At 37.5% G+C, this 57671-nt stretch carries 51 protein-coding genes (2 of these 51 cut by a window edge); 31 read left to right on the top strand and 20 right to left on the bottom strand.

Annotated elements, in window-relative coordinates:
• From EO766_RS07795 to yidD, 11 genes are all read left to right on the top strand, one after another.
• A protein-coding gene (locus EO766_RS07795) for a POTRA domain-containing protein (RefSeq protein ID WP_143439399.1) crosses the window boundary here: on the top strand, positions 1-470 show its final stretch. It extends 931 nt beyond the left edge of the window; the window shows 470 of its 1401 coding nt (coding positions 932-1401); its start codon lies beyond the left edge, outside the window; its stop codon occupies positions 468-470.
• Positions 471-648: 178 nt separating this feature from the next.
• The gene (locus EO766_RS07790) at positions 649-1527 is read left to right on the top strand and encodes an NAD kinase (RefSeq protein WP_074420135.1); all 879 of its coding nucleotides are present in this window, start codon (positions 649-651) and stop codon (positions 1525-1527) included.
• Between the two features lie 71 nt (positions 1528-1598).
• Positions 1599-2450: a type IX secretion system protein PorG gene (gene porG / locus EO766_RS07785; protein ID WP_074420136.1), complete on the top strand. Its 852-nt coding sequence runs from the start codon at positions 1599-1601 to the stop codon at positions 2448-2450.
• 177 nt (positions 2451-2627) lie between these two features.
• On the top strand, positions 2628-3389 hold the full coding sequence (gene uppS / locus EO766_RS07780; RefSeq protein WP_074420137.1) for an undecaprenyl pyrophosphate synthase: 762 nt from the start codon (positions 2628-2630) through the stop codon (positions 3387-3389).
• A gap of 85 nt (positions 3390-3474) precedes the next feature.
• The gene (locus tag EO766_RS07775; protein WP_228733201.1) at positions 3475-6306 is read left to right on the top strand and encodes a BamA/OMP85 family outer membrane protein; all 2832 of its coding nucleotides are present in this window, start codon (positions 3475-3477) and stop codon (positions 6304-6306) included.
• Between the two features lie 87 nt (positions 6307-6393).
• Positions 6394-6912, top strand: a complete 519-nt coding sequence (locus EO766_RS07770; protein ID WP_068243730.1) for an OmpH/Skp family outer membrane protein — start codon at positions 6394-6396, stop codon at positions 6910-6912.
• Positions 6913-6950: 38 nt separating this feature from the next.
• Entirely contained in the window at positions 6951-7550 is a 600-nt protein-coding gene (locus EO766_RS07765; protein WP_081298705.1) for an OmpH/Skp family outer membrane protein, read from the top strand.
• 70 nt (positions 7551-7620) lie between these two features.
• Positions 7621-8451, top strand: a complete 831-nt coding sequence (murI, locus tag EO766_RS07760; RefSeq protein ID WP_074419625.1) for a glutamate racemase — start codon at positions 7621-7623, stop codon at positions 8449-8451.
• A 218-nt stretch (positions 8452-8669) separates the two neighbouring features.
• The gene (gene rpmH / locus EO766_RS07755) at positions 8670-8825 is read left to right on the top strand and encodes a 50S ribosomal protein L34 (protein WP_074419624.1); all 156 of its coding nucleotides are present in this window, start codon (positions 8670-8672) and stop codon (positions 8823-8825) included.
• Positions 8826-8901: 76 nt separating this feature from the next.
• On the top strand, positions 8902-9312 hold the full coding sequence (gene rnpA / locus EO766_RS07750; RefSeq protein ID WP_074419627.1) for a ribonuclease P protein component: 411 nt from the start codon (positions 8902-8904) through the stop codon (positions 9310-9312).
• Entirely contained in the window at positions 9287-9517 is a 231-nt protein-coding gene (gene yidD / locus EO766_RS07745; RefSeq protein ID WP_074419623.1) for a membrane protein insertion efficiency factor YidD, read from the top strand. Before rnpA ends, yidD begins: the two co-directional genes overlap by 26 nt.
• A 2-nt stretch (positions 9518-9519) precedes the next feature.
• On the opposite strand, the gene EO766_RS07740 is transcribed toward yidD, so the two are convergent.
• The 6 genes from EO766_RS07740 to EO766_RS07715 all read right to left on the bottom strand — a co-directional run bounded on the left by EO766_RS07740 (position 9520) and on the right by EO766_RS07715 (position 16265).
• Positions 9520-10134 (bottom strand): hypothetical protein, encoded by a 615-nt coding sequence (locus tag EO766_RS07740; RefSeq protein WP_074419622.1) that lies wholly within the window; start codon positions 10132-10134, stop codon positions 9520-9522.
• A gap of 47 nt (positions 10135-10181) precedes the next feature.
• Positions 10182-11978 (bottom strand): AMP-dependent synthetase/ligase, encoded by a 1797-nt coding sequence (locus EO766_RS07735; protein WP_074420139.1) that lies wholly within the window; start codon positions 11976-11978, stop codon positions 10182-10184.
• Positions 11979-12145: 167 nt separating this feature from the next.
• The gene (locus EO766_RS07730; protein ID WP_074420140.1) at positions 12146-13168 is read right to left on the bottom strand and encodes a tetratricopeptide repeat protein; all 1023 of its coding nucleotides are present in this window, start codon (positions 13166-13168) and stop codon (positions 12146-12148) included.
• A gap of 33 nt (positions 13169-13201) precedes the next feature.
• On the bottom strand, positions 13202-14437 hold the full coding sequence (locus EO766_RS07725) for a DUF1015 domain-containing protein (protein ID WP_074420803.1): 1236 nt from the start codon (positions 14435-14437) through the stop codon (positions 13202-13204).
• 33 nt (positions 14438-14470) lie between these two features.
• Positions 14471-15541: a 3-phosphoserine/phosphohydroxythreonine transaminase gene (serC, locus tag EO766_RS07720; RefSeq protein WP_074420802.1), complete on the bottom strand. Its 1071-nt coding sequence runs from the start codon at positions 15539-15541 to the stop codon at positions 14471-14473.
• A gap of 82 nt (positions 15542-15623) precedes the next feature.
• Positions 15624-16265, bottom strand: a complete 642-nt coding sequence (locus EO766_RS07715; protein ID WP_074420801.1) for a DUF502 domain-containing protein — start codon at positions 16263-16265, stop codon at positions 15624-15626.
• Positions 16266-16551: 286 nt separating this feature from the next.
• Between EO766_RS07715 and EO766_RS07710 the strand changes: the two genes are divergently transcribed.
• From EO766_RS07710 to lpxD, 11 genes are all read left to right on the top strand, one after another.
• Positions 16552-16806: a YciI family protein gene (locus tag EO766_RS07710; protein WP_287100835.1), complete on the top strand. Its 255-nt coding sequence runs from the start codon at positions 16552-16554 to the stop codon at positions 16804-16806.
• A gap of 338 nt (positions 16807-17144) precedes the next feature.
• Positions 17145-17771 (top strand): TetR/AcrR family transcriptional regulator, encoded by a 627-nt coding sequence (locus EO766_RS07705; protein WP_074420800.1) that lies wholly within the window; start codon positions 17145-17147, stop codon positions 17769-17771.
• Positions 17772-17851: 80 nt separating this feature from the next.
• A complete protein-coding gene (locus EO766_RS07700) occupies positions 17852-19258 on the top strand; it encodes a TolC family protein (RefSeq protein ID WP_287100834.1) in 1407 nt (468 codons plus the stop codon).
• A 26-nt stretch (positions 19259-19284) separates the two neighbouring features.
• A complete protein-coding gene (locus tag EO766_RS07695) occupies positions 19285-20487 on the top strand; it encodes an efflux RND transporter periplasmic adaptor subunit (RefSeq protein ID WP_287100833.1) in 1203 nt (400 codons plus the stop codon).
• A gap of 51 nt (positions 20488-20538) precedes the next feature.
• Entirely contained in the window at positions 20539-24141 is a 3603-nt protein-coding gene (locus tag EO766_RS07690; RefSeq protein ID WP_287100832.1) for an efflux RND transporter permease subunit, read from the top strand.
• 114 nt (positions 24142-24255) lie between these two features.
• Positions 24256-25047 carry a TIGR00266 family protein gene (locus EO766_RS07685; RefSeq protein ID WP_074418529.1) on the top strand — a complete coding sequence of 264 codons (792 nt, stop codon included), beginning with the start codon at positions 24256-24258 and terminating at the stop codon, positions 25045-25047.
• Positions 25048-25057: 10 nt separating this feature from the next.
• On the top strand, positions 25058-25549 hold the full coding sequence (locus EO766_RS07680) for a DinB family protein (RefSeq protein WP_074418528.1): 492 nt from the start codon (positions 25058-25060) through the stop codon (positions 25547-25549).
• Positions 25550-25629: 80 nt separating this feature from the next.
• On the top strand, positions 25630-27525 hold the full coding sequence (locus EO766_RS07675; RefSeq protein ID WP_287100831.1) for a mechanosensitive ion channel family protein: 1896 nt from the start codon (positions 25630-25632) through the stop codon (positions 27523-27525).
• A gap of 84 nt (positions 27526-27609) precedes the next feature.
• Complete coding sequence (locus EO766_RS07670; RefSeq protein ID WP_074420940.1) at positions 27610-28173, top strand: Crp/Fnr family transcriptional regulator; 564 nt, start codon at positions 27610-27612, stop codon at positions 28171-28173.
• 68 nt (positions 28174-28241) lie between these two features.
• On the top strand, positions 28242-30629 hold the full coding sequence (locus tag EO766_RS07665) for a glycoside hydrolase family 3 N-terminal domain-containing protein (RefSeq protein WP_074420939.1): 2388 nt from the start codon (positions 28242-28244) through the stop codon (positions 30627-30629).
• A gap of 188 nt (positions 30630-30817) precedes the next feature.
• Positions 30818-31840, top strand: a complete 1023-nt coding sequence (gene lpxD, locus EO766_RS07660) for a UDP-3-O-(3-hydroxymyristoyl)glucosamine N-acyltransferase (RefSeq protein WP_074420938.1) — start codon at positions 30818-30820, stop codon at positions 31838-31840.
• A gap of 32 nt (positions 31841-31872) precedes the next feature.
• Here lpxD and EO766_RS07655 read toward each other — a convergent pair whose 3' ends face one another.
• The 10 genes from EO766_RS07655 to EO766_RS07610 all read right to left on the bottom strand — a co-directional run bounded on the left by EO766_RS07655 (position 31873) and on the right by EO766_RS07610 (position 41974).
• Positions 31873-32850, bottom strand: a complete 978-nt coding sequence (locus EO766_RS07655) for a fatty acid desaturase family protein (RefSeq protein WP_074420937.1) — start codon at positions 32848-32850, stop codon at positions 31873-31875.
• A gap of 69 nt (positions 32851-32919) precedes the next feature.
• Complete coding sequence (locus EO766_RS07650; RefSeq protein WP_074420936.1) at positions 32920-34062, bottom strand: methionine aminotransferase; 1143 nt, start codon at positions 34060-34062, stop codon at positions 32920-32922.
• Positions 34063-34095: 33 nt separating this feature from the next.
• Complete coding sequence (locus tag EO766_RS07645; protein ID WP_074420935.1) at positions 34096-35406, bottom strand: TolC family protein; 1311 nt, start codon at positions 35404-35406, stop codon at positions 34096-34098.
• 62 nt (positions 35407-35468) lie between these two features.
• Complete coding sequence (pyrH, locus tag EO766_RS07640; RefSeq protein ID WP_068243449.1) at positions 35469-36185, bottom strand: UMP kinase; 717 nt, start codon at positions 36183-36185, stop codon at positions 35469-35471.
• A 110-nt stretch (positions 36186-36295) separates the two neighbouring features.
• Positions 36296-37138: a translation elongation factor Ts gene (gene tsf, locus EO766_RS07635; RefSeq protein ID WP_074420934.1), complete on the bottom strand. Its 843-nt coding sequence runs from the start codon at positions 37136-37138 to the stop codon at positions 36296-36298.
• A gap of 196 nt (positions 37139-37334) precedes the next feature.
• The gene (gene rpsB, locus EO766_RS07630; protein ID WP_068243447.1) at positions 37335-38216 is read right to left on the bottom strand and encodes a 30S ribosomal protein S2; all 882 of its coding nucleotides are present in this window, start codon (positions 38214-38216) and stop codon (positions 37335-37337) included.
• 51 nt (positions 38217-38267) lie between these two features.
• On the bottom strand, positions 38268-38657 hold the full coding sequence (gene rpsI, locus EO766_RS07625; RefSeq protein WP_074420933.1) for a 30S ribosomal protein S9: 390 nt from the start codon (positions 38655-38657) through the stop codon (positions 38268-38270).
• Positions 38658-38685: 28 nt separating this feature from the next.
• On the bottom strand, positions 38686-39129 hold the full coding sequence (rplM, locus tag EO766_RS07620) for a 50S ribosomal protein L13 (RefSeq protein WP_074420932.1): 444 nt from the start codon (positions 39127-39129) through the stop codon (positions 38686-38688).
• A gap of 315 nt (positions 39130-39444) precedes the next feature.
• Entirely contained in the window at positions 39445-41100 is a 1656-nt protein-coding gene (locus EO766_RS07615; RefSeq protein WP_074418630.1) for an amidase, read from the bottom strand.
• Positions 41101-41230: 130 nt separating this feature from the next.
• Positions 41231-41974, bottom strand: coding sequence for an NUDIX hydrolase (locus EO766_RS07610; protein WP_081299025.1), 744 nt, complete (start codon positions 41972-41974; stop codon positions 41231-41233).
• 148 nt (positions 41975-42122) lie between these two features.
• Between EO766_RS07610 and ligA the strand changes: the two genes are divergently transcribed.
• The 3 genes from ligA (at position 42123) to EO766_RS07595 (ending at position 45589) form a co-directional block, all read left to right on the top strand.
• Positions 42123-44237 carry an NAD-dependent DNA ligase LigA gene (gene ligA, locus EO766_RS07605; RefSeq protein ID WP_074420931.1) on the top strand — a complete coding sequence of 705 codons (2115 nt, stop codon included), beginning with the start codon at positions 42123-42125 and terminating at the stop codon, positions 44235-44237.
• 13 nt (positions 44238-44250) lie between these two features.
• Positions 44251-44829: an NUMOD4 domain-containing protein gene (locus tag EO766_RS07600; RefSeq protein ID WP_068243435.1), complete on the top strand. Its 579-nt coding sequence runs from the start codon at positions 44251-44253 to the stop codon at positions 44827-44829.
• A 91-nt stretch (positions 44830-44920) separates the two neighbouring features.
• Entirely contained in the window at positions 44921-45589 is a 669-nt protein-coding gene (locus EO766_RS07595; protein ID WP_074418613.1) for a DUF2461 domain-containing protein, read from the top strand.
• Here EO766_RS07595 and EO766_RS07590 read toward each other — a convergent pair.
• On the bottom strand, positions 45586-47088 hold the full coding sequence (locus EO766_RS07590; protein ID WP_074418612.1) for a bifunctional ADP-dependent NAD(P)H-hydrate dehydratase/NAD(P)H-hydrate epimerase: 1503 nt from the start codon (positions 47086-47088) through the stop codon (positions 45586-45588). The two genes, EO766_RS07595 and EO766_RS07590, sit on opposite strands and share 4 nt — an antisense overlap.
• Positions 47089-47170: 82 nt before the next feature.
• On the bottom strand, positions 47171-48160 hold the full coding sequence (locus tag EO766_RS07585) for an aspartate-semialdehyde dehydrogenase (protein ID WP_074420930.1): 990 nt from the start codon (positions 48158-48160) through the stop codon (positions 47171-47173).
• 269 nt (positions 48161-48429) lie between these two features.
• Between EO766_RS07585 and EO766_RS07580 the strand changes: the two genes are divergently transcribed.
• The 4 genes from EO766_RS07580 to EO766_RS07565 all read left to right on the top strand — a co-directional run bounded on the left by EO766_RS07580 (position 48430) and on the right by EO766_RS07565 (position 53451).
• Complete coding sequence (locus EO766_RS07580) at positions 48430-49479, top strand: 3-oxoacyl-ACP synthase III family protein (RefSeq protein ID WP_074420929.1); 1050 nt, start codon at positions 48430-48432, stop codon at positions 49477-49479.
• Between the two features lie 54 nt (positions 49480-49533).
• Complete coding sequence (locus EO766_RS07575) at positions 49534-50445, top strand: diacylglycerol/lipid kinase family protein (RefSeq protein ID WP_074420928.1); 912 nt, start codon at positions 49534-49536, stop codon at positions 50443-50445.
• 146 nt (positions 50446-50591) lie between these two features.
• The gene (locus tag EO766_RS07570; protein WP_074420927.1) at positions 50592-51047 is read left to right on the top strand and encodes a universal stress protein; all 456 of its coding nucleotides are present in this window, start codon (positions 50592-50594) and stop codon (positions 51045-51047) included.
• Between the two features lie 19 nt (positions 51048-51066).
• Positions 51067-53451, top strand: a complete 2385-nt coding sequence (locus EO766_RS07565; protein WP_074420926.1) for a plasma-membrane proton-efflux P-type ATPase — start codon at positions 51067-51069, stop codon at positions 53449-53451.
• 3 nt (positions 53452-53454) lie between these two features.
• Here the strand turns inward: EO766_RS07565 and EO766_RS07560 are convergent, their stop codons facing one another.
• Positions 53455-54660: a glycoside hydrolase family 27 protein gene (locus EO766_RS07560; protein ID WP_075051595.1), complete on the bottom strand. Its 1206-nt coding sequence runs from the start codon at positions 54658-54660 to the stop codon at positions 53455-53457.
• Between the two features lie 31 nt (positions 54661-54691).
• The gene (mgrA, locus tag EO766_RS07555) at positions 54692-55690 is read right to left on the bottom strand and encodes an L-glyceraldehyde 3-phosphate reductase (protein ID WP_074421190.1); all 999 of its coding nucleotides are present in this window, start codon (positions 55688-55690) and stop codon (positions 54692-54694) included.
• 242 nt (positions 55691-55932) lie between these two features.
• On the opposite strand from mgrA, the gene EO766_RS07550 reads away from it, so the two are divergent.
• Both EO766_RS07550 and EO766_RS07545 read left to right on the top strand, forming a co-directional pair.
• The gene (locus EO766_RS07550; RefSeq protein ID WP_074421191.1) at positions 55933-57063 is read left to right on the top strand and encodes a redoxin family protein; all 1131 of its coding nucleotides are present in this window, start codon (positions 55933-55935) and stop codon (positions 57061-57063) included.
• Positions 57064-57125: 62 nt separating this feature from the next.
• On the top strand, positions 57126-57671 hold the 5' portion of the coding sequence (locus EO766_RS07545; protein WP_074421192.1) for a Gfo/Idh/MocA family protein. Its footprint extends 456 nt past the window's final position; the window shows 546 of its 1002 coding nt (coding positions 1-546); it begins with the start codon at positions 57126-57128; its stop codon lies beyond the right edge, outside the window.

The following is a 57671-nucleotide window of genomic DNA, read 5'->3' as shown; positions in this document are numbered from 1 at the left end:
TTGGTTTATATGGATTGTTTGCAAAACCCATTATGCCCAAAACTTTTATTGTTGCCGATGCTTCTGCTACTGTTAAATTTCCTTATAATCCCTATTTTTTCAGTCAGGCTTTATTGGGTTATGGCAGCTATCAAATGAGCGGATTGGAATATTATGTGGCAGATGGGATGGCCGGTGGATTGGCACATTTTTCTTTAAACAGGCAACTGTTTACCTATATTTTCAAAAATCCTATAAAAAGTAAAACACACGATAAAATACCTTTTCGGTTTTATGCCAAAATATATACGGATGTAGGGTATGCTTATAACCCTTATGTGAACAATAATTTATTAAACAACAAACTGTTGCATACATGGGGTTTTGGATTGGATATTGTATCTATTTACGATTTTGTATTTCGTTTTGAATACAGTTTTAATCAACTCGGAGGCAAAGGTTTATATTTACATGCCAATAATAGTTTTTAGCCGATGGCGTTGATGTACAAAATGGTGCAACCTGCCTTTGTTGACTGTCATCCCTAAAACTTAGAATTAAAAAATCACATCATTAATTGTAGCGGTTTTAAAAATCCAACCATTTCTTGAAAGCAAAATTTATACAAGTCAGGAATATTTCCTATTGTAGAAAATAAATAATAAACAAATGAAAGTAGCTATTTATAGCCGTGGTTTAGATATAGAACAGGGCAATCCATTGCAACTGCTGGTAGAATTATTAATACAGCAAAATATTGGAATATTATTATACCGGTCATTGTTAGGAAGATTTCCATTGCCTGCAGCCTTATTGCAACATATTACGCCTTTTCAAAGTGCAGATGATTTTGATGCAGAAGTAGAATGTTTAATCAGTTTAGGAGGGGATGGAACCATTTTAGATGCAGTTACTTTAATTCGCAACAGCAATATTCCTATTCTGGGTATCAATTTTGGTCGGCTTGGTTTTCTGGCAAGTATTAGTCCTGATGAACTTTCCAGTGCCGTAGATGCACTGATGAACCGCACTTTTGTAGTAGATAAAAGAAGTTTATTGCATATTGATGCCAATGTGCCATTATTTAACAATGCACCCTTTGCATTGAATGAATTTTCAATACATAAAAGAGATACTTCGCCCATGATAAAAATTCACACTTATTTAAATGGTGAATTTTTAAATACTTATTGGGCAGATGGCTTAATTATTGCTACACCAACGGGTTCAACAGGATATAATATGAGTTGTAACGGCCCCATTTTATTTCCCGATTCGCCCAGTTTTGTAATTACCTCGGTGGCACCGCACAATTTAAATGTACGGCCCATCGTTGTAGCAGATACCAGTGTTATTTCATTTGAAGTAGAAGGCAGAACCGATCAGTTTATTTGTGCTTTAGATGCCCGAAAAGAAATTGTAGACATCAATACACAAATTGCCATTCGAAAAGAAAAGTTTCATGTAAACTTAATACGGTTAAATGAAAATAGTTTTCTTTCTACCCTGCATTCTAAATTAACCTGGGGGCTCGATAAAAGAAATTAGTAATGTTATCATTATTTTTTAATGAGGTTGTAATTTAAACTTATATTTACATAAAATTATATTGCTATCTGATGATAAGAAAGTATTGGCTGTTATTCACCCTCTGCCTCGTATCTAACCTGCCTTTGCATGCGCAAATGTATGATAGCTTTGTGCACGACGGGGAGTTTGGGGCTTCCTTTGGGCTCGGTCATTATTTTGGTGATTTGAACCCTACCGGCAAATTGAATAAACCCAAATTTTCCGGCGGCTTATTCTATCGTAAACAAATCAACAATTACGTAGGAATTCGTTTATCGGGCAATTATTTGTTTTTGGGCTATTCAGATAAGTATAGCGATAACCCTTTTCAACGGCGCCGCAACCTGAGTTTTAATACAGATATTTGGGAAATGGCCATTAGCGGCGATTTTAATTTCTTCAAATTTTTGCCCGGTTTCCCTGAATATCGATTTACACCTTATGTAAGTTTGGGGATTGGTATTTTTTCTTACAATCCATACACTTATTTAAATGGGAGTAAAGTTTATTTACGCCCATTAGGTACAGAAGGCCAAGGCAGCCCGCTATACCCTAATCGTAAACAATATGGCACTACAGCTTTGTGTATTCCGTTTGGGTTAGGGGTAAAATATGCTTTAAATGAAAAAATGAACCTGTTTGCTGAAGTGACTTACCGGTTTACTAATACGGATTATATAGATGATGTAAGTACTACGTATGCCCCCGATGCTTACCCTGCCATAGATGCCAATGGAAATCCAACTACCTGGTTTTTATTGCAAGACCGTAGTTATGAAACAGGCACTGTTATTGGCATTAAAGGTCGCCAGCGTGGCACCAGCCTCAAAAACGATTCTTATGTTTCTTTACAAATTGGCGTTTCATTCAATTTGCAATCCTATAAATGCCCAACGCATTAAAATGTTCTATTTTACCCTTTATTTTAGCTAAAATGGTATGTTTACAACCGCACATGCATTTGTACAATAATGTTGTAATGCCAAAAACAGAGAAAACCTTTTAGTAGGGGCTATATTTTTATTCACAAACCCATTGCTTTTCCTACATTTGCCGCTACAAAATCGTATGGGTTTCACATGCAAGCCTTATTACAACAAATTGATACATCCAGACTACCCCGCCATATTGCTATTATTATGGATGGCAATGGCCGTTGGGCAGAAGAAAAGGGTCAGGAGCGCTTATATGGCCATTTTCATGGGGTAGAAAGTGTACGTAATATTGTAGAAGGATGTGCAGAGCTGGGCATTGAATACCTTACATTATATGCATTTAGCACCGAAAATTGGGACAGACCACAACCCGAAGTAGAAGGGTTAATGGCATTGCTGGTTGAAACCATTCGCAAAGAGGTGCCGGTGTTGAACAAAAACAACATTCGGTTACACGTAATTGGAGAGTTGCGTATGTTACCCGACTTTGCCAGAACAGCTTTAAACGAAGCCCTGGAGCTTACTGCCGCCAATACAGGTTTAAATCTGGTAATGGCATTAAGCTACAGTAGCCGATGGGAGTTGGTAAATGCCGTAAAAAACATTGCAAAAGATGTAAAAGCCGGTAAAATTGAACCCGATAGCATTAATCAGGATACCTTGCAAAAATACCTGAGCACCAGTAACCTGCCCGATCCGGAATTGATGATTAGAACCAGTGGAGAGTATAGAATCAGTAATTTTTTATTATACCAATTGGCATATGCCGAATTGTATTTTACCAATACACGCTGGCCCGACTTTAGAAAAGAAAACCTTTATGAAGCCATTATCGACTTTCAAATGCGGGAACGGCGCTTTGGAAAAATTAGCCGGCAAATTAAAGCGAAGGAATTACACAAATAAAAATTTAATATGCTATTGTGATGAGTTTAACGGCCGATTTAACAAACACTTTTAATTATTCCCTTTAATTTGCTCCAGTTAATATATGCTGAAACAACTGTCTAATGCTACTTTTTTATGGTACAATAGAACGGCAACCATACCAAAAAACCCTATTCGGATGCAGAAAACGCTTAAGCTTTTGACCCTTGCTTTATTTCTTAGTTCCTTTCACCTGTGTGTATATGCCCAACAAAAGGCCGATACAACCATTACCTCTATAGATGCAGATCTGATTAACATCTTCAATCAAAAAACACCTAAAAAATATAAAATTGAATCCATTAAAGTAACCGGCAACAAATATTTTGATGAAAACCTGCTGATTTCGATCTCCGGATTAAATGTGGGTGATGAAGTGGTGATTCCGGGCGGCGATAATTTTTCAAGAGCCATTAATAAATTATGGAGTCAGAATTACTTCTCGAATGTTGAAATTTATATTACCAAATTAGTAGGTACTAATATTGACATTGAAATAAATGTTACCGAAAGGCCACGCCTCTCAAAATTTTATTTTAAAGGCATTGGGAAAGGAGCTACCGACGATTTAAATTCCAAAACCGGACTAGTGCCGGGAAGGGTAGTTACCGAAAACATGAAACGTACTGCTTCAGAAGCCATTCGTAAATATTTCTTCGATAAAGGCTATCAAAATGCCCATGTAACCATTCAGGAAATAAAAGATTCTACCCGTTCTAATTCAATGGATTTGGTATTTGTGGTAGACAGGGGCGGAAAAATTAAAATCAGCGATATTTATTTTGCCGGCAATACTGTAGATGCCGCCAAACTAAAAAAACAAATGAAGGGAACCAAAGAAAAAGGCCATTTAACCTTATTCCCATCGATTGATTCCAGCGGGTTTATTAAACCACAACCCTATACTTTTCAACAATACATGCGTGATAAAGGCTTTTTAAACTTTACAGATACACGTAAAGTAGTAGCTCCATATATCCGCATAAAACCCTTTGTTTCTGCCAAGTATAATGAGAAGAAATATAACGAAGACAAAGAATCGATTATTGATTTTTATAACTCCATTGGTTACCGCGATGCTCAAATTGTAAAAGACCAGGTATTTAAAAATTCAAAAGGAAATTTAGATATTGATATTGCAATAAGTGAAGGCCATAAATATTATTTTGGAAACATTAGCTGGAGGGGAAATACCATTTATTCTGATTCTATTTTAACTGTAATACTCGGCATTAAAAAAGGCGATACGTACAATATGGAAATATTGAACAAACGCCTGGGTAAAGGTGGCGGTGCTCCCGATGGTAGTGCCGATATCAGCAGCTTGTATTTAGATAATGGTTACCTTTTCTTCAGAGCTGATCCGGTTGAAACTGCAGTATACAATGATACCATCGATTATGAAATCAGGATGGTAGAAGGACCACAAGCTACTATTAAAAATGTACGGATTTCAGGCAATGATAAAACAAAAGAATATGTTATCCGACGCGAATTACGCACCATTCCGGGTGAGAAATTTAGTAGAACCGATCTAATCCGCTCTCAGCGTGAAATTGCGCAGTTAAATTATTTTAATCAGGAAAAAATTGGCATTAATCCTATTCCTAACCCTGATGATGGAACAGTAGATATTAACTATACATTGGAAGAAAAATCAAGTGATCAGCTGGAGCTGAGTGCCGGCTGGGGTGGTGCTATTGGATTAACCGGAACAGTGGGTGTTTCCTTCAATAACTTCTCCATCAAAAATATATTCAGTAAAAAAGCCTGGGACCCATTACCAATGGGCGATGGACAAAAATTGAGTTTCCGTGTACAAAGTAACGGGCGGGCATTTCGTTCCTATAATTTCTCTTTCACTGAACCCTGGGTAGGGGGTAAAAAAAGAAATGCATTAACTTTTTCTATTTACGATACCAAATTTGCCAATGCCTACGACCCGCTTACCGGTACCTATACTGCAGCAGCAGCAGGTCGTTCATTCCTAAAAACAACCGGTGCTTCGGTATCTTATAGCAAACAGTTAACCTGGCCCGATGATTATTTTTCCCTTTCATTCTCTGTAAACTATACGCGTTATCAATTGGTGAATTATGCCATCAGCCAACAGTTGAAATTGAGGGATGGAACCTTATTTAACAATGGTATTTCCAATAACTTCAACTTTAAAGTTGCATTGCAACGATCTTCTGTTAACCAGCCTTTATTCCCAACTTCGGGTTCTACATTTTTGGCCAGTTTAGCAGTAACACCGCCATACTCAGCATTTAATCCGGGTGTGGTTACACAAAACGATCCGTACAATTTTATTGAATACCACAAATGGCGCTTTAATGGTGAATGGTATGTGCCTTTAAGCAAAGGCACCGGTGAAGATCACAATAAAATGTTTGTATTGAAATTAGCTGCTAAGTTCGGTTTTCTGGGAAGGTATAATCCGCAATTGCAAATTTCGCCGTTCGAGCGTTTTCAGTTGGGTGATGCCGGTTTAAGTAACCAGTATGCTTTAATTGGATATGATATCATTTCGCAAAGAGGTTATCCAGTGTATGAAACTTCTAATCCAAGAATCAATCCTGATCAAACCGGCGCCAGTCAGTACTTCACCATGTTTAATAAGTATACGGCAGAATTAAGATATCCATTAAGTTTAAACCCGAGTAGTACTATTTATGCAGAATCCTTTTTTGAAGCAGCCAATGGATGGTATGATTTAAAAGATTACAACCCTTTCCAATTAAGGCGTTCAGTGGGTGTGGGTATGCGCTTCTTTTTGCCCATGTTCGGATTGCTGGGATTTGATTATGGAATAGGGTTAGATAGGTATACTCCCGGTGCCAGCTTAAAAGATATTTCCAGATTTACCTTTATGTTAGGGTTTGAACCGGAATAGGATTGTATTGAATTTGCTTAATTTGTATGGTTAAATATAGCCACTGCAACCAAGCAGGAGGATGTTCATAAATTGAAAAATACAGGTATGAAAAAATTATCATTTTTACTGATTGGCTGTATCCTGCTCAGTCTGGGTGCAGTGCAGGCGCAACGTTATGCCGTAATAGATACCAAGTATATTTTAAACAAAATGCCCGAATATGTTCAGGCAAATAAACAAATTCAACTGATTAGTGAGCAGTGGCAAAAAGAAATAGATGATAAACAGGCTGCACTGGATCAGATGTATAAAAATTATGCCGCTGAACAGGTAATGTTAAGCGATGAACTAAAAAATAAACGCGAAGCAGAATTGTTTAATAAAGAAAAAGAGGTACGTGATTTGCAGAAAAAAAGGTTCGGTTATGATGGAGATGTGTTTAAAGAACGCCAACGATTGATAAAGCCAATTCAAGACAAAGTATACAATGCCATTCAAAAAATTGCTGTTGAAAAAGCTTATGATTTTGTTCTGGATAAAAGTGAAGGAATTACCGTTATATTTGTCGACCCAAAATTAGATAAGAGTGATGATGTACTTCGCGAACTGGGTATAAAACCTTAAAATAACACAAACAAAAAACAATCTATAAAACAAAAAAAATGAAGAAAGCAATAGTATTATTTACCGCCCTTGGTTTGAGTATGGTAATGGTGGGCACTACAATGGCCCAAAACATTAAAATTGGTATTTTCGATGAACAAAATGTTTTGGCATTAATGCCCGGTATTCAAAAAGTAGATACGCTTTTGAATCAATACATGACCGATTCGCTGAATGTACAAAGAGATTATGCCATTAGCGAGTTTAAAAGAAAAGACAGTATTTACAAAGCAGATTCTGCCCGTATGAATTCCAGTATGAAATCAATTATGCAGAAAGATTTGGCTGATCAGTTTGCCAAACTCCAAAACTGGCAGCAATACCAAAACCAAATGATGCAACAAAAACAACAGCAATTATTGCAGCCATATTATGATATAATTGGAAAGGCTTTTCAGACTGTAATGGCAGAGCAAAAATATAATTATGTATTTAAACCCGATGCACTGTTGTATGCTGAAAAATCGGAGGAATTAACATTACGTGTACTGGCTAAAATGAAAATTCCTTTACCCAAAGAACTGGAAGACCAAATAAAAGCGTTGGGTATTAGTACTTCAGGTGGAACAACACCCTCTAAAGCACCTGTGAAACACTAAAAATATTTTAAACATCAATAAAGAAGCATCCGCAGCATGAAAAGGTCGGATGCTTTCTTATTTTTGAGCTATGCTAACACAGAAGGGTCCAATTGGCGTATTCGACAGTGGTTATGGCGGGTTAACTGTTTTAAAAGAAGTAACTGCTTTATTGCCGCAATATGATTATATCTATTTGGGTGATAATGCCAGAACTCCGTATGGTTCACGCAGTTTTGAAACGGTTTATCATTATACCCTGCAATGTGTAGAGTGGTTTTTTGCCCGGGGTTGTTCGTTGGTGATTGTAGCATGTAATACAGCATCTGCTAAGGCATTGCGTACCATTCAGCAAAAAAATCTACCGGTTATTGGGGCTAATAAACGTGTGTTGGGTGTCATCAGGCCTTCAGCCGAAGTTATTGGATCATTTTCCAAAACTGGGCATATCGGTATAATGGGTACCCAGGGAACGGTATCATCACAATCTTATCCACTCGAAATTAAAAAATTTTTTCCCGAAGTGAAGGTTTGGCAACAGGCCTGTCCTATGTGGGTACCACTGATCGAAAATAACGAACACCTTAATGCCGGCGCCGATTATTTTGTTACTAAATACACGCAACAATTATTGGCGCAAAGTGCAGCTATTGATACGGTTTTACTAGCCTGCACGCATTATCCGCTATTGTTCAATAAAATTAAAGCCGCATTACCGCCACATATTCAGGTAATTGTGCAAGGTGGAATTGTAGCCAAAAGTTTGCAGAACTACTTAATGCGACATCCTGAAATGGATGAAAAATGCACCAAAAATGGCAGTAAATCTTTTTTTACTACGGATGATTCAAAAAATTTTGAGCAACAGGCCGGGTTATTTTATGGACTACCCATTCAGGCCATGCAGGTAGAAATAGGTTAAAACTGCTTTTGTATACCTCTTTTTCAATAATATTTGCATTCCGCTTCATGTTTTTTTGCATTTGAATGAGCAGAAATAGGCTGAGTTAAAAAAAATTAGGGCAAAAGTTCAAATTTTCGGTCTGTGCCCTTACCTTTGCCATCCTTTCACAAAAGAGTGGTATGGTGGCCACTGTTGAAGTTGAAAAATTATTATTGGGTTAGAAAAATAAAATTATTATGAAACGTACATTCCAACCACATAAGCGTCGCCGTAAATCGGTTCACGGTTTTCGCAAACGTATGCAAACTGCTAATGGAAGAAAGGTATTAGCCAGTCGCAGAAGGAAGGGTCGCAAAAAATTAACCGTATCCAGCGAGAAAGGATTAAAATAGTCAATTTCAATTCTATTCATATCTTTAAAAGCCTCACCTTCGGGATGAGGCTTTTTTCATGTACAATTTTTTAAATATGTCGGGCCTTTTTTCATATTCCAAACACGAAAAATTAAAAAGCCGCAAGCAAATTGAGGTTTTGTTTGTGAAAGGTATGCAACTGTACAGTTATCCTTTTAAAATTTTATATCAAATAGCACCACGAACGGGTGATGATGCGGTGTTAAAAGCAGGGGTAACGGTTAGCAGCCGTCATTTCAAAAAGGCGGTACAACGCAATCGGATTAAAAGATTAATGCGTGAAGCATACCGGTTAAATAAAGTTAAACTGCAGCAATTATTGACTGAAAAGCCACACCAACTGTATTTGTTTATTATTTATGTTGGAAAGGAAATGCCCAATCAGCAAAAACTACATTCGGCATCACATAAATTACTGGTTCAATTGTACCAGATTTTGCATGAAATGGATACTAAAAATACTTAGCTGGCCTTTGATTGGGTTGATAAAATTTTATCAATACGTCATATCACCCAATATTGGCCCTAAATGCCGGTATACCCCCACCTGCTCACAATATGCCATTGAGGCATTAAAAAAATATGGCATTTTTAAAGGTGGTTGGCTTTCTATTAAACGTATCAGTTCATGCCATCCCTGGGGTGGCCATGGCCATGATCCAGTACCTTAAATTTATTTTACCGTTGGTGGTGCCGTTAAGGCTTTTAATTTTGTAAGCTTTTCCCTTATTTCATTTAAAGTATAAAAACGGTATACTTCCGGTTCTTTATCGCCTACTTTTTCAATCGAGGCCATTCTGTGAAAAGGAGGCACTACAAAAGCATCCATATTCGCTGTAATTTTTACAATATTACTTGGCGTAACAAAAAAATTGCGATTGGCTGCACTTACATTTTTACCTTCAATCAGTTGGCTCAATGAGTCAATTCCTCTTTCAATGGTTTCCTGTTTAATGGTATCTACTTTAGTTTTAGGTGCACTATAATTTTGATAAGCCCCTGCAATAGTATCCTTTCTTGCATTCAAAATATAATAGCCATTATCATTTACCGAAATGGCAGAGCTTTTACCGTCTTCATCCTTAAGAGTAAGCATTAATGGTCCTGCAACATTAAAGTCAACTGTTTTGTCATTTGAGCCGGCTCCCCCACTAAGGGTAATGGTTTTGGCATCCATATTAACATCTATATTACCGGTGGCTACAATCATTATTTTTTTAGTGTTATTAGTAGAACAAGCTGCCCAAAAAATACCCATTATAGTTATTAATCCAATGTTACGAAGCATACATATATGTTTTAAATTGAAAAATAAAGGCGTTGCTGCAATTTAGGTTAGTTATTATTTTCAGCATAAATTTTTTCAATATCTGCTGCATATTTTTCCATAATAATTTTTCTGCGCAGGCTCATTTTTGGTGTCATTTCACCGGTTTCAATGCTCCATTCAACAGGCAATAATCTAAATTTTTTTATTTGTTCCACATGGTTGAATAACTGGTTGTATTTATCAATTATTTTATTGTAATGTTCCAATACTTTGGGGTTTTCAATAGCCTGTTGATTTGTTGTAAAAGGTATATTATTTTCTTTCATCCATGATTGTAATGTACTGAAACTGGGAACAATAAGTGCTCCAACAAATTTTCTTTCGGGGCCTACCACCAATACCTGTTCAATGAAAGCATTTTCTTTTAATTTATTTTCAATGGGTTGCGGTGCTACATATTTGCCTCCACTGGTTTTAAACAATTCTTTTTTGCGGTCGGTAATTTTTAAAAAAGTTCCATCTTCCCATACACCAATATCTCCGGTATGTAGCCATCCATCAATTACAGCTTCGGCAGTTAAATCGGGGCGTTTATAATAACCAACCATTACACAAGGGCCGGTTACTAAAATTTCACCATCATCTGCCAGTTTCACTTCAATACCATTAATGGGTGGGCCTACTGTGCCAAATTTCATTCCACCTGCAGCTTTCCTGTTTACACAAATTACCGGACTGTTTTCGGTAGGTCCATAGCCCTCATACACGGGAATTTTGGCAGCATTAAAAATGCGTAATAATTTAACCTGACAGGCGGCACCACCTGTTACAATATATTGCACATTGCCTCCCAAAGCAGCACGCCACTTATTAAAAATAAGACGATTGGCTATTGCCAGTTGTGTATTGTACCAAAATCCTTTATTGATTCTATTATCGTATTGTGTACCCAATGATACAGCCCAAAAAAACAACCAACGTTTTATACCGGTTAACTGGTTACCGGTATGCATAATTTTTTCAAAAACTTTTTCTAACAAACGGGGTACCGTTGTAAAACCATCGGGTTGTACTTCTTTTAAATTATCGCCAATAGTTTCTAAACTTTCGGCGTAATAAATAGATATACCACTATACAGGTAAATATAAGTAACCGTTTTTTCAAATATGTGATTGAGTGGTAAAAAGCTTAATACTTTTGTGTGTGGTGCATCTTCAAAAGGGAAACTTTCTTTACTAAACATTACATTGCTGTAAATATTGGTATGGCTCAGCATTACACCCTTTGGGGTACCTGTAGTTCCGGAAGTATAAATGATGGTAGCCAAGTGTGTAGCCGGTATTTGTGCCCGAATTGTTTGTGCCCTTTGCAGGGCTGCATCATCTTTTATCAATAACTCACTCCAATGTCTGGCACCTTCTATTTTGTTAAAAGTGAAAATATTTTTTAATGTAGGAACATTGGGTTGAATAAATTTTATTTTTTCCAATAAATCAACACTACTGATGAAAAGGGTAGTCACTTTTGAATCGTTTAAAATAAATTCAATTTCTAACGGATTGGTTGTGGGATAAAGCGGTACCAAAATGGCTCCTGTTTGCTGAACAGCCAAATCGGTAATAATCCACTCAGGGCGGTTATTACTAATAATGGCTACTTTATCGCTGCCTTCGGGCGTAAAATCATTTCCACTTAAACCGAGTGATAAAAGACCGGCACTTAATTGCAAGGCGGTTTGCTGCACATACTGCGTACTATAGCTGTGCCATTGCCCATTTTCTTTTGCTGCCAGCATGGTTTCTTTTGGAAAATGTTGCAATTGATGGTCTGTTACTTCAAATAATCTTTTGGGTGTTATCATATTGGCAATCGTTATAAACTAAAATATTGCGGTAACGGTGTTTTTAATATTGAACACGATACAAATTAAGTAAACATCGTTAATTAAAAAAACAGGAATGATAGGGGGTGAATAAGAAAATCTATTTTCTTAAATCAATGCTGGCATTTTAATATTAAGTAAGTGTATTATTGATGATAATACTGGCCTAAAGGAATTTTAAAAATACGACTGGCCTGATATTGTTTAAAAGCATCGGCCTGTGCAGTATGTGTTTGCACCCAATTTTGATAATTAACAGGACTGGCAGCAGCACCAAATATCCATTGGTTATAGGCCTCAAACATACCATCTCTTAAAAAGTATTGCCACTGATCGAAAAGGCGGGAGGGAAATTGCTGGTTTAGGCCGCTATTATACCAATCCAAAATAAAACGGGTTCTTACAGCCATTAAATTATCGGGTGTTACACCCGTGGCAATTTGATAAATACTATTTTTTAACACCTGAAAAAAGGCCAATGCAAAAGGTGTTTTTTTATAACCGCTACCCCATTGTTCGGGTTTGTATTGGGTATATAGTTTTTTATAAGCATCTAAAATGGTGCTTTTCATGCTGGCAGTGCGGGTAGTGTAACTTTCCAAATTAATGAATATTTCGCCATAGTACATTACCCACAACAGGTTATCATTGTTTTGTGCATAATACATGGCTGCATTGAAATAGTTGCTGCTGTAATTTGGGTCTGCCTCAATGCCTTTTTCCCAATATTGAATGGCTTTGTCTAATGTTTTATTCATGGCCAACATTTCGCCATATTCATTGTATAATACACCACTATTGGGGAATTTTTTTAAACCTTTTTCATATAAATCGCCAGCCTCTTTGTATTCTGCAATGGCTTTATAGCACATGCCCAATATTTGATAGGCTTGTTCATCGGCACCAGGTTGAGCAATAATTTTTTTGCTGACATTAATGGCGCTGGTATAATCTCTGTTCAAAAAATTAGCGAAGGCCAAATCTTTTTGTATGTCTAAGTTGTTCGGATCTTGCTGTAATGCATTGTTCAGCACCATTACTGCATTATCGTAATCGCCCTGTTGCATTAATTGTTTGCCATCTTTATACAACTGGGCAGCATCCTGGGTTTGCGCCATTGCCATTATTCCCAATAAACCAAAAAAACATAGAAAAACAACATGTTTCATAAAAATACATTTCAGGCTTTGGCGAAAATACACTTATTCATAAATTAAATGTGTTAATAAACCATCGCGTAATTTAGGTTCAAACCAGGTGCTTTTAGGAGGCATTACATTATTGGTATCTGCAATGGTGAATAATTGTTCCATGCTAACAGGAAATAAACTGAACGCCACTTTCATTTCACCACTGTTTACGCGGCTTTCCAATGCTGCCATACCTCTAATGCCACCCACAAAATCAATTCTTTTATCTGTGCGCTGGTCTACAATATTAAATATGGGTTCTAAAATATTTTTTTGCAAAATGCTAATATCTAAAATACCAATGGGGTCAGTATTGAAGCTGCCGGGTTTAGCGGTTAATTGATACCAGTTGCCATTAAGGTACATACCCATTTCGTGCGAAGCGGCAGGTTTCAATGCTTTTTCTCCGACGAGATGAACTGTAAATTTTTTTGATAATGCTGCTAATAAACTTTCCTGTGTATGCCCATTTAAGTCTGATATTACCCTGTTATAATCCATTATCGATAACTGATTAGCCGGGAATAAAGTGGTTAGAAAATAATTGGCGGCTTCAGGTATTTTACCATTGAACGATTGCCTTACTTTGGCAGCAGAAGCAGCCCGGTGGTGGCCATCGGCAATATAAGTTACCGGCACATGTTTTGCGAACAGGTTAGTAATGGTTTCAATAGCATCACCATCGTTAATTACCCAAATGCTGTGTTGCACGGCATCATCGGCCACAAAATCGTACCCGGGTGTTTTAGCGGTGGTCCATTGTGTAATAAAAACATCAATGGCATCAACATTTCGGTAAGCAAGAAATACATTGCCTGTTTGGGCACCTGTAACGGTTATGTGATTAATACGGTCCTGTTCTTTATCGGGCCGCGTAAATTCATGTTTTTTGATGATGTTGTTATCATAATCATCTACTGCACTGGTACAAACCAAGCCGGTTTGGCTTTTGCCATCCATAATTAAACGATAAATGTAATAACAGGGTTTTGATTCATGAAACAGTATTTCTCTTTTCAAAAATGCATCTAAATTTTGTTTGGCTTGCAGATATACTTCCGGTGCATGAACATCTATTTGTTCGGGCAAATCAATTTCACTTTTAGTAATGTGCAGAAAGGAAGCGGGATTGCCTTGTGCTTCAATTTTTGCTTCGGCACTGCTTAATACATCGTAAGGTTTACTGGCCACTTGTTTTGCAAACTGTGGTTGTGGTCTTAAAGCTTTAAAAGGTTGAATAATCGCCATGCTATCGTACTTGTTTAAATGATTTAAAATAATTTAACCGTGTTTTTGTGCAAAATCCTTCGCCAGTTGGCAAAATGCCTGAACACTTTCTAACGGTAAGGCATTATACATGCTTACCCTTAAGCCACCTACAGTTCTGTATCCTTTTACACCAATTATTCCATTTTCGGTGCAGGTTTTTAAAAAAGGCTGCAATAATGCTTCCTCTTTCATAAAAAATACTGCATTCATTAAGCTTCTGTCTTCTTTTGCAATGGCCGTTGTAAAAATGGGTAAACTGTCAATCGTTTGGTATAACAGGTCAGCTTTTTGGCGGCTTCTTGTTTTCATAGCAGCCAATCCACCTTCTGCAACAATCCATCTAAGGGTTAATAATGCTACATAAATAGCAAAAACCGGCGGAGTATTCATGAGCGATTTTGCTTCAATGTGTTTTTGATAGTGCATAATGGGAGGCACCGGCTTTTGTACCGAAGCTGCCCATTCTTTTTTGATGACCACCAATGTTACCCCTGCGGCACCCATGTTTTTTTGTGCACCCGCATAAATGAATGAAAATTGATTAAAGGGCATGGGTCGGCTAAAAATATCGCTGCTCATATCGGCTACTAATGGCAAATTTGTGGGTGGTATTTGATGCCACTGTGTTCCTTCAACCGTATTGTTGGTGGTAATATGCAGGTAATTGGCTTTTTCAGGCAGCGATAAATTTTTAGGAATATACGTATGATTTTTATCTTTAGAAGAAGCTGCAATATGAACATTCCCAAAATAACCCGCCTCCTGTATAGCCTTACTGCCCCAAATGCCGTTATCGCAATAAGCGGCAGTTTCGCCGGGCGATAAAAAATTCATGGGAATTTGCATGAATTGCGTGGTGGCTCCGCCGTGTAAAAACAAAACTTCATAATCATCATTCAACTGCATCAGTTGTTTTACCAACATTTTTGCTTCTTCTAATACTGCTACAAACCAATCGGTACGATGCCCAATTTCAAGGATAGATAAGTCAATGCCATTAAAATCGTGTAAGGCCGCAGCAGCCTGTTCTATTACCGTAGCCGGCAAAATAGAGGGGCCGGAATTAAAATTATGTTTTTTCATGGTTGCTAAAAAAAGTGCTGCAATTTAATCAAATAGCAGCAAAGCAGGCCGTTAATAAATATGCATTAAAAGAGTATTGGGTTTAATCGTGTTCGGTAATGCCGCCGCTAATGATAAATTTCATGGCATCTGCAGCATTTAAATTGCGAATAATACGTACCCGATCTTTTGGAACAATATAGGTTATGCCGCTAATGGCGTAAGAATGTGGCACATATACTACAATATGGTCGGGCAGGTTTAAGCCGGCAGCATCTTTATTGGTAATAAACCCCATTCTCCAAACATCAGTAGCATCTACATTCACCATTACCGGCTTATCAAATTTCTTTTTGTTGCCCGAAAATGCTTCAAAAAAATCTTTTACCGATGAATAAATAAATTTTACACCAGGGGTATGTTCCAAAATAGAATCAAAAGCTTCTACAATTTTAGAGAAAATAAATGAGGAAGAAATACGACCCACTAATAAAACCAAAGTGAGCACTACTATAAAACCAACACCGGGTATACGTTTCAGACTGCCATCGGAATCTACCTTTATTAAACTCGGGAAAATGGCGTGAATAATATTGGGAAGAATGCCATCAATAAAATTAAACAAACTAATAACCAGCCAAATGGTAATACCAATGGGGGCAAGTACGGCAAGCCCTTGTAAGAAATATTTAAAAATATTTCGGAGAAAGAGTTGAAATATCAAGGAAAATCGTTCCTTTTTCATACCACAAGTTTACAATAAATATGCATATAAAAATGCAGGATGCCATTTTACTTTTTTTATTGCCAAAAACGGATAATAACAATGCATCAATTTAGTAAATTCAAATAATTGATGGAAGCGGCATGTCCCTTTTTAGCCGTATCAATTGTTATAAATAGATACACTGCAACTATTCATCATTCATTAAAATTAAAAAGCCATGAAAGAGTTTTTACTAATTTTCAGACACGAAAACGCTACAGGAAAAGTTTCTCCCGAACAAATGCAAATTTGGATGCAGTAACAAATGGAATGGGTAAACAGTATTGCTGCCCAAAACAAGTTTATGAGTGGTACCGGTTTATTGTTTGAAGACGCAAAAGTAGTACATCATAACAAAATGGTTACCAACGGACCATTGGGAGATATTAAAGAAATCCTTGGCGGATTTATTCTCATCAGGGCCGAATCGGCTGAAGAAGCAGCCCAATTTGCAAAAGGTGCGCCGGTATTACAGGGAGAAGGCAATACGGTTGAAGTAAGAGAAATCATGCGGCATTAAACAATGGATATTTACAAACAACCATTATTATTATCTGTTGCTTAGCTATTTGTATCATGCGCATCATACAAATATAAAAAAATTGTTTAATGCTGGTATGTTCACTTTGCCGGTCAGTCACTGAAAAAAATTGTATTCAACAAAAAATGGCCTGTTTACATGTTTAAAATTTATTTTACCCAACAACCTTTATAAACTTATTCTCAATTCAAAAAACTGATAACCGAACATTTATTTGTTCATTCATCCTTCCCCTATACCATTCATGTAAAAATAATATTAAAAAACAGCATAGAAACTTTGGCTACGTTAAAAGTTTCCATAGTTTTGCGGCCGTTATGGAACATGATGAGAGAATAATAGCAAAAGCCCATGAATTGTTTATGCGTTTTGGCGTGCGCAGTATTAGCATGGATGAAATTGCATCGCAATTAGGGATGAGTAAAAAAACCTTATATCAATATTTTACCGATAAAGACCATTTGGTAGAGCAGGTAATTCGTTTAGAAATAAATAGAAATACCAGTTATTGCCATTTGCAATATAACCAAAGCGAAAATGCCATTCATGAAGTGTTTCTGGCCATTGAAATGGTTGAAGAAATGCTGAAAAACATGAACCCGCTGCTTTTGTTTGAGCTGGAAAAATACCATCCCAAAGCTTTTCAGCAATTTTATGAGCATAAAAACAAATTCCTGTTTCAGGTAATTACCAACAATTTAAAAAGAGGAATTGAAGAGGAATTGTACAGGAGTGAATTGCCGGTTGAAATTATGGCAGCCTACAGAATTGAATCAATTTTTTTAATATTCAACCCATCTTTTACACAGGCAACCGGCAAACACAGTTTAGATGAATTGGCTGAGGCCATCACACACCATTTTTTATATGGTATTGCCACTCCTAAAGGTCAAAAACTAATTGCCAAATACCTGCAAAAACGACAAAAACCAATTGCTAAATAAATTTAAAAAATATGAAAAAATAATAAAAAATAATTTATTTAAAATTCTAATTGCAACCTATTCATGATAAAAACAATTGTATGAAGATAAAATATCCGCTACTATGGCTGCTGGCAATCGGCAGTAGTTTTTCTTTAAAAGCACAAAACAATGAACCGATGCATGCTTTTTCATTGCAACAATGCCTTGATTATGCACATAAAAACAATACACAAATTAAAAATGCCTTACTGAATGTGCAAATTCAGCAGCAAATAAACAGGGGTGTTACTTCGGCTGCACTGCCACAAATTAATGGTGGTATTGGTACCAACTATTACCCCAATGTGGCTGTACAAAGTTTTCCCAATTTTATTGCGGCAGCCACTTATGGTGTGTTAGTGCAGGAAGGAGTAAAAAACGGTGCGGGTAACCCTATTGTGCCACCTTCCGACTTTGGTTATGTGCAGGCACAGTTTGGTACACCTTATAATGCCAGTGCCAATGTTTCATTAACCCAAATATTGTTTGATGGACAGGTATTTGTGGGTTTACAAGCCCGTACTACTTCTATCCAATACCAACAAAAAAATGTAGAAGTAACAGAAGAAAATATTAAAGCCAATATTTACAAAGTGTACTATCAATTGGTAGTCAGTAAAACACAAATTAGTTTGTTAGATGCCAATATTGAGCGTTTTCAAAAACTGTTACACGATACACAGGAATTGTATAAAAATGGTTTTGCCGAAAAATTAGATGTAGATAAAACTTCAGTACAATTGGCCAACCTGCAAACAGAAAAACAAAAAACTTTAAACAGTATTGCGGTAGGGTATCTGGGTTTAAAAATGTTAATGGGAATGCCTGTTAAAGACTCATTGATACTAACCGACAATATTAATGACGACATTATAAAAGACAATATTCTCAACGATACCGCTTATCAATACAATAACCGCAAGGATTATCAATACTTAGAATTGGTTAAAAAATTAAACCAATACAATGTTAAACGGTATCAAATGAGTTATTTGCCATCTGTTACATTGTCCGGTTCTTTTGCCAAACAAGCCTACCGTGGCAAATTTGATTTTTTTGATCGAAAGGGCGATTGGTTTACCGCATCGGCCATTGGTTTAAATATCGGTATTCCTATTTTTGACGGATTTGCAAAAGATGCAAAAATTAAACAATCAAGACTTGAATTAAAGCAAACAGATAATTCATTAGATAACTTAAAACTATTTATTGATAATGATGTAAAAACGGCGCAACTCAATTTTGCTTCTGCATTACAAACCCTCAATTTCCAGAAAAAAAATATGGAATTGGCCGAAACAGTATACAACCAAACCAAGAAAAAATATGAAGTGGGTACCGGAAGCAATTCTGAAATTACTGCTGCCGAAACCGATTTAAAAACGGCTCAAACCAACTACATCAGTGCCTTATATGATGCAGTAATAGCAAGAGTAGATTATTTAAAAGCAACCGGAAAACTTTAATTCATTCAAATAAACAAATCATTTATATGCAAAAAATATTTCAATTTTCATTTGTTGTGGGTACATTGGTTTTGATGGCTGCCTGTTCAGGTAAAACCACTTCTACCGAAATTCAAAAAGAAAAACAACAGTTAGCAGATTTAAAAAAGCAACAACAAAAAATTAATCAGCAAATCAGCGATCTGGAAAATAAACTGGCACAAGAGGATACCGCATTGGCTAATAAAGAAAAGGCAAAATTGGTGGTGCTTACAACCGTTACTCCCCAAACATTTATACACTTTATTAATTTACAGGGAAGGGTTGATGCGGTGAATATAGCTTACGTAGCACCAAAAGGTACCGGCGGTGTAGTAAAAGCTTTGTACGTTAAAAAAGGTGACAAAATTCATAAAGGCCAATTGTTATTACAGTTAGATGATGCCATTCCGCAACAAAGCTTTGCAGCAGCACAACAAAATACAGAAACCGTTCAAACACAATTAGCTTTTGCCAAAACATTGTATCAAAAACAAAAAAACTTGTGGGATCAAAATATTGGTACCGAGGTGCAATTAATTACTGCTAAAAATAATGTTGAAAATTTACAAAGCCAGTTGGCCACCTTACAAAAACAGTTGAACATTACCAAGCAACAATTAGATTATACCAAAGTATATGCTGAAATTGATGGGGTTGCCGATGATGTAAATGTGCGAGTTGGCGAGTTGTTTACCGGTTTTTCAGGCACATCTCCACAAATAAAAATTGTAAATACCAACAACTTAAAAGTAACCACACAGGTTCCTGAAAATTATTTGGGGAAAGTAGTTGTAGGCTCTCCGGTAAAAATTATATTGCCCGACATTAATAAAACCATTGATGCAACTATTAGTGTTACGGGTAATTTAATTGATGCCAATAATCGCAGTTTTTTTGCCGAAGCCAAATTGCCTTCCGGTAAAGAGTTTTATCCCAATCAGGTAGCCGTAATTGCCATTCAGGATTATAAAGCCATGAATGCCATTACCGCCCCCATTAATACCATTCAAAATGATGAAAATGGAAAATATGTGTTAGTAGCCGCTAAAGAAGGCAACCGTTTAATTGCTATAAAACGCCACGTTAAAATTGGAATGATGAATAATGATAATGTTGAAATTTTAAGCGGGTTACAGGTAGGTGATCAGATTATTACCGATGGCTACCAAAGTTTGTACGACGGGCAACTAATTACTACACAATTGTAGTACCGTTATAGCTATTGTTAACCTTATACATGCAGCTTTTAAAATATGTTTATGAGTTTATTAGAAGATATCAACAGTAAGTTTAAAGAGTTTGCGCCTACTAGCTGGAGCATTAAAAATAAAACAGCTATTTATTTAATCATGCTCTTTGTTAGTTTGGGTGGTATTTATCAGTTTGTTACTTTACCCAAAGAACAGTTTCCTGATATTGTTATTCCAACCATTTACGTGCAAACCATATATGTAGGTAACTCGCCTAAAGACATCGAAAATTTGGTAACACGCCCCATCGAAAAACAAATAAAGGGCATTACCGGTGCAAAAATTAAAAAATTTACCAGTACATCGCAACAAGATTACTCTGCTATTACTGTTGAGTTTGAAACTGATGTAAAAACAGAAGTGGCACTACAAAAAGTGAAAGATGCGGTAGATAAAGCCAAGCAGGATTTACCCACTGATTTAACACAAGAACCTACCGTTTTAGAAGTGAGTTTTAGCGATCAACCCATTATGTATGTAAACCTTAGCGGCGATTACGATTTACAACAGCTCAAAAAATATGCTGATGATGTAAAAGATGAACTCGAAAATATTCCTCAAATTAATCGGGTAGATGAAGTAGGCGCCCCCGATCGGGAGTTCCAGATTAATGTTGATAACTTCCGCATGCAATCTGCCGGAATTACGTTTGATGATATCAGTAATGCTGTACAACGCGAAAACTTAGATATATCCGGTGGTTTATTGGATGTAGGCAATATGAAGCGTAACCTGCAAATTAAAGGCCAGTTAAAAACCGCTGCAGATATTGCTAAAATTATTGTGCGCAACCAAACCGGTGGCCCTGTTTATTTGAAAGATATTGCTACCATTAAAGATACTACTAAAGAAAGTGAAAGCTTTGCCCGATTAGATGGTAAAAATGTAATTACATTAAACATCATTAAACGTTCCGGCGAAAACCTGATTGAAACCAGTGATGCTGTGAAAGCAGTAGTAGAAAAAATGAAAGGAACTGTATTACCCAAAGATTTAAAAGCAGTGGTTACAGGCGATCAAAGTATTAAAACAAGAAGTTCTTTTAATGATTTGGTTAACTCTATTGTAATTGGATTTGTATTGGTGTTAATAGTGTTGATGTTTTTTATGGGTGTCGTCAATGCCTTTTTCGTTGCCCTATCTGTTCCACTAAGTATGTTTGTGGCATTTGTATTCCTGCCCGGCGCCGACTTAATTGTAGGCTCGCATGTAACCTTAAACTTTATTGTATTGTTTGCATTACTGTTTGGGTTGGGAATTATTGTAGATGATGCGATTGTGGTAATTGAAAATACCCATCGTATTTTTATGCAGGGGAAAGGTAAAATACCCATACAAACTTCAGCACGTATGGCTGCCGGCGAAGTGTTTGTACCCGTGCTTGCAGGAACACTTACCACTTTGGCACCATTTTTTCCTTTATTATTCTGGCCGGGTATTATTGGTAAGTTCATGATTTATTTACCCACCATGCTCATTTTTACCTTAGCAGCTTCATTGGTGGTAGCATTTATTATGAACCCCGTTTTTGCGGTCGATTTTATGAATCATCCTGAAGATGAAGTAAAGCCTCCTAAAAAAGATTTTTTTAAGAAAACTTCTTTCTGGGTAGCAATAGCCATTGGTATTTTGTTAGATATTGCAGGATTAACTTTCTTCGGTAACCTGTTGCTATTCTTCATGATTTTGGTTGTATTAAACAGGTTTGTGTTAGATGATGCCATTCATTATTTCCAGAATTATGGATTGCCCTGGATCATGAATCATTATGAAACTTTATTACGCTGGGCATTGCATGGATGGCGTCCTGTAAAATTGTTATTGGTTACTTTCGGTTTATTAATTGTGGCAGTAGTAGGTTTTGCTATTGCTATTAGTACCAGTCATGTGGGTATTACATTCTTCCCGAAAGGAGATCCCAACCAAATTTATGTTTATCTGAAATTGCCGGTGGGTACCAATGTGTTGTATACCGACTCCATTACCCGTGTATTGGAAGGAAGGGTGAATAAAGTTTTGGGCATAGATGAAGCAAAAGGCAAAACCAATCCTATTGTTGAAAGTGTGATAAGTAATGTGGCAGTTGGTGCCAGTGACCCCATGAGTGGCGATAGAAGTACCAGAAGTGAATTGGGCAGAATTCAGGTTTCTTTTGTTGAATATGAAAAACGACATGGTGTTTCTACTGCACCTTATTTAGACCAGATTAGGTCTGTAATGAAAGGAATACCCGGTGCCGAAATTACGGTTGATCAGGAAAGCTCCGGCCCGCCTACCGATCCGCCCATTAATATTGAAATTGCCTGCGAAAATTTCGATAACTTAATTGGAACAGCCACTTCGCTAAAAAATTATTTAGATTCTATTCAGGTGCCAGGTGTGGAAGAATTAAAAATGGATGTTGATTTAAAAAATCCTGAATTAACGCTTACCATTAATCGCGACCGAGCTTTAACAGAAGGGGTTTCTACTGCACAAATTGGCCAGCAAATCCGAACTTCTTTATTTGGAAAAGAAGTATCAAAAATTAAAGAGGGAAAAGATGAATATAAAATTCAACTGCGTAGCCAGGATTATCAGCGCCAAAATTTAAATGATCTATTGAATATGCGCATCTCCTTCCGCGATATGGCAGCAGGTGGCGCCGTAAAAAATATTCCCATTAGTGCATTGGTAAAAGTAGAACCTACCACTACTTTGGGTAGTGTTAAACGGAAAGATCAGAAACGGTTAATTACCCTTCGCTCTAATGTATTAATCAATCAGGGTTATGATGCAACGGGCGTAAATCAGGTAATTAAAAAATACATTGACCAGTTTAAACCCAAAGTACCGGCAGGTGTTACCATTAAACAAACCGGAGAGGGAGAACAACAAGCCGAAACCGGTGTATTTTTAAGTAAAGCTTTATTAATAGCATTGGGGCTTATTTTAATTATTTTGGTACTACAATTTAATAGCGTTAGTAAACCCGTTATTATATTAACAGAAATTGTGTTTAGTGTAATAGGTGTTTTACTCGGCTTTGCAATATCTGGTTTGCAGGTATCTGTTGTAATGACAGGATTGGGTATTGTTGGCCTTGCAGGTATTGTGGTAAAAAATGGAATTCTGGTAATAGAATTTGCCGATGAACTAAGAGGCCGTGGTATGAAGACAAGAGAAGCAGTGATTGCTGCAGGAAAAACCCGTATTATACCTGTATTGCTTACTGCATTGGCTGCCATCCTTGCATTTATTCCTATTGCAGTTGGATTTAATATCAATTTCATTACTTTATTTTCTGAATTAAATCCTCATATCTTTTTTGGAGGTGATAATGTTGTGTTCTGGAAGCCATTGTCATGGACCATTATTTTTGGTTTGGCATTTGCATTCTTTATGACGCTTGTAATTGTACCTTCCATGTATTTAATAGCAGAACGTTTACGCAAGCCCATGCGCAGAATGTTTGGTGGAAAATGGATTAGCTTTTTGGCCATTCCACCTTTTACCATCATCTTCCTGTTATTGATTTTAATTACTTTATACAATCACAGAAAGCATGTTCAAAAAAGAAAGGGCCTGCAATTGAAACATGTAAATGAAGCTTTTATAGGAAGCTGGTTTTAAAACCTAAAGTTTTTCACAAAAGGCCGCTATGATATTTTCATAACGGCTTTTTTGTTTTTTATTTCTATTCAAAATACAGCAAAACCTTTTGTATTTTCACACAAAATTTTTGGTATGATTCAAAATCATGAAATTGACTATAGGATTATTGGTGAAGAAATGCAATATGTTGAGGTAGAATTAGATCCCAATGAAACCGCAGTTGCTGAACCCGGTGCCTTTATGATGATGGAAGATGGTATTATCATGCAAACTATTTTTGGAGATGGCAGTAACCAGAATAACGGATTGTTAGGCAAATTATTTTCGGCCGGGAAGCGCATGCTTGTGGGTGAGAATCTGTTTATGACTGCCTACACAAATGTTAGTGCCGGGGAAAAGCATGTAAGCTTTGCTGCACCTTACCCCGGCAAAATTATTCCTCTCGATCTTAATCGATTGGGCAACAAAGTAATTTGCCAGAAAGATGCATTTCTCTGTGCAGCCAAAGGGGTAAGTATTGGCATTGAGTTTCAAAGAAAATTAGGAACGGGTTTGTTTGGCGGGGAAGGATTTATAATGGAAAAATTAGAAGGTGACGGTATGGCCTTTGTACATGCATGCGGACATGTTGAACAAAAAGAGTTGCAACCCGGCGAGTTACTTAAAATAGATACAGGTTGTATTGTTGGGTTTACTGCAACTGTTCAATACGACATTCAATTTGTAGGAGGTATTAAAAATACATTATTTGGCGGTGAGGGGGTTTTCTTTGCCACACTCAGGGGGCCGGGAACCGTATGGATACAAACTTTGCCAATTAGCCGCCTGGCCGGCCGCATTTTACAATACGCAACTTTTAAAAGGAAAGAAGAAGGAAGTGTACTCGGCGGTCTGGGTAATTTATTAGATGGCGATGGCTGGTAAAATTATTGTTATGGTTGATGATATTCAACAAGCATTGGTACAAACCTGTCTGTTTTACTGGCAGGAAAATGTAAAGAAAACGGAGTATTGCTTTACCTTATTGTCTGAACAACAGGTTTGGCAGCAATACAATACCGTTAGTAACAGTATTGGCAATCTGGTATTGCATCTTTGCGGAAACATCAGCCAATATATACTGGCAACTTTAGGAGCGCAGGGTTTTCAACGCAATAGGAATGCAGAGTTTGAGCAAAAACCTCAATTATCTAAAGCGGCATTGTTAAAGCAATTGAATGCGGTTTTAGAGGCAGCCGTTCAAATAGCAAATAATTGTTCCTCTGATTGCCTGTTGAAAAACTATTCTGTTCAAATTTATGAAATGAGTGGCATTGCCATTCTTGTTCATGTAACCGAACATTTTTCTTATCATACCGGTCAAATTGCTTTGTTAACCAAACAAATGACCGGAAAAGATCTGGGTTTTTATGCTTTCTTAACTTAAAACATATATCTTTTTCTTTTCTCAACATCATGTTGCATGGCTCAAATGGGAATGACTGAAATGTATTAAATTTATGCCTGATGAAAAAGATAAATGCAATAATAATTCTGTGTTGGATGCTACTGCCCATTGCAATAATGGCACAGCGCAAAAAAGATACCCTTGCTTTACATACTGATTCAGCTCAGCAAATATATATTCAGCAACAAGCCAATCAATTGAAACAAATTGAATTAGAAAGGCAAGCCGATTCTTTAAAAAAAATAAACCTCATTCTTGCGTTACAAAATTTTTCCGCCACCAATACACAACAAAAACAAGCCTTGCAGCAGCAACTGGATGTTTTGAAACAAAAAGACAGCCTTCGTGTGGCCGTGCAAAAACAAAAAATTGATTCATTAAAAAAAATAATGCATGGTTATGTTGTAGCTCCTTTTGGTGATACCTTGTTTACTGTTTATACTTCATTAGGTAGTTTTTCTGCTGCCGACAGAGCAAATGCTATTAACAATCGAATTCAGGCATTGGCCGATAATTATAATTTTGCTGTTGATTCGCTAAGTATTGTGGATAATGAAAGTACGGTAGATATAGTGTTTCATGATTTAGTATTGATGAGTATTACAGAAAATGATGCGTTATGGGAGAATATGGGTAAACTGCAATTGGCAAATTCTTATTGGTTAAAAATTAAAACTGCCATTCAGAATTATCGCCAGGAAACAAGTTGGCAAAATATTCTTAAGCAAATTATTCTGGCATTAATTGTAATTGTTGTATTGATATTTGTAGTACATTATGTTATAAAATTATTTGTAAAAATTGAAACAAATATTGCTTCAACGCATCATGCACGGATTCAAGGTGTTAAAATAAAAAATTATGAATTACTTTCTGTTGAACAGGAAATAAATCTGATTAAGTCTGCGCTGCGTATTATAAAATGGATCATCATTTTCATCGCAATTTATCTTGCATTTCCGTTAGTGTTTGGAATTTTTCCATGGACAAAAACAATAGCTACAAAATTATTATCCTATTTTGTTGATCCGTTAAAAAGAATTTTACTTGGTATTTGGGATTATTTGCCCAACTTAATCACCATTATAGTCATACTGTTTGTATTTAGATTGGTTTTAAAAGGCATTCGTTATCTTAAAAACGAAATTGAAAAGGGCGCTTTATCTATTCCGGGTTTTTATGCAGATTGGGCAAACCCTTCTTATCAAATTGTACGTATTCTTTTGTTTGCTTTTTTGCTTATTGTAATTTTTCCCTATCTGCCGGGTTCAAATAGCCCGGTATTCAGAGGCGTTTCAGTTTTTTTGGGTGTGTTATTTACATTTGGATCCTCCGGTTCGCTCAGTAATATTATTGCAGGGTTGGTATTAACTTATATGCGCTCATTTAAATTGGGCGATCGTACTCGAATTGCAGATGTTACAGGCGATGTGATTGAAAAAACCTTGTTGGTTACACGCATTAGAACCATTAAAAATGAAATAATTTCTATTCCCAATGCTACTATTTTAAATAGCCATACCATTAATTACAGCAGCGATGCGCCGGAACGAGGTTTAATTGTGCATACAACCATTACCATTGGGTATGATACTCCATGGCGTCAGGTGCATGCTTTATTAATTAAAGCTGCATTAGCTACAACGTATGTTGAAAAAAATCCGGAACCTTTTGTATTGCAAACTTCGTTGAATGACTTTTATGTAAGTTATCAGATTAATGCCTACACGAAACAACCCAATAAGCAGGCAGAATTATATTCCCTTTTGCACGCCAATATACAAGATACTTTTAATGAAGCAGGCGTAGAAATTATGTCGGCGCATTATACCAATTTGCGAGATGGAAATCAGACCACTATCCCTTCTGATTATCTGCCTGATAATTATACTGCACCAGGTTTTAAAGTAAATACTGAAAAAATGAATCCGGATAATGCTAAAAATAAATCATAAATCGGGTAGAATTGCTATTCAGCATTTTTATAACTTTCTATTGAACTAAAGCCTAATTTCGTTGGCACAAAGTTGGTATGTACTATGGACCGTTTGACCCAAAAAATTTCTGCAACCGGCTATTTTTCTGAAAATAGTTTACAGGCTTTTTTACAACAATGGCAACAATGGAAATTGCCCAAGGATTATTTACTGCTAAAAGAAGGCATTGTTTCAGATTATATTTATTTTGTATCTTCCGGTTTGGCCCGTATTTATTATTTTAAACATGGCAAAGAAATTACCGAATGGCTGGCCATGGATGGTACTTTTTTTCTTTCTATTACCAGTTTTTTTAAACGTACACCCAGCAAACTGAATATCCATACCATTGAGCCATCTGTTATCATGGGTATACATCATGATGATTTGATGCGTTTGTGCGATGAATACCATGATGTGGAACGCTGGCTGCGTAAATTGTTAACCCGCTCATTGATTTCTTCTCAGCAAAGAATGGATGCCATACAATTTGAAACCGCCTTACATCGTTACCGGCGTTTGGCTGATGAGCATCCTACTATTTTGCAGCGGGTACCATTATCTTATATCGCTTCATTCTTAGGTATTACGCAGGAAACACTGAGCCGTATTAGGGCGCATCGTTAGTTTTTTGATAATTATCAATGAAAGGTGTTCACATTGGTATGAACTTTATGTTTCATTAATATATAATCATGAAACTTTCTACACTATTGCCTGCCCTTGCTATACTATGCAGCACACCCACGCTATATGCCCAATCGGGTAAAGCCAATGATTTAATAGCACGGATGACCTTGGAACAAAAAGTTGAATTAGTAGTAGGAATGGGTATGCGATTGCCCGGCCCAACTGCTGCATCAGATAAAAAAACCGATACCGGAAAACATGAAATTGCCGGATTTCAATTACCACCATCGCTACCAAAAGATGCTTCCATTCCCGAAAAAGTTCCGGGTGCTGCGGGCAGAACACATGCCATTGAAAGTCTTGAGTTGTCTTCATTAACCCTGTCGGATGGTCCGGCCGGCGTACGCATCAATCCATTCAGATCCAATCATCCTAACAAAACTTATTATGCCACCGCATGGCCGGTGGGAACTTTGCTGGCCTCATCTTGGGATACAGCATTGGTACAACAAGTGGGCAGGGCTTTTGGGAAGGAAGTGAAAGAATACGGTATTGATGTGTTACTGGCACCTGCCATGAATATACAACGCAATCCATTGGGCGGTAGAAATTTTGAATATTATTCTGAAGACCCATTTGTTTCAGGACATATTGCGGCAGCATTTGTAAACGGAATTCAACAAAACGGAGTAGGCACCTCTATTAAACATTTTGTTGCCAATAATCAGGAAACAAATAGAAACAGCGTAAATACCATTGTGAGTGAAAGGGCATTACGTGAAATTTATTTAAAAGGTTTTGAAATTGCCGTGAAAGAAGCCAAACCATGGACAGTGATGTCATCCTACAATTTAATTAATGGAACGTATGCCTCAGAAAGCAAGGATTTACTGACCAGAATTTTACGCGATGAATGGGGCTTTAAAGGTTTGGTGATGACCGATTGGTTTGGTGGAAAAGATGCTGTTGCACAAATGAAAGCAGGCAATGACTTACTGATGCCGGGCACTATTTTGCAATACAATGCCATTCTAAAAGCAGTAAAAGACGGAACTTTAGATGAAAAAATTATTGACCGAAATGCCGCAAGGGTGGTTGATTTAATTTTAGAATCGCCTACTCATAAAAAATATGCTTATACCGATCAGCCCAATTTAAAAGCAGATGCGGCACTATCCAGAAAAGCGGCTGCTGAAGGTATGGTGCTGTTACAAAACAATAACAACGCATTACCATTGATGAATACCACTCAAAAACAAGTGGCTTTGTTAGGCAATACATCCTATGATATTATTGCCGGAGGAACCGGAAGTGGTGATGTAAATAAAGCCTACACTGTATCATTAGAACAGGGATTATTAAATGCTGGTTTTACCATTGATAAAAATTTAATAGATGCTTATACTGCTTACATTACAACCGAAAAAGCCAAACAACCTAAACCCCGTTTCTTTTTTGAGTTGGTACCTCGTGTAAAAGAAATGGATTTAGAATTGCCTTTGTTGCAAACTGAAGCCGATAAAGCAGCGGCTGCAATTATTACCATTGGTAGAAATGCAGGAGAAGGTGCCGACAGAAAAGTAGACAATGATTTTACTTTATCAGATGCCGAAAAAAATATGATTCGCCAGGTTTGCGATGCCTTTCATGCAAAAAATAAAAAAGTAATTGTAGTATTAAATATTGGCGGTGTAATAGAAACAGCCAGTTGGCGTAATATGCCGGATGCTATTATATTGGCCTGGCAACCTGGTTTAGAGGCAGGAAATGCTATTGCAGATATCATTAGTGGTAAAGTAAGTCCTTCCGGAAAATTAGCAGTTACTTTTCCCATAAATTATCAGGATGAGCCTTCTGCAAAAAATTTCCCGGGAAAAGAGTTGCAACCTGCCCGGCACAAAGGGTTCTCTTTAATGGGTAATCCGGCTGAAGTGGTGTATGAAGAAGGCATTTATGTTGGTTACCGTTATTTTAATACATTTCATGTACAACCGGCTTATCCTTTCGGTTATGGATTATCGTATACTCATTTCTCAACAAAGTCTATTCACCTCAGTACTACTGAAATGAAAAAAAATATTACTGCTTCTGTAACAATTACTAATAAAGGCAAAAGAGCCGGAAAGGAAGTAATTCAGGTATATATAACGGCACCAAAAAGTGATATTGATAAGCCTTCTGAAGAGTTAAAAGCCTTTGTCAAAACAAAACTATTACAACCCGGCGAATCGCAAACCTTAACATTTATCATTTCACCTGCCGATATTGCATCTTTTCAAACCACGCAATCTGCATGGATTGCCGATGCGGGTACTTATACCATTAAAATAGGCAATTCGTCCGAAAACATTCTACAAACAGCCACTTTTCAATTGCCACGACAAATGATTACAGAGCATGTAACCCATTTGCTGGTACCAAAGCAGGCTATTAATGAATTGAGTATGCAATAAATTACAGCCCCTATAACAACCAAAAGTGCAATTCAACTCCAACCTGTTGCACAAATAAAAGGCAGCGTTTTTAGTTGCCTTTTTTTATGGGTTCCAAACTTTAGCATTTCATTGCAACAGGCGTACAAAATTCTGTTACCTTTAAAATTATTCTGCAAATTTCATTTAAAATATATTAAAAATAAATTATGCAATTTTCGGCACAACAAATAGCAGACATGCTTCAGGGTACAATAGAAGGTAATGCCACAGTAACAGTATCTACTTTATCCAGAATAGAAGAAGGCGTAACGGGTTCGTTATCTTTTTTAGCCAATCCTTTGTATACGCAATACCTGTATACCACAAAGGCTTCTATTGTAATTGTGAATAAAGATTTTGAAGCAAAAGAATCGGTAACGGCAACATTAATAAGGGTAGAAAATGCACAAACTGCTTTTGCAAAATTATTAGAACTATACAATCAGATAAAGCTGAATAAAACCGGTATTGCACCCAATGCACATATTGAGCCATCGGCAATAATTGGTGAGCAAATTTATGCCGGTGCATTTGCTTATGTTGGTGAAAATACGAGAATAGGCAATGGTGTTAAAATATATCCGCAGGTATATATTGGCGATAATTGTGTAATTGGCGATAATACCACCTTGTTTGCGGGTGTTAAAATTTATTCAGAAACACACATTGGAAAAAATTGTATTATTCACTCCGGTACTGTTATTGGGAGTGATGGTTTTAGATTTGATCCGCAAAATGAAGGCAATAAAAAAATTGCACAGATTGGTAATGTTGTAATAGAAGATGATGTTGAAATTGGCGCCAATTGTGCTATTGACCGTGCAACATTGGGTTCAACTATTTTAAGAAAAGGCGTAAAGTTTGATAATTTAATACATATTGCCCATAATGTAGAAGTGGGCGAAAATACTTACATCGCAGCACATGGAGTGATTGCGGGATCAACAAAAGTGGGTAAAAATTGTATGTTTAGCGGACAGGTTGGTATTGTGGGTCATTTGCAAATAGCCGATAATACAATTATTACAGCACAATCAGGCATATCCAAAAGCATTACAAAGCCGGGAGAAGTTTATATGGGTTCACCAGCCTTTGATGCCAATAAATACAGAAAGGCTTATATTCATTTTCGTAATTTAGATCAGTTGGCACAACGGGTAACTATACTTGAAAAAAAGCTAACTGATTAATTGAATGCATTAATTTTTAAAGCCAATTTGCACTAACTATCTAAAGGAACCATTTTATTCAGATCGGGGTCCCAAACTTTTAAACGAAGGCAGGCAATAATATCTTTAGGACGCAAACTGGTTACCGTTGCTTGCTGTAGGGCAGGTATATGTGCCATTGCTTCGGGTAAGCGGTAAAAAGGAATTTTGCAATTGAGGTGATGAATATGATGGTAGCCAATATTTGCAGTAAACCATTGCCATAAGGTACTCATTTTCATATAGCTGGAAGATTCTAATGCAGCAGCAGCATAACTCCATTCTGTATTGCAACGGTAAGTAGCACCGGGAAAATTATGTTGCGCATAAAATAAATATGCACCCAGCATGTGTGATAAGAAGAAAGGCAGAAAGAATACAAAAAACCAAATTTGCCATCCAAAATGAACCCATAAAACAATGGCGATGCCAACGTGTATCAGCAAAACGATGGCAGAATCCCAATGTCTTTTCTTTGAACTGAGAAACGACCGAACACACATGCCAAACATAAACATAGTAAAATAAGAAAAGAACATATTGAGTGGATGCCGGATAGCCAGATAAATACTTTGCTCTTTTTTATTCGCAGCATAAAACTTTTGTTTGGTCATAATCGGATAGGAACCAATACTGGCGCTGTACAATTTAGCATTGTTGTTGTGGTGGTGATCATGCGAACGTTTCCAGATACTTGGCGGTGTTATCATGTAAGCACCAAAAATGGTAAATAAAATATTGGCAGCAAACGATTTGTTTAAAATAGTATGATGCTGAAAATCATGAAAAATAATGAACATGCGGGAAAGCAGTAAAGCACTGAAAATGCTAAAAGCCAATTTAATTAGGATGCCCGGTAGTAAAAAAGAACCTGTTAAACTTGCAATTAATAAAACTGTAGTAGAAAGTGTATAATACCAGCTCTTCCAGCGAATTTCTTTGGCAAACGGTTTGGTGGATAAAATTAATTCCTTTTCGGAGGAAGTATGCATTAAACAAACGTATGAAAAGAATGGAAATAAAACATACAATTGCTGTTAATTCACACAAATTTTTTTGATTTATAAGTGTTTAAATCGTTCTGCTGCTTCCAGAAGTGTTTCTTCCTTTTTGGCAAAGCAAAAGCGAAGTACCTTTTCATCGGTTTTATGATGATAAAATGCAGAAACCGGAATGGTGGCTACACCGGCTTTTTGTACCAATTCAACTGCAAATTCTGTATCGGACTTATTAGATAATGCAGCATAACTGTAACATTCAAAATAGCTTCCGTGTGAAGGAATACAAACAAAACCCGTTTGCTGCATTAATGTTCTAAAAAAATCGCGTTTTTTTTGTATTTGCGCACCCAATTGTACATATTTATCCTCTTCCTGTAAATAAGTTGCCAAAGCATATTGTTTGGGGGTATCGCAACTAAAGCAATTAAACTGGTGTACTTTTCTAAATTCCTGCATTAATGGTGCTGCTGCTATGCAGTAACCCAACTTCCAGCCTGTACAATGATAGGTTTTTCCAAACGAAAAAATGATAAAACTTCTTTCTATCAAATCTGGATAGCGTAGCAGGCTTTGGTGCGGGATAGCATCAAATATTAAATGTTCATATACCTCATCACTCACTATCATTATCTTGGTCTTGGCTACCAGTGTTCTCAAAGTCATAATATCCTGCTCGCTTAATACAGCACCTGTTGGGTTATGGGGTGAGTTGATGATAATGGCTTTTGTTTTGGAATTGATTTTCTGCGCTACTTCATGCCAGGGAATTGAATAATCGGGATATTGTAATGCAATAAAAACCGGTTTAGCGCCATTTAAAACAATATTGGGAACATAGCTGTCGTATGCCGGTTCAAAAACAATCACTTCATCGCCGGAATATAAAAACGAAGTGAGTGCGGTGTAAATGGCGTAGGTGCCGCCCGGGGTAATGGTAATTTGTGTTTCAGGATGGATGGAGGTGTTGTACAATTTTTTTACCTTTTCGGCAAGGGCATTCCGTAGAGCAGGTAAACCATTGGTATGCGTATACTGATTGCAACCATCTGTCATGGCTTTTTGTATCAAATCAATTAAGGCCTCATCCATCATAAAATCAGGAAATCCCTGCCCAAGATTAATGGCGTGATGCTGTTGTGCCAACTGGCTCATTATAGTGAAAATGGTAGTACCTACCTGCGGTAATTTTGATACAATGTGCATAGCCCTTTTTTATAAAATGGGAAGATAGTAAACTTAAGGTGCCAAAATGCCAGCCACCCTTTTTAATTCAATTTCTGCAGCTTTTGCGGCATAATTTAAATTCACCAATTTATAACCTGCTTCTTCAAAACTTTGTTGTGCGGCTCTTACTTCCAAAATAGTAGCCTGCGATAAACTAAAACGCTGCAGGGTTAAATTCACCAATTGTTCGGTTAACCGGTTAATGGCGTATTGGGTGGCGATCAAATCTAATGTATGGATATACATTTGATATGTTTTTGTGAGATCGGTTTGGTAATTTAAAATGGTGGCATCTTTTTGCACTCTTGCAATGTGTGTATTGATGGCAGCAGCTTGTTGTTGCCGTTTTAAAATGCTTCCATTATAAATGGGTACGGATAAACCAAGCCCAACATAAGGGCCATACGACTGGTTTAATAAAATTTGCCCGCCATTGCTGGAATTTCTTCCGTAATTCAATCCGCTATTAACACGCAAGGTTGGATACCGTTGTGCAGCAGTTTGTTTTTCGGCGAGTGTGTTAATGGTAATTTGCTGATCAGCCGCTACAATATCCGGATTCTGGTTAAATTTATTTAGAACATCTTCTAATTTTATATTGTTTTCAATAGCAATAGAATCAGTAAACATTGCAGAAGAATCTGCGGGCATACTGAGTAGATTAAACAAATCAGCTTTTCCTTGTTCCAGAATAATTTTTTGTGATTGAAGGTCCTGCTCTTTACTATGTAAATCAATTTCAGCCTGAAAGTAATCAGCATCATTGGCAAAGCCAATTTTGCGTTTCACTGCTATAATTTCCAATTGTTTTTTGGATACTTCAATACTTTGTTCCAAAGTTTTCATATAGCTGCGTTGCCGAACTACATCAAAATATTTCGTCATTACTGCCGCAATCGTATTTTGTACCTGCGAATTAAAAAAAGATTCGCTTTGTGCCTGAATCATTTCTAATTGTTTTTTTGTAGTAATTACTCTGTAACCATTATACAACACCATAGTACCTGCAATGCCGGCATTTAAATTATTACTGGTGGCGCCATTGCGGGTTAAATCTCTATCGCCGGTTACACTGTTGATTTTTTGATTGATGTTGACAATACTTTCCTGATTGGTAGCAGTACCTGTTATGGTTGGTAAGCCCCCAGCCACACCTATATTGTTGTTTATTTTGGCAATTTGAATATTGCTTTTGGCAATTTGAATATTAAAATTATGTTGAAGTGCAAGGTTCACAGCCTCGTTTACAGAAATTGAGCGTTGGGCTGCTGCTTGCAGCATGCAGCAGAGCATAACAGCACCTGATAAAATTGCTTTTCTCATAAACCATGAAATTAGCTATGGAGCTATGTTGTATCAAATAAATTTTATGAGCGGATGAAGGGTTACTGTACCAGTGTTCCTACATTCATTCCTTCTACTACTTTAAGCAGGTTACCCGGTTTATTCATATCAAAAACAATAATGGGTAATTTATTTTCCATGCAGAGTGTAAAAGCTGTCATGTCCATTACTTTCAGGTTTTGGTTAATACATTCCTGAAAGCTGATATTTTCAAATCTTTTGGCATTGGGTTCTTTTTCGGGATCGGCGTTGTAAATACCATCTACCCTTGTACCTTTCAAAATAACATCTGCTTTCATTTCAATGGCTCTTAATGAACCGGCAGTATCTGTAGTGAAATAAGGGTTGCCTGTGCCGGCACCAAAAATAACTACCCTACCTTTTTCTAAATGACGCAATGCTTTTCTGCGGATATAGGGTTCGGCCACCTGCTCCATATTAATAGCGCTTTGTAAACGGGTATATACGCCAATTTTTTCCAGCATTGCCTGCATGGCCATTGCATTGATTACAGTTGCCAGCATGCCCATATAATCGCCGTGTGCCCTTTCAATACCACTTTCAGCTTCATTCATGCCTCTGTAAATATTACCGCCTCCAATTACAATGGCTACCTGAACACCAAGGTTGGTTACTAATTTAATGTCTTGTGCATATTGTTCAATGATTTTTGGATCGAAGGGATCACCATTTTTTACATCACCAACAAGGGCTTCTCCGGATAGCTTCAGTAAAATGCGTTTGTATTTAGGCAGCATAATTAAAAGAATTGATTATACTGCAAATAACCTGATTTTTTGCAGAAGTTTCAAAATGAATAAAGGGAACCTTGTGGGTTCCCTTTAAAATATAGTCATAATAAATTATATTATCCCAATGCAATACGCTTAAAAGAAACTACTTTTAAATCAGCATCTACCGATTTCAGGTAATCGCCTACGCTTTTGCTGCCATCTTTTACAAATGCCTGCGCCAGTAATGTTTGCTCTTTAAAGAAGGCATTTAATTTGCCATCTGCAATTTTAGCAATCATTTCTGCAGGTTTACCGGCCATTTTAGGATCGGCGGCAATTTGTTCGGTAACAATGGCTCTTTCTCTTTCTACTACATCTGCAGGAACAGAGTCGGCATCAATTGCTACAGGGTTCATAGCTGCAATTTGCATGGCCAGATCTTTACCTGCTTCAGCAGCGGCTTTATTTAAACCAACCAACACACCCATACGGTTGGCACCATGAATGTATGAGGCAACATAAGGTGCTTCAATTCTTTCAAATTTCTGAATGCCTATTTTTTCGCCGATAGCAGCTAATTTATCATTAATTAAATCGGATACTTTGGCACCGTTTACGATTACTTCGTTTAATTCTTCAGCACTTTTTACATTGTTGGCCACTGCTGCATCAGCAATAGATTGTGCAAAAGCAACAAAATCGGCATTTTTTGAAACGAAGTCAGTTTCGCAACTAATGCATACAATGAAGCCGGTTGTATTATCGGCAGTGGTTTTTGCAATAATAACACCTTCTTTTGCTTCACGATCGCTACGTTTAGCAGCAACTTTCTGACCTTGTTTGCGCAACCAGTCAATAGCTGCTTCAAAATCGCCATTGGTTTCGGTTAAAGCTTTACGGCAGTCCATCATACCAGCGCCGGTTGCCTGGCGCAATTTATTAATATCGGCTGCGGTTATAGAAACGGATGTACTCATTTGTAAAATTATTTAGTCATTGAAAAAATTTTTGCAAAGTTACCTATACTTTTATAAACGCTGTGTTGTTTACAGGTTATGAAATGTTGAAGAAAGTACAGGTGTTGCAGTGTGCGACGCAACGGAAGTTGGAATAAATTACTACAGCCGGGCACAAAATAAATGATTCATTCGGGCTCAATGTACCGTATATATTTTATCTGCCACCACCTGCAGGTCTGCGACTGTTGGGCACTCTGCGTTTTGGTGCACCGGCACCTGGTTCTGCACCACGGCCACCTTTACGGGTACGTGCGGCTTCACTTTGTGCTTCAGCTTCCAGTCTGCGTGCTTTTGCTTCTAATTCGTTTGCATCATCGTTGGTATCTTCTTCTTCTTTATTTGCCTGACGTTCTGCCAAACCTTCTGCAATAGCAGCGGTTAAATAATTGGTAATGATGGCAATTGATTTAGTGGCATCATCATTAGCCGGAATAGGGAAATCAACTTTGTTAGGATCGCAATTGGTATCTACCATACCAAAAGTTGTAATACCTAAACGTTTGGCTTCTGCTAAAGCAATATGTTCTACACCAATATCTACTAAGAATAAAGCTGCGGGCAGTCTGCTCATTTGGGCAATACCACCTAATACTTTTTCCATTTTTTCTTTATCGCGGCTAAGCGTAAGGCGCTCTTTTTTGGTTAGGCTGTCTGCACTGCCATCGTTCAGCATTTTTTCAATGCTCTGCATTTTTTTAACGCTTTTACGAACAGTATTAAAGTTAGTGAGCATACCACCTAACCAACGTTCAGTAGCAAAGGGCATGTTTACGCGTTTTGCGCATTCAGCCACAATTTCTTTAGCCTGCTTTTTGGTAGCCACGAACATAATTTTTTTACCGTTCTTGGCAATTTGCTTCATAGCGGCGGCTGTTTCCTGAAGATGGTCTACTGTTTTGTTCAGGTCAATAATGTGAATCCCTTTTTTTTCTGCATAGATGTAAGGTAACATTTTAGGATTCCATTTCTTTTTTAAATGGCCAAAATGCACACCGGCTTCTAACAACTGCTGCTGTAGTGAAGTATTATTTTCCATTGTGTTTGTATAAATAGTTTGAATGATAGGGTTTGCGTAATCCAATACTGATTAACGTTTGCTGAATTGGTAGCTCTTACGGGCTTTTTTATGACCAAATTTCTTACGTTCAACACTGCGGGGATCACGTTTTAAGTATCCGGCGGCTTTTAATACAGGCCTAAACTCGGGGTTTACTTCTAGTAAAGCACGGGCTATGCCTAATTTTGCTGCTTCGGCTTGGCCTTTTAAACCACCACCTTGTGCATTGATAACTACATCAAATTTGGTAATTACTTCAGCAGTCTTTAAAGGGGCCTCTACCTGGTTTTGTAAGTAAACCAAAGGAAAATATTCTTTATAATCTTTGTCGTTCACGGTAATTTTACCTTCACCCTTACTAATAAAAACCCGGGTTACGGCTTCTTTACGGCGACCAACTGCGTTTTTTTGCTTTTCCATTTATTTGGAATTGATGTTATAAATTAGATTAAAATTTTAATTCTTTGGGTTGTTGTGCACTATGTGGATGCTCGCTGCCTGCATAAACAAACAATTTATTGAACATTTTGCGGCCGAGGCGATTTTTAGGTAGCATGCCTTTAATGGCTCTTTCTAAAAGCACTTCAGGTCTGCGTTTTAATAAATCTTTGGCTGCTTCTTCTTTTTTACCGCCGGGATAACCTGAGAAGTTAATGTACATTTTATCATCCATTTTATTGCCGGTTAAAACAACTTTATCGGCATTGATGATAATAACATAATCGCCACAGTCTACATGCGGTGTGTAGTATGCTTTGTTTTTGCCTCTTAATACAGCGGCAATTTTTGAAGCAATGCGCCCTACGGTTTGATTAGTACCGTCTACAACATACCAGTTGTGCTTAACGGTAGCCGCGTTTGCATGCTTGGTAGTGAAATGAAGATGACTCATAATATGGTTTGTTTAAATGATATCGGGGCTATCCCCCCGGCGAATGTCCCATTTTTTTGGGATGGCAAAGGTAGGTGTTCTATTGTTGAATTTTTAGTGTCTTGACGATCTTTTTTAATAGCGCTTTCATAACTAATTGATTTTCAATAAAAATTTTGATTAAAAATTTTCATCGTGTTATAAAACTGCCTTTTTTAGGTGCTTTTTATTTTGCTTTTTTGTTTTGATTGTACAATGAAAAGTAATTTCCCATGAATGATGGCATAAAAAAAGCAGCTGTGAAAAGCTGCCGGAGTCTTTAAAACTTATTCATCTTTATTGAAATAGCTTAGGATAGGTTTTGTTCCAAGGTGTTGCCTGCTGATAAGCTTCTGCAATGCGCAACAGTGTGCCTTCATCGTATAAATTACCAATAAAAGTAATGCTGGTGGGTAAATGAAACCTTTTATCAAAACCCGTGGGAACGCAAACCACCGGGTTGCCTGTTAAATTGGTAATGGCCAACTGGTTGCCACTGCCACGGGTGGGACAAATAACTGCATCGTATTGTTGCAGTAATGCATTTACTTTTTGCATCAGCAAGTAACGGTGCCTATTGGCATTGATGTATTCTACGGCGGGTATTAACCTAGCTTCTCTAAACTGGTTGGGCCAGTCGTAACGGCTTTGCCGGGTCATTTCATCATCTAAATTACCGCGGGTAAATGCATCAAAAGCAGCGGCACACTCAGCACCAATTACAATACTCATAATATTGACATTGTAAACCCCACTGTCGGGAAAATTAACGGGAATTAATTGAACCCCCATTTTTTTAAATGTTTCTAACACTTTCCATTCATTTCTGGAGGTATCGGTTATATTATCGAAATAGTTTTTGGAATACGCTATTTTATAAGCTTGTATGGGTTTATTAGGCGTGTAATTAAATGGGCGGTTTACAGCCAATTCATCTATTCCATCGGTACCATGAATGGCATTAAATACAATAGCCGCATCATTTGCAGAGCGGCAAATGGGGCCAATTTTATCTAAACTCCAGCTAAGCGTCATAGCGCCTGTTCTGCTAATACTGCCAAATGTGGGGCGTAAACCGGTAACGCCACATGTGGATGAAGGCGAAACAATACTTCCCCAGGTTTCTGTGCCAATGGCAAAAGGTACCAATCCTGCTGCAGTAGCGGCTGCTGGACCTGCCGAAGAACCGGATGACCCTCTTGTTAAATCCCATGGATTTTTGGTGCGTCCGCCAAACCAATAATCGCCCATGGCCAAGGCCCCTAAAGTAAATTTAGCTACTAAAACGGCACCGGCTTTGCGTAATTGTTCATATACAAAAGCATTTTCATCAATGGTTTGGTTTTTGTAGGGTGCTGCGCCCCAGGTAGTTTTATAGCCTTTTACAGCAAATAAATCTTTCAATCCATAGGGTATGCCATGTAACATGCCTTTGTATTTGCCGGCGGCTATTTCAGCATCGGCCTGTGCGGCTTGTTGCAATGCTAAATCTTCAGTAAGGGTAATAACGCATTGCAAGGTATCGCCAAATTGTTTGATGCGTTGAATGAAAAATTTGGTGAGTGCAACCGAAGTAATTTTTTTGTGTTGAATTAAATAAGCCAATTGAGGTATGGAGTAAAATGCTAATTCGTTTAAATGGGTGGGTAATACCACTGTTTTAGGCATTTCCCAATGAATAGGTAATTGTTGATTAGAAAAATGCATGCCGGCTACTACCGGGCTTTGCCACAAGCTCATGGGCACATCGTTAGGCAGTGATTGGCGGTGTAACGATTGGTAAGTGTGATAAAATTGCGTTATACCCTGTTGCATGGAATCTAATTCCTGTTGGGTAAAAGAAAGATCGGCTAATCCGGCAGCTATGCTAATTTGTTCAGTGGGGATGGTATCTTTTTGTGCCTGAAGAAATAAGGGTAAGGCGAAAAAGCATAAAATGGTGATTGTTCTCATGTTTAAGTGTTTTGGTTAGAATGAATGATGCGAAAAAATGCAGCAATGGGTATTAAACTATCATGTACTGCCCATTTCACCTGTGAACACAAATGTGCTTTTCTTGCAACGGAAAGTTATGGAACCTTTTTTAGAAATCAATACCAATCCATTTGCGTTTATTCTTTTCGTATTTCTGGAAATTGAACTTATACAATTTGCCGGGTCTGTGTGGCACATCCTGTTCCATTTCACCTATATCAATTAAAAGGCCCATGGCAGCAAATTTTTTTCTGAAATTACGGCGGTCTAATTCAATGCCTAAAATGGCTTCATATAAATTCTGTAATTCGCGAAGCGAGAATTTTTCGGGTAATAAATTAAAGCCCAACGGATGTTCCTGAATTCTTTTTTGTAACCATTGGTGGCAGGTATCTAAAATTTCTTTATGATCAAAAGCCATTTCTTTGATAGAATTTACACTATGCCAGTGCAACTCATTGTCTAATATTTTTACTTCGTGGTGTTGTATGTTGAGTAAAGAACAATAGGCAACGGTTAACACCCTGCCGCCCGGGTGCCGGTTGGGTTTGCTAAAAGTGCGTACCTGATCTAAATACACATCTGTCATGCCCGTTCTTATTTTCAAAACCCGGTAAGCTGCATCGTCTAATTCTTCATTGTCTTCTGCAAAATCGCCCAACAAGGTCCATTTACCTTTGTACATTTCCAAGTCACTCCTAATTAATAAAACCTTTAAATCTTGTCCGTCAAATCCAAATATTACACAGTCAACCGTAATAGGTACACGGGGATAGGAATTAACTAAGGCATGAACATCGGTAATCAGTGGCCGTTTCTCCGGCAATTCGGTTTGGTGGTTGTTCAGTTTCATTGTTGGCAAGTATTTTCCTTACATCTTAAAAAATGTATGGGAATTTTGGGGCAATGAAGGTAATACTTTTAGGCATTGTGTAAATTTTACATGGGCAAAAAAATTGAATTTATGTGCAAGGCAGTAAATTTGAAGTTAATTTTTTAGCATGTATAACACGGAGCATATTCATAGTTTATCACGTTTAACACAACAATGGCTTCAAAAGGAATCGGCGCCTGATGCAATGCAGCATGCTGCTGCAAATATTGAAGAGTTGCGTGAAGTATTGCGATTTCATGAATACCAATATTATGTAGCCAACACCCCCCTGATTAGTGATTATGAATATGACAGGTTGTATAAGTTATTAGAAAAAACTGAAAAAGCGCATCCGGAATTAATTACGCCTGTTTCTCCTACACAACGGGTGGGTAATAGTTTGAATCAAAACTTTTTAACGGTAGCCCATTTGGTACCCATGTTAAGTTTGGAAAACAGTTATAATAAAGCCGATTTGTTAGACTGGGATAGAAAAGTACGGGAATTGACCAATTTGTCCGTGGTTGAATATACACTGGAACCAAAATTTGATGGTGCCGGCATTTCACTGGTATATGAAAACGATATTTTAATTCGCGCTGTTACCCGTGGCGATGGGGTAGAAGGAGAGGATATTACCAACAACATCAAACAAATTCGTTCCATACCCTTAACAGCGCCTTTTTCTAAACATGGTATTCAGTTAATTGAAATAAGGGGTGAAGTAATTATGAGTAAGCGAGCATTTGAACTGTATAATGAAAAATTAGCAGAACAGGGTTTACCCATCATGGCAAATCCAAGAAATGCCGCTTCGGGAAGTTTACGGATGAAAGATCCCAAAGAAGTTGCTAAACGCAACCTGGAAGCATTTTTATATCACGTAAGTTATTACACAAAATTTGCTGATAGCGAAGTAAACGCGTCTGCTTTATTACAAACCCATGCAGGCATGTTACAATTGCTTTGGGAATGTGGATTGCATGCACCGGTAAAAGAGCAAAAAATTGTACAAGGCATTGATGGAGTGATAGAACAGGTTGAAGCTTTTGAGCATTTACGTGATACAATGCCTTATGAAATAGATGGCATGGTGGTAAAGGTGAACAGTTTATCATTACAGGATCTATTAGGAATGACGAGTCACCACCCACGGTGGGCCATTGCCTATAAGTTTAAAGCACGTCAGGCCACTACCATTTTAAATTCGATAGAGTTTCAGGTAGGCAGAACAGGTGCCATTACACCGGTGGCAAAGCTAATACCGATAGCCATTGGCGGGGTAACGGTATCCAGTATATCGGTACACAATGAAGAGTACATCAAAGACAAAGACTTAAAAATTGGCGATACCGTATTAATTGAAAGAGCCGGCGATGTAATACCGCAAATTGTAAAATCGTTACCTGAATTAAGAACCGGCCATGAAAAAGCCATACATTTCCCTAACCATTGCCCGGTATGCCATAGCCCACTATTTAAAGAAGTCGGTGAAGCGGTTTGGCGTTGTGTAAACATAGAATGTACGGCTCAGGTGGTAGAAAGAATGGTTCATTTTGTGAGCAAAGATGCCATGGATATTAAAAGCCTGGGAGAAGCTAATATCAGGCGTTTTTATGAATTAGGGCTGTTGAAAGATATTCCGGGCATTTATAAACTCGATTTTCCTGCTATTGCACAATTGGAAGGATTTGGAAAAAAGTCGGTTGATAATTTACAGCAAGCCATTGAAGCCTCTAAAAAGCAACCACTTCACCGGTTAATTTATGCGTTGGGTATACGTTTTGTTGGAGAAACAACTGCCAAAACATTGGCCAATGCTATTACCCATTTGTTCGATTTGGGAAAAATGGATACATTGGCGCTACAACAATTAGAAGATGTTGGCGTTAAAGTAGCAGACAGTATTCGTCATTTTTTTAGCAATCGCCAAAATATGGCTATGTTAGAAGAATTAGAGGCTTTGGGTATTCAGTGTTACAACGAAAAACGAACAGAAACGCAAAGCAGCACCCTGCAAGGGCAAAGTTTTTTATTTACAGGTACACTCACCAAATTTAAAAGAAATGAGGCAGAAGAGATGGTAGAACAACGGGGGGGCGTTATTGTTGGCAGTGTTAGCAGCAAGCTCAATTACCTGGTAGTGGGGGCAGATGCGGGAGGGAAACTGGAAAAAGCAAAAAAGATTAATACAATTAAGATAATTGATGAAAATGAATTTCTATCTTTATTGCAACAATAAATAACCTTTAACTATGTTTGAACACCTACCCAACGAAAAGTGGCGCCAGTTCTCCTTTACGAACTCAGATGCCCTTCAAAAAAAATACATGGTAAGCAACATGGGAAGAATTGCCTCTTTTACCACCAATTTTAAAAAAGACGGCACCCTGCTAAAAGGCTCTGCGATAGAGGGTTATCGCATCATTCGCCTGAAAGTAAAGGATAGTTATACCCATTTTCTTTTGCACAGAGCTGTGGGCGAGTTATTCCTGAAAAAACCTAAGGCAAACGAAAAATTTATTATTCATCTCAATCATAATAAAAAAGACAACCGTGCCGAAAATTTAAAATGGGCTACTCAGGAAGAAGTGATTGAGCACAATAAAAATAACCCCCGTGTAAAAGCAGCCAGAAAAAAACTGCTTCAAAGAACATCTGAACTTAAAAAGGGATTGAAGTTAACCCTTGCTCAGGTGAAAGATATTAAAAAAATGCTAGCTAACCCCAAGCGTAAACTAACCTATAAGCAATTGGCCGAGAAATATGGCGTAAGCGAAATGGCCATTACACGTATTAAGCGGGGTGAAAACTGGGGCCACGTTAAAGTGTAACCTATTTTTGAATTGATAAAATATTTTATTCAATACTTTGTTTTGTTAACGGAATTCCATTTGCGTTTCTTGTTAACATTTTTATTTGTATATGTTACAACTATCTACCCTCCGTTTTCTGCAACACTTGGCAAAGCACAATAACAAAGAGTGGTTCAATGAAAACAGAGTAAAATACGATGCGGCACGAGCCGATTTTATTGCATTCACAACACAAATACTATCCGGTTTTTCAAAGGTGGAACCCGATTTATTACCGCTGCATTCCAAAGATTGTATTTTTCGCATCAATCGCGATGTGCGTTTCAGTACCAATAAAAGTCCTTATAAAACCAATATGGGCGCTGCATTTAGCAAGGGTGGCAAAAAATCAATCCTGGCAGGCTATTATTTTCATTTGGAACCGGGAAAAAGTTTTGTAGGTGGCGGTCTTTGGATGCCGGCAAAGGAAGTGATCCAAAAAGTACGGCAGGAAATTGATTATTGTTGGGATGAATGGAGAAATATCATTAAAGCAAAACCTTTTCAACAGCAGTACGGCGATTTAAGCAGAGAAGAAGGCATGTTTTTACAGCGTGAACCCAAAGGTTATGATAAAGAAAATCCGGCTATTACTTATTTAAAACTGAAAAGCTGGATTGCCACAAAACCCTTATTGGATGAGGATTTAACCAATAAAGTCCTGCTTCAAAAAGTTATCCGGGCTTTTGAAGCACTGCAACCGGTTATTCATTTTTTAAATCGTGCTATTGAAGGTTAATGATTAAAAAAGTCAGTCGGTTTGCAATAAGAAAATGCTTTGCCTAAATTTTCAATTACATCGGTTGCCAGTAAACTTTCTTCTGATTGGATTTCTAATGCCAGATCAGCTGCCAATCCATGTAAATACACACCTAATTGTGCAGCTGTTTGCGGCGCATAACCCTGTGCCAGTAAAGCTGTAATAATGCCGGTTAAAACATCGCCGGAACCGCCCTTGGCTAATCCAACGTTGCCACTGGTATTAAAACTACCCTTTCCCTGATGTGCTACTAATGTATAATGACCTTTTAAAACCACTGTAATGGCAAGGGCAGCAGATAATTGCACTGCTTTTTCAATTCTTTCAAATTCATTAGCCGATGTACCAAATACCCGGTCAAATTCTTTAGGATGTGGTGTAAGAATGGTTCCGGCCGGTAATTGTTGCAACCAATCTTTATGTTGTGCTATAATGTTGAGGGCATCTGCATCAATAACCATAGGTTGATCATAATGCGCTATTAGCTGTTGAAGCAGTAATACTGATGCATCATTCACATCCAATCCGGGGCCAATACCTACAGATGTATAAGGGGTAAAATCATTCAAGCCGGCTTCTCTCATTAATAGCATTGCCTCAGGATAGCGAATATTTAATGTAGCAGCAGCTTGAGCAGGCACCTGAGTGGTAACCAATCCACATCCGCTTCGCAAGGCAGCACCCGTTGCCATGAGTGCAGCACCCATTTTTTCTGTACTGCCTGCAATGAGTAATGCATGTCCAAATGCGCCTTTATGTGCAAACGGATTTCTAACGGAAATGCATTGTTGTATGCCATCCAATTCAATCATTGAAAATGTAGTATCCAATTTTTGTAGAAATTGGGGGTGTAGCCCAATATCCAAAATATGTACTTTCCCAAAATAGGGCGCATTTTCGGCTGCCAAAAAACACAATTTATAGCATTGAAAAGAAAGGGTATGTCGGGCACTTACAACGGTACCCCCATTTACACTACTATCAATAAACATACCTGTAGGAACATCGATGGATATTATTATTGAATGAGCTTTATTGATATGCTGTACAATTATTGCATATAAGCCACTTAGTGGTTTATTCAGTCCTGCACCGAGTAATGCATCAATAATCACTGCATTTTCAGGAATAATTGGTAATAAAGCTTCTGTAGAAATATATTGAACAGCCAGACCTAATATATGCAGCCGGTGTAAATTTTCCTGAAAATTATCGGTACCTGGCCTGCCAAATTCCAAAATATAAACGGATGGTATAATGCCGGCCTCAAATAATTGGCGGGCAATGGCTAATCCATCGCCTCCATTATTGCCTTTGCCGCAAAAAATAAAAACAGGTTGTTGTATAAAATTTTGCTGTAATAGCCATTTGGTGCAGGCTAATGCTGCCCGTTCCATTAAATGGATAGATGCAATGGGTTCGTGTTGCACGGTAAATGCATCCCATTGTTGCAGTTGTGCAGCCGATAATAACTTCATACCCTAAATTTATTCAAAAAAATTACACCTTCCCGCCAGTTTAAAACTTTAAGGAAGGTGTAAAAAGATAAAATCCATAATACTACAGCAAATGATTATCCATTAAGTATTCGGCAATTTGAACGGCATTGGTAGCAGCACCTTTGCGCAGGTTATCGCTCACTACCCACATATTCAAAGTTTTGGGCTGTGTTTCATCTCTACGAATACGGCCAACAAAAACTTCATCTTTTTCATGCGCCCAAAGCGGCATGGGGTATAATTGTGCAGCATCATCCTGTTGTACAATTACTCCGGGTGCTTTGCTCAACAAGTTTATTACTTCCGCTACATCAAATTCTTTTTCAAATTCAATATTTACACTTTCGCTATGCCCGCCCACTACCGGAATACGAACGGTGGTTGCCGTTACGCGAATACTGTTATCCTGCATAATTTTTTTGGTTTCATTCACCATTTTCATTTCTTCTTTGGTGTAACCATTGTCTAAAAACACATCAATTTGAGGAATTACATTTAAGTCGATGGGGTATTTATAAGCCATTTCTCCCTGAATACCTTTTCTTTCATTCATTAACTGGTCAACCGCTTTTTTGCCTGTGCCGGTAACACTTTGGTATGTACTTACCACAATACGTTGTATGGTATAGGCTTTGTGAAGGGGTTGCAAAGCAACTACCATTTGAATGGTAGAACAATTTGGATTTGCAATAATAAAATCATCTTTGGTTAACACGTTGGCATTTACTTCAGGCACTACTAATTTTTTAGAAGGATCCATGCGCCAGGCACTGGAATTATCAATTACCTTAATGCCTGCTGCTGCAAATTTGGGTGCCCATTCTAAAGAAGTACCACCGCCTGCAGAAAAGATAGCAACTGCCGGTTTGGCTGCAATGCCCTGCTCCATACCAACTACAGTATGTGGGTTCCCTTTAAAAATAACTTGTTTGCCAACAGATTTTTCAGAGGCAACGGGAATTAATTCAGTAACGGGGAAGTTTCTTTCTTCCAAAACTTGTAACATTTTTGAGCCTACTAAACCGGTAGCTCCAACTACGGCTACTTTCATTGTTTGTTTTTTTTGTGAATAAATGATGTTTGCTTGCTTTACGCTCTGTGTTATGTTTATTGAATGAAGTGTATAACAATAAAAAAACCTTCCTTTGAAGGGAAGGTTTTAATTTATGTTGCCTATACACAAACAAAGTACCTTCCCGCTAAACAGGTTTTTTGATACGTTTGGTATAGATTACTTTATTCATTGCGGGTGCGAAAATAGACTCAAAATTCATTCCGTCAAAATTATTTTGCTTTACCTTCACTTCTAAATTGAGAATTATGATACGATCTGCAATTGCTGGTATTGGCATGTATGCTCCTGAACAAGTAATAACGAACAATGATTTGCTGCAATACATGGATACCAGTGATGCCTGGATACAGGAAAGAACAGGAATAAAAGAGCGTAGATATGCACACCGTACCAATGAAACCACAACTACAATGGGTGTAGAAGCCGCTAAAATAGCCATTGAGCGTTCCGGAATTACGCCTCAGGACATTGATTTTATCGTTTTTGCCACCCTTTCACCCGATTATTATTTTCCCGGTTGCGGTGTTTTATTGCAACGTGCTTTAAAAATGAAAGAAGTGGGTGCTTTGGATGTCAGAAATCAATGCAGTGGATTTGTGTATGCATTAAGTGTAGCAGACCAGTTTATAAAGACCGGCATGTATAAAAATATATTGGTGGTAGGTTCTGAAAAACACAGCTTTGGTTTAGATTTTAGCACCCGTGGTCGTAATGTAAGTGTTATTTTTGGTGATGGTGCCGGTGCCGTGGTGCTGCAGCCAAGTGAAGATACAAATCGTGGAATTTTAAGTACACACTTGCATAGTGATGGTGAATCGGCTGAAATTTTAGCCATGTATAATCCCGGAACCCATGCCAACTATTGGGGCACTAAAAATTATGCAACCTTTAATGATGCACCCATTGCAGATATGTTTATGAGTCATGCTATGATAGACAATGCAGAGAATTTTCCGTTCATGGATGGCCCCGCCGTTTTTAAAAAAGCAGTGGTAAAATTTCCGGAAGTAATTAAAGAGGCCTTGCAGGCCAATGATTATCAGCCGGCCGATTTGGATATGTTAATCCCCCATCAGGCCAATTTACGCATAGCGCAGTTTGTACAACAGCAATTGGGATTACCCGATGAAAAAGTATACAATAATATTCAGCATTATGGCAACACAACAGCGGCATCTATACCCATAGCCCTTTGCGAAGCTTGGGAGCAAGGCAAAATAAAAACAGGTAATCTTGTTTGTTTGGCTGCTTTTGGCAGCGGATTTACCTGGGCAAGTGCATTACTAAAATGGTAATGCTTGCTTCGGTTTCATTCCATTTGTATTCTCTATTTTCTAATTGTTGCAAACATGGCCCGTAAAATTATTTATTTAGTGAATCCCATTTCAGGTGCCACTAAGAAAGACGCCCTTATTCAGTTAATTGAATCTGAAACAAGTGCCCGAAATATTCCTTTTGAAATTTTACCAACTTCGCCCATTGCTAATTATGATATAGTAAAAGATAAAATTGAAAACGAAGGTATTACCGATGTAATTATTTCCGGGGGCGATGGTACCGTTAATCAGGTTACCCAGGCTTTGCGCCATTACAAAGTTCATTTTGGCATTATACCCGTAGGTTCAGGTAACGGATTAGCCTTTGCGGCAAATATTCCTAAAAAACCAAAAGCTGCATTAAAAATTATTTTTGATGGTAAAGCACAACCTGTTGACGCGTTTACTTTAAATCATTATTACTCTTGTATGCTTAGCGGACTAGGTTTTGATGCCCAGGTGGCACATCGTTTTGCTATGAACTCAAAGCGCGGATTATTTACTTATACAAAAGAAAGCCTCATCAATTTTTTTAAAGCACAGCCTTTTCAATTTGAAGTTCAACTAAACGATTTTTCATTTTATACCGATGCCTTTGCAATTACAATTGCCAATAGTAATCAGTTTGGCAATAATTTAACTATTGCACCAGCCGCTAGCTTAAACGACGGACTTTTAGATATTGTAATTATTCAAAAAATGAATAAAGCCAAAATACCTTTTGCTTTACTTAAACAAATAAAAGGTAATAACCGTTTGCAAGAATTGGTAAATGAAATTACGCATAAAAACGTTATTTACTTTCAAGCACCTGCCATTACCATTCGTAATTTAAAGCATGCCCCCATGCACATAGACGGAGAGCCGGTTGATAGTAGCGATATCATAGAAGTTAAAATGATTCAGAATGCGTTTCATTTGCTACAACCAAATGTGTTAAACTAATTTTTTATACATTTTTAGCCTTTAAATTTTGGTGTATATCCGTTTAAATTTATATCTTACAAATTTGTTTAAAAAATACATTCAAGGCATTGAAAATGAACAAATAAAAGCATTTTCCTTTTTCTTTCAAATTTAAAAATTACAACATGAAAAAAGTATTAATTGCCCTCGATTACAATCCTTCTGCACAGTTAATTGCCGAAAAAGGATATCAGTTAGCCAAAGCTATGCAGGCTGATGTTTGTTTAATACATGTGGTGGCAGACGCAGGCTATTATGCAGTAGACTATTCACCCATTATGGGTTTTGGTGGTTTTAATACTGCTAACACTATTGAGTTGGTGGAAGAATTAAAAAAACAGGCCGGTGAATTTTTATCTTCCGCAGTTAAACATCTGGGCGATGATAAAGTAAAAACATTTATTCTTGAAGGCAACACGGCAGACGCTATTTTATCATATGCAGATGAATATAATGCGGATATTATTGTAATAGGCTCGCATAGCCATAGTGGGTTAGATACTTTGCTATTAGGTAATGTACCGGCTAAAATTTTGAAACATACTAAAAAACCATTATTCATAGTGCCTACCGGTCAATAGTTTATTAATGTTTTAGTATATGAACCCTATAACCCTGCCGGAACAATTGAAAGTTTTTGGCACCAATGTACATACCGGGCTTACCGATGAGCAGGTGTATGCCTTACAAAAAAAATTTGGCGCCAATGAGGTGGTAGAGAAAAAAACACCTGTTCTCTTGCTTTTTTTGCGCCATTTCTGGGGTCTAACAGCTTGGATGTTAGAAATAACAATAATTGTTTCTTTCTTATTGCATAAAAAATTTGACGGATGGCTTATTGCAGGACTATTATTGTTTAATGGAATAGTTGGTTTTTGGCAGGAGTTAAGGGCCGCAAAAACGGTAGCATCATTAAAAGTGAAACTAACTGTAACGGTTAGGGTTTTACGAAATGGTAAATGGCTAAATCTTCCCTCTCATGCGGTTGTTCCTGGTGATGTACTAAGAATAAGAACCGGCGACTTTTTGATAGCCGATATGCAAGTTATGGAGGGAGATATTCAGGTAGATAAATCTGCTTTAACCGGCGAATCTGCCTTAATTAAGGCAGGCATAAACGATGTAATTTTTTCAGGTTCTATTGTAAAAAATGGTGAGTGTACAGCCTTAGTAATTGCTACGGCTGCTAATACTGTCTTTGGTAAAACTGCCGGTTTAATTATGACTGCGAAACACAAGATGCACATGGAAGAAATTGTGACAAAAGTGGTGCAGATTTTATTTTCTATAGTAGTAGTTGTGTTGGGTATAACAGTAGTTGATGCATTGATGGGCGGTGCGCCTTTTTTAAATACGCTTCCTCTCATTTTAATATTGCTTGTATCAGCAGTACCTATTGGTTTACCTGCCATGTTTACTATTAGTATGGCTAAAGCATCGCAGGAGTTATCTGATAAAGGATTACTTGTTAGTCGTTTAAGTGCTACAGAAGATGCAGCTACATTAACAACGCTATGTATTGATAAAACAGGAACCATTACAGAAAACAAACTTTCTTTACAAGAATTAAAATCTGCTAATGGTTTTACTGAAAATGACGTTTTATTATTCGGCACATTAGCCTCAGTAGCCGCTAATAATGATGCCATTGATGAGGCTTTTTTTGCAAAAATGAAATCTACCGGTATTAGTACAGTGGAATATCAACAAAAATCTTTCACGCCATTTTCAGCTGCAGCTAAAAGAACAGAAGCCACCATTACCCATAATAATGATGTTTTTAAGGTAATGAAAGGGGCTTATGTTACCATCCAATCCTTATGTACAACTATAAACGTTGAATTAGATGCAACAGTTAATTCGTGGGCAATCAAAGGCTTTAAAACACTTGCGGTAGCCATTCAAAAAAACAATACTACCCAATTAGTGGGTATTGCAGCTTTATATGATCCTCCTCGACCAGATTCTGCTGAAATGTTCGCTGCTATTAAAGAACTGGGGGTAACTGTAAAAATGCTTACGGGTGATGCTTTGCCGGTTGCCAAAGAAATTGCTTTGCAGGCAGGAGTGGGGAATAGAATTATTGCTATTAATGAAGTACGGGAAACATTACAGCAGTCAGGTACCGTTATTAAAGAATATGATGGCTTTGCCGAGGTTTTACCGGAAGATAAATACAATATTGTAAAAATATTGCAGCAGGAAAAACAAATAACAGGAATGACTGGCGATGGTGTAAATGATGCGCCGGCTTTAAAACAAGCTGAGGTAGGTATTGCGGTGAGCAGTGCCACAGATGTTGCAAAACAGGCCGCTAGTGTTATTTTGTTGCAGGCAGGCTTAAAGCAAATAGTTGATTTAATTAGAGTAGGCAGAATAACACACGTTCGCATTACCAATTACACGGTTAATAAAATAGCTAAAACATTGCAAACTATTTTGTTTGTTTGTGTGGCCTACCTCATTACTAATACTTTTGTTGTTGGCCCCATTGATATGGTATTAATGTTATTTTTAATTGATTTTGTAGTGCTGGCATTGGCAACTGATAAAGTTAAATGGAGCAAATCGCCTGCCAACTGGAATATAAAACCTATGGTTTTGAAAGGTTTTGTTTTAGGTATATTATTGTTTGTAGAGTGTTTGGTATGGTTCTTATGGGCATCCCATCATTTTAAAATTACACAGCCGGAAATGTTACACACACTTGGCTTTGCAACATTGTTTTATTCAGGTATTTGTGCGGTACTAACCGTACGTACCAATGGCTGGTTTTATCGAGAACCTATTAGTAACACTTTATTGTGGGTAATTATTGCAGATATGTTTTTGGTACTGATACTGCTGCCTGTTGGATTTACAGGTTTTGCAGTATTACCAATAATACCTGCAGTATGTACCTTATTGTATTTCTTGTTTTGCAATTTGGTAATTAATGATGCTATAAAAGTATGGCTGTTGCACCGTTTGCGGGTATCTGTATAATGTTTATACTTTTTTCAATTGTAACAATATTACATCATGCCCATTAATAGTTGCTTTAAAACTGTGCCGAGTATTTCCTTCTACCCGTTTTTCCCAAATATTAAATATTTGGTACGTGTTTTTTGTTGCATCTAATATTGCTTTTGAAAAATAATCATAAATTGGTTTTTCTTCCCAATTCATTTCAACAGATACAGGTTTTGTGCTTCTATTCAAAAAACAAACAGCCCAATTGCCATTTTCAAGCGGTTTTAACCAGGTTTCAACACTATCTTTTTCCTTGTAGGCAAATCCTTCAATTCCCAATTTATCCTGATCAACAGCAATGGCATCTTTGTTAATCAAAATATTTTTTGTTGCGTTACTCATTTTTCTTAAATCGTTACCGGCAATTAATGGTGCAGCCAGCATGCACCACATAGAGAAATGCGCCCTGTTTTCAGCTTCGGTTAAACCATTGCCTACTTCCAGCATATCGGGGTCATTCCAGTGTCCCGGGCCGGCGTATTTACGCAGGCCTTTTTGTAAGTCAATAATTTTTAAAACACCAAGCGCATGCCAGGTGCCCATATCTTTGGTTCCTGCAAATACATTTGAAATATCGCCGGTAGTGCGCCATAGGTGGCCCACATTTTCTGCCCACTCCCAGGGCTTATTTTGTCCCCATTCGCACATGCTGAAAACAATGGGTCTTCCGGTTGCAGCCAATGCTTTACTCATGGTGGTATACGCTTCTTTTGCATTAATACCTTCGGTATTGCACCAGTCAAATTTTAAGTAATCCACCTCATGCGCTGCATAATAGCGGGCATCCTGGTATTCATAGCCCCTGGTTCCCGGGTATCCGGCACAGGTTTTAGTTCCTGCACAGTTGTATAAACCAAATTTTAATCCTTTCGAGTGTACATAATCGGCAACTGCTTTCATGCCATGAGGAAATTTTTTTGGATCGGCTATCAGATTGCCATTCTTATCGCGTTGCATAGCCATCCAGCCATCATCTAATACCAAGTATTCATAGCCTGCATCTTTCATGCCACTGGATACCATCACATCGGCAATATCTTTTACCAACTGTTCATTAATGTTGGTTTGAAATGTATTCCAGCTGTTCCAGCCCATAGGCGGGGTTAATGCAAGACCCTGAACTTTTTGTGCATGCACCTGTAATGAACAGATGATTAGCAAAAACAAAGTAATTTTTTTCATATTGTTTTTTTTTCATGGTTGACTGTTATTTTTATGCAGACAGAATGGATGCAATGTTTTGTAATTCTTCCTGTGAAAAAGTATAATTGTTCAATGCCATTAATGAGTCGGTTAATTGTTCTGCTTTACTAACGCCAATAAGTACCGATGTAATGCGTTTATCTTTTAAAACCCAGGCCAATGCCATTTGTGCCAGCGATTGATTGCGTTTACCTGCTATTGCATTCAACGCATTCAGTTTTTGAATTAGTTGGGGCGTAATTACATTTTCTTCAATAGCGCCATTACCTCTATGGCTGGCTGCACGGCTGTCGACAGGTATTCCATTTAAATATTTATTGGTTAAAACACCTTGTGCCAATGGTGAAAATGCAATACAACCCACACTATTTTTTTCTAAAACATCTAATAAACCATCTTCTACCCATCTATCTAACATTGAGTAGCGTGGTTGATGTATTAAACAATGTGTACCCATTTGTTGCAATAGTTGAAATGCTTTTTCGGCTTCGGCAGGCGGGTAGCTGGATATACCAACGTATAGGGCTTTACCTTGCTGAACCATTAAGTGTAAGGCTGCCATGGTTTCTTCTAAAGGTGTATTTGGGTCGGGGCGGTGATGATAAAAAATATCTACATAATCCAATCCCATTCTCTTTAAACTTTGGTCTAAACTGGCCGTTAAATATTTTTTTGAACCATAATCGCCATAAGGGCCATCCCACATTTTCCAACCTGCTTTTGTACTGATAATGAGTTCGTCCCGATAGGGTAAAAAATCTTCTTTAAAAATTTTACCAAAATTACTTTCAGCCGAACCCGGTGGTGGCCCATAATTATTTGCTAAATCAAAATGGGTAATGCCTTTATCAAAGGCTAAGCGTAAAATAGCACGGGCATTGGCCTGTGAGTCAATATCGCCAAAGTTGTGCCATAAACCTAAAGAAAGGGCGGGTAATAATAAACCACTGTTGCCGCATCTGCGGTATTCCATGGCTTCATAGCGATGAAGGCTTGCTTGATAATGCATTTTGTTTTGTTTAAATGGTGCAATAAAGTTGGTAAATAGCGTACTTATTTGTGTATGGTAACTGAACTTCAGGTTTTAGAAGATACTAAGTTAAAATAGTACAGGCATAAGATAAACTTGTTTAAAAATAATTGATGTTCATCAAATTGTTTTAGTTATTCAGAATACTGTTTGTCTTTACCTTTTTTCTAAGTACCTTTTGAACCTGAAATTGCAGTTCTTTTTATTTAAAAAATTGCCATATGTTAAAGTACCTGATTCCTGTTTTTTTATTGGTTTCGATTGCTGAAATTAGTTTTGCTGACAATTTATTTTTGAATGAACATCCTACATTAGCCATTGGTGCGGCCGCCCCCGATTTTAATTTGCCAGCTACAGATGGTAAACACTATACTTTGGCATCATTCAATGATGCTAAAATTTTAGTGATAGTATTTACCTGCAATCATTGCCCTACTGCACAGGCCTATGAAGACAGAATTATTGCATTAACCAATACCTACAAAAATAAAGGCGTTGCCGTGGTTGCCATTATGCCAAATGATCCAAAATCGATTCGTTTAGATGAATTAGGGTATACAGATCTTAGTGATTCGTTTGATGAAATGAAAATAAGGGCTTCCGAAAAACATTTTAATTTTCCCTATTTATATGATGGTGATAATCAGGAAGTATCAAAAAAATACGGCCCCATCGCTACGCCGCATGTGTTTATTTTTGATGCAGGAAGAAAATTGCGTTATTCAGGTAGGGTTGATGATGTTGAAAAGCCGGGCAAAACCCCACACCATACTGATGCTGCCAATGCCATTGATGCACTTTTGCAAAACAAACCCGTTACCGTTACTACTACCAAAGTATTTGGTTGTTCAATTAAATGGGCCGAAAAAAGTAATTGGATAACCCTGGCACAACAACAATGGGCGGCAGAACCGGTAACATTACATCCAATTAGCACCGATAGTATTCAGTATTTATTACAAAATCATTCAGATAAATTACGACTAATTAATGTGTGGGCTACCTGGTGTGGCCCGTGCGTAACTGAATTTCCGCAGTTTATTACCATTAATAGAATGTATAGGGGCCGCGATTTTGAGTTTATTTCCATTAGTGCAGATGATCCAGCCAAACAGATGAAGGTATTGGAGTTTTTAAAATCACAGCAGGCTTCCTCCCGTAATTATATTTTTAATAGTGATGACAAATATAAATTAATTGAAGCTATTGATCCAAACTGGCAAGGCGCTCTGCCTTATACCATTTTGGTAGAACCGGGCGGAAAAATTGTTTATGCTAAAGAAGGAGCCATTAATCCTGCTTTGATGAAAAAAACAATAGTAGATAATCCCTACATCGGGCGGTATTATTAAAAATAAAATGGTAACACCCTAACCATAAAGCGTTACTACATTTAATGGGAAAAAATAAAAACATGAAAAAAACAATTCGATGGGGAATTATTGGTTGCGGAAAAATTGCCGCAAAGTTTGCAAGCGATTTAAAATTAGTAGATGATGCAGTATTGTACGCAGTTGCAGCACGATCTTATGATGCAGCCGCTGCATTTGCTGTTACGCATCAGGCATCAAAAGCTTATGATAATTATACAGCATTGGTACAAGATGAATCGGTAGATGTAATTTATATTGCTACGCCCCATAGTTTCCATTATGAACATACCATGTTGTGTATTGCACACGGTAAAGCAGTTTTATGTGAAAAGCCATTTGCCATTAATACTTTGCAGGCCACGGAAATGATAAATTTTGCAAGAAAACAAAAAGTATTTTTAATGGAAGCCTTATGGACCAAATTTCTTCCGCATTATCAACAACTCATCCAGATGATTCAGGAAGGGAAATTAGGTGTACTACAATCGGTCTTAATCAACTTTGGGTTTAAACCACAGGCTCCCGTTTCGCCTCGTTTGTTCGACCCTGAACTAGGTGGTGGAACCCTAATGGATATTGGTATTTAT

This window comes from Hydrotalea sp. AMD, assembly GCF_004100315.1.
In the GTDB taxonomy this organism is placed as follows: Bacteria; Bacteroidota; Bacteroidia; order Chitinophagales; family Chitinophagaceae; genus Hydrotalea; species Hydrotalea flava.
Note: the sequence above shows the minus strand (reverse complement) of the source record. Positions and strands in the feature narration are given on the sequence as shown.

Bases quoted from the DNA above. Each gene is read 5' to 3' on its own strand.
- EO766_RS07790 (WP_074420135.1), top strand. From the start codon at position 649: ATGAAAGTAGCTATTTATAGCCGTGGTTTAGATATAGAACAGGGCAAT.
- porG (WP_074420136.1), top strand. From the start codon at position 1,599: ATGATAAGAAAGTATTGGCTGTTATTCACCCTCTGCCTCGTATCTAAC.
- uppS (WP_074420137.1), top strand. From the start codon at position 2,628: ATGCAAGCCTTATTACAACAAATTGATACATCCAGACTACCCCGCCAT.
- EO766_RS07775 (WP_228733201.1), top strand. From the start codon at position 3,475: ATGCTGAAACAACTGTCTAATGCTACTTTTTTATGGTACAATAGAACG.
- EO766_RS07770 (WP_068243730.1), top strand. From the start codon at position 6,394: ATGAAAAAATTATCATTTTTACTGATTGGCTGTATCCTGCTCAGTCTG.
- EO766_RS07765 (WP_081298705.1), top strand. From the start codon at position 6,951: ATGAAGAAAGCAATAGTATTATTTACCGCCCTTGGTTTGAGTATGGTA.
- murI (WP_074419625.1), top strand. From the start codon at position 7,621: ATGCTAACACAGAAGGGTCCAATTGGCGTATTCGACAGTGGTTATGGC.
- rpmH (WP_074419624.1), top strand. From the start codon at position 8,670: ATGAAACGTACATTCCAACCACATAAGCGTCGCCGTAAATCGGTTCAC.
- rnpA (WP_074419627.1), top strand. From the start codon at position 8,902: ATGTCGGGCCTTTTTTCATATTCCAAACACGAAAAATTAAAAAGCCGC.
- yidD (WP_074419623.1), top strand. From the start codon at position 9,287: ATGAAATGGATACTAAAAATACTTAGCTGGCCTTTGATTGGGTTGATA.
- EO766_RS07740 (WP_074419622.1), bottom strand. From the start codon at position 10,134: ATGCTTCGTAACATTGGATTAATAACTATAATGGGTATTTTTTGGGCA.
- EO766_RS07735 (WP_074420139.1), bottom strand. From the start codon at position 11,978: ATGATAACACCCAAAAGATTATTTGAAGTAACAGACCATCAATTGCAA.
- EO766_RS07730 (WP_074420140.1), bottom strand. From the start codon at position 13,168: ATGAAACATGTTGTTTTTCTATGTTTTTTTGGTTTATTGGGAATAATG.
- EO766_RS07725 (WP_074420803.1), bottom strand. From the start codon at position 14,437: ATGGCGATTATTCAACCTTTTAAAGCTTTAAGACCACAACCACAGTTT.
- serC (WP_074420802.1), bottom strand. From the start codon at position 15,541: ATGAAAAAACATAATTTTAATTCCGGCCCCTCTATTTTGCCGGCTACG.
- EO766_RS07715 (WP_074420801.1), bottom strand. From the start codon at position 16,265: ATGAAAAAGGAACGATTTTCCTTGATATTTCAACTCTTTCTCCGAAAT.
- EO766_RS07710 (WP_287100835.1), top strand. From the start codon at position 16,552: ATGGAATGGGTAAACAGTATTGCTGCCCAAAACAAGTTTATGAGTGGT.
- EO766_RS07705 (WP_074420800.1), top strand. From the start codon at position 17,145: ATGGAACATGATGAGAGAATAATAGCAAAAGCCCATGAATTGTTTATG.
- EO766_RS07700 (WP_287100834.1), top strand. From the start codon at position 17,852: ATGAAGATAAAATATCCGCTACTATGGCTGCTGGCAATCGGCAGTAGT.
- EO766_RS07695 (WP_287100833.1), top strand. From the start codon at position 19,285: ATGCAAAAAATATTTCAATTTTCATTTGTTGTGGGTACATTGGTTTTG.
- EO766_RS07690 (WP_287100832.1), top strand. From the start codon at position 20,539: ATGAGTTTATTAGAAGATATCAACAGTAAGTTTAAAGAGTTTGCGCCT.
- EO766_RS07685 (WP_074418529.1), top strand. From the start codon at position 24,256: ATGATTCAAAATCATGAAATTGACTATAGGATTATTGGTGAAGAAATG.
- EO766_RS07680 (WP_074418528.1), top strand. From the start codon at position 25,058: ATGGTTGATGATATTCAACAAGCATTGGTACAAACCTGTCTGTTTTAC.
- EO766_RS07675 (WP_287100831.1), top strand. From the start codon at position 25,630: ATGAAAAAGATAAATGCAATAATAATTCTGTGTTGGATGCTACTGCCC.
- EO766_RS07670 (WP_074420940.1), top strand. From the start codon at position 27,610: ATGGACCGTTTGACCCAAAAAATTTCTGCAACCGGCTATTTTTCTGAA.
- EO766_RS07665 (WP_074420939.1), top strand. From the start codon at position 28,242: ATGAAACTTTCTACACTATTGCCTGCCCTTGCTATACTATGCAGCACA.
- lpxD (WP_074420938.1), top strand. From the start codon at position 30,818: ATGCAATTTTCGGCACAACAAATAGCAGACATGCTTCAGGGTACAATA.
- EO766_RS07655 (WP_074420937.1), bottom strand. From the start codon at position 32,850: ATGCATACTTCCTCCGAAAAGGAATTAATTTTATCCACCAAACCGTTT.
- EO766_RS07650 (WP_074420936.1), bottom strand. From the start codon at position 34,062: ATGCACATTGTATCAAAATTACCGCAGGTAGGTACTACCATTTTCACT.
- EO766_RS07645 (WP_074420935.1), bottom strand. From the start codon at position 35,406: ATGAGAAAAGCAATTTTATCAGGTGCTGTTATGCTCTGCTGCATGCTG.
- pyrH (WP_068243449.1), bottom strand. From the start codon at position 36,185: ATGCTGCCTAAATACAAACGCATTTTACTGAAGCTATCCGGAGAAGCC.
- tsf (WP_074420934.1), bottom strand. From the start codon at position 37,138: ATGAGTACATCCGTTTCTATAACCGCAGCCGATATTAATAAATTGCGC.
- rpsB (WP_068243447.1), bottom strand. From the start codon at position 38,216: ATGGAAAATAATACTTCACTACAGCAGCAGTTGTTAGAAGCCGGTGTG.
- rpsI (WP_074420933.1), bottom strand. From the start codon at position 38,657: ATGGAAAAGCAAAAAAACGCAGTTGGTCGCCGTAAAGAAGCCGTAACC.
- rplM (WP_074420932.1), bottom strand. From the start codon at position 39,129: ATGAGTCATCTTCATTTCACTACCAAGCATGCAAACGCGGCTACCGTT.
- EO766_RS07615 (WP_074418630.1), bottom strand. From the start codon at position 41,100: ATGAGAACAATCACCATTTTATGCTTTTTCGCCTTACCCTTATTTCTT.
- EO766_RS07610 (WP_081299025.1), bottom strand. From the start codon at position 41,974: ATGAAACTGAACAACCACCAAACCGAATTGCCGGAGAAACGGCCACTG.
- ligA (WP_074420931.1), top strand. From the start codon at position 42,123: ATGTATAACACGGAGCATATTCATAGTTTATCACGTTTAACACAACAA.
- EO766_RS07600 (WP_068243435.1), top strand. From the start codon at position 44,251: ATGTTTGAACACCTACCCAACGAAAAGTGGCGCCAGTTCTCCTTTACG.
- EO766_RS07595 (WP_074418613.1), top strand. From the start codon at position 44,921: ATGTTACAACTATCTACCCTCCGTTTTCTGCAACACTTGGCAAAGCAC.
- EO766_RS07590 (WP_074418612.1), bottom strand. From the start codon at position 47,088: ATGAAGTTATTATCGGCTGCACAACTGCAACAATGGGATGCATTTACC.
- EO766_RS07585 (WP_074420930.1), bottom strand. From the start codon at position 48,160: ATGAAAGTAGCCGTAGTTGGAGCTACCGGTTTAGTAGGCTCAAAAATG.
- EO766_RS07580 (WP_074420929.1), top strand. From the start codon at position 48,430: ATGATACGATCTGCAATTGCTGGTATTGGCATGTATGCTCCTGAACAA.
- EO766_RS07575 (WP_074420928.1), top strand. From the start codon at position 49,534: ATGGCCCGTAAAATTATTTATTTAGTGAATCCCATTTCAGGTGCCACT.
- EO766_RS07570 (WP_074420927.1), top strand. From the start codon at position 50,592: ATGAAAAAAGTATTAATTGCCCTCGATTACAATCCTTCTGCACAGTTA.
- EO766_RS07565 (WP_074420926.1), top strand. From the start codon at position 51,067: ATGAACCCTATAACCCTGCCGGAACAATTGAAAGTTTTTGGCACCAAT.
- EO766_RS07560 (WP_075051595.1), bottom strand. From the start codon at position 54,660: ATGAAAAAAATTACTTTGTTTTTGCTAATCATCTGTTCATTACAGGTG.
- mgrA (WP_074421190.1), bottom strand. From the start codon at position 55,690: ATGCATTATCAAGCAAGCCTTCATCGCTATGAAGCCATGGAATACCGC.
- EO766_RS07550 (WP_074421191.1), top strand. From the start codon at position 55,933: ATGTTAAAGTACCTGATTCCTGTTTTTTTATTGGTTTCGATTGCTGAA.